This window comes from Amycolatopsis echigonensis, from assembly GCF_014174495.1.
Lineage (GTDB): Bacteria > Actinomycetota > Actinomycetes > Mycobacteriales > Pseudonocardiaceae > Amycolatopsis > Amycolatopsis echigonensis.
Window position 1 is genome coordinate 56231 of the sequence record NZ_JACJHR010000013.1, and the last position, 56091, is coordinate 112321.

Consider the following 56091-nt stretch of genomic DNA (forward strand, 5'->3'; position numbering starts at 1 on the left):
TCCAGTCCAAGGGCGGACTGCTGTCGGCGGTCATGGAGCGCGGGGCGTACGAGTTCTTCCGGCACCTGCGCGAGTCACAGGCGAATCCGCCCGAAGACCTGCCGCCCGCCGAGCTGCTCGGCTGGTTCCTGCAGCGCACCGGCGAGGTCTTCGTCGCGAAACCCGACTTCCTGCGGCTGCACCTGATCCTGCTGATGAGCGCCGAGGCGGTCGCGGACGTCGAGGTGAAGGAGATCATCGAACGCGTGCGCGTCGACGGACGGCGGCACATGCGCCGGATGATCTCCCAATCGTGGGCCAGCCTCGGGCCGGAGGCGGCGGAGAAGGTGGGCGAGGCGCTGGACTACTTCGGCATCGCCGGGTTCGACGGCGCGTTCGTCGCCTGGCAGGCGGAACCCGACCGTTCGATGCGCGACCAGATGGCGTTGCTGACCGAGGCCATGGTCGCGATCGCCGAGCGGGTGCTCGCCGGGTAAAGATCCACAATGGACACCGCAGAGATCGGCTCGAGGCAGCACGTCCGCCTCGAGCCGGTTCCGATTCCGGGCACTTACTTCTGCGCGGCTTCCTTGCTGACGCCGCTCGGCCCCTCGTACGTGCGGTCCGGCAGGCTCCGCAGCACGTCGAGCGTGCTGGAATCCGCGCCGTTCCGCTCGGCGGCGGAGACCAGGTCGTCTCGCTTGGCCGGGTAGCCGACGCCGGCGAGGTCTTTCTGCAACTGGATGGGATTGATGTCAGCCATGGCGTCCGCCTACCCCTCCCTACCCCGACCAAACGCCGCCCGGCCCACGTTTATCGCCGTCCTGGACGGCAAACCTGTCCGGCGACTGCCCCCACGACGAGGAGACCGGACATGACCGCACCCGGGCCCGAACCGGACGACGTGCCGGGTCTCGAACCGGGCGGCTCCGTGCCGCCCGGCGACACCCCGCCCGACGCCGGACAGACTTCGGGACTCTCGCATCCGCAGCCGATGCCGTCGCGCAAACTGCCCGCCCGGTGGCTTCTCGCCGTGGCGATCCTGGTGCTCGTGGTGGCCGCGTTCTTCGTGCTGCGCGCCGTCGACTGGTTCTAGCGGAGCCGTTTGCGAGTGATCTCCGCCGGGAATTCCCGCCGCGGGGTGATCGACGTGGTGCGAACCGATGTGCCGACGAGGATGGGCCGGCCGCCGTGGTCGTCGTGGCATGGGCTGATGCTCGTCGGACCGGGCACCGTGTGGATCCTCGACGGGCTCGAAGTCACCGTCGTCAGCTCGCTCTCGGACCGGCTGGCCGAACCCGGCAGCGGCCTGGTCCTTTCCGAGACCCAAGTCGGACTCGGGACCTCCGGGGGCTGTTCACCCACGGCGAGCGGCTCGAACCGGTCGACGGTCGGCACCGGGCTCGGCGGGATCATCGGCCCGGTGCTGTTCGGCGGTCTGGACGAGACCGGGGTCGTCGGCGGGATGGCCGAAGCGGTCCTGGGGATCCGGGCTGAACGGCGTTCGCTCGAAGCGGTCGCGGAACCGTTGTCGGCGAAGGTGGTGACGGGATGAACGTTCCGGACGGGCACGTTCCTCCTCATCGGATCGCGGGCGGTGGCCGCCATCGCCGCGGCGATGCCGCCGACGCGGTGCCGTGGTCGCTGCGGGTCGCGGCGGCGGCGAGCTGGCGGTTCCTGGTCGTCCTGACCATGCTCGGGGTCATCGCGTGGACGCTCGGCTACCTCGCGAAGGTCACCGTTCCGATCGGGATCGCCCTGCTCCTGTCGGCGTTGTTCGCGCCCCTGGTGGAGCGGCTGGTGCGCTGGCACGTGCCCCGTGCGCTGGCCACGCTCGTCGCGATCATCGTCGGGCTCGCCGTCCTGGGCGGGGTGCTCACCCTGGTCGTCACCACGGTCACCGCTAGCCTGCCGCAGCTGGGCAACCAGGTCGGGGCCAGTCTGACGAGCATCAACAACTGGCTGCAGCACGGGCCGCTGCACCTGCCGCAGGTGCAGCAGCTGCTCGACAAAGCGGTCAGCACGATCCAGGGCAACACCGCCGAACTCACCACGCGCGTGCTCTCCACGGCGGCGACCGTCGGCGGCGTGCTGACCGAGATGCTGCTGACGCTGTTCGTGCTCGTTTTCTTCCTCTACGGCGGCAACCAGGTGTGGCACTTCCTGTTGCGGATCGTGCCGGTCTCCCTCCGCGACGAGATCGATGTCGCAGGCCGCCGCGGGTTCGCCTCGCTGGTCAGCTACGTGCGCGCGACGGTGGCCGTGGCCTGCGTGGACGCGGTCTGCATCGGCCTCGGCATCTGGCTGGTCGGGGTCCCGCTCGCGGTGCCGCTGGCGGCGCTGATCTTCATCGGCGCGTTCGTGCCGATCCTCGGCGCGGTGGTGACCGGCGCGGTCGCCGTGCTGATCGCCCTGGTCGCCAACGGATTCGTCGCGGCGGGCATCGTGCTCGCGATCGTCGTCGCGGTGATGCAGCTGGAAAGCCATGTGCTGCAGCCGTTCCTGCTCGGGCGCGCGGTCCGGCTGCATCCGCTGGCCGTGGTGCTGGGCATCGCGCTCGGCCTGGAAGTCGCCGGGATCGTCGGGGCCCTGCTCGCGGTGCCGATCCTGGCCGTCGCCAAGGCCGCCTTCGGGTCCCTGCTGCGCGATCCGCATCTGGACCCGGTCGACATCGACCCGCTGCTGCCCGGCAACGCCCGCGCCGTCGCTTCCCGACGGTCCAGGGTTTCGCGCGTGCGGAGGCGGGTAACCGCACGTCGGAGGGACGACGATGACGAGTTTGATCACTGACGACGCAGACAGTCACGGCACGCCCGCTTCGGCGAATGTCGCGGTCGACGACACTGTGGACAGTGCGGCGCCCCGCAGGGGACCGCTCCAGCGCGGCTTCCCGCAACCCCGCCCCGCACCGCCGACTGTGTCGTCGACGCTGCACCGGCTGTCCTCGATGGCGTCCTTGCGCGCGTGGGAACAACGCTCGACTCCCGCGCTGATGCACCAAGCGATTCTGAACGGCGTGAACGCTCGCCATGCCGCCGAAGCGGCGCACCTGAGCGTCGACGAGGCACACGTGCGGTGGGCCAACTGGGCGGCCAAGCGGCTGGCCCCGCAGTACCCCGGGATGGCGGCGGAGTTGTCGGTGCAGCAGTTCCTCAGCGTGCACGCGGCCTTCGCGGCGGCACTCGCGGGCGAAGACCACCGCTAGCCCCGCAGGTCCGCCTCCAACGCGGCCGCCGTCGCGCGCAGCGACGCCACCAGCGTCGGCAACTGGTCTTTCCGGTACCGCACGCTCGGCATCGACACCGACAACCCGGCGACGACCGGGCCGTCCGGTCCGTGCACCGGCACGCCGACCGCCACCACTCCCCGCTCGGAACGGCCCTGGTTGAGCGCGAACCCGCTGCGCCGCACGCGCGCCAGGTCAGCCCGCAGCTCTGCCGGGTCCGGTCGTTCGCCGGGCTTGTCCACCGCGTAGAGCTCCTCGACCTGGTCCGGCGGCAGCTCGGCGAGCAGCAGCAGACCGGCCGTCGTCTGGTGGGCCGGGAAGACCATGCCTTCGCGTGAACCGACCCGCAACGCCTGCGAGCACTCCACGCTCGCGATGAACCGGGCCGTGTCCCCCGTCCGGACGGTCAGGTTCACCGACTCGTCCAGCAGGTCCACCAGCCGTCGCAGGTGCGGAAGCGCGGCCGCGCGCAGCTTCGACGCGGCTGACTGCGAGTGCGCGGCCAGCTCCAGCACCGGGCCCACGCGGTAGGCCCGGTTGGCGTCTTGCACGGCGAAATCGCGGTACACGAGCATCGCGAGCAGCCGGTGCGCGGTCGAGGGCGCGACGCCGATCCGCTCAGCCACCTCCGAGACCGTCAACGGGCCTTCGAGCTGCAGCATCGCCGCGATCCGCAGGGCGTTGTCTACGCTGGCCACTGCGTACGGCGGCGGAGCCTTGAACCGTTTCTCCATCCGGGCCGCCTTTCCGCACACCAGAATCCCGTTTTCCGCAGACCGGGACCAGCCCACCATAACCCCATGACCAGCACTCCAGCGCGGACTCCCGTTCAGCTCGCCGCGGTCGACGCACCGGACCAGCCCGCGGTCACGCCCGCCCTCGAAAAGCTCTACCGCGGTTTCGAGCAGGAGCTGCTCGTTCCGTTGTGGACGGAGATCGGCGACCTGATGCCCGCGCACCCGCGTTCGCGGGCGGTGCCGCACCGATGGCAGTGGGAGAACCTGCTGCGGCTCGCTGAGCAGGCGGGCGAGATCGTGCCGGTCGGCCGCGGCGGGGAGCGGCGCGCGATCGCGCTGGCCAACCCAGGGCTCGGCGGCCGTCCGTTCGCGACGCCGACGCTGTGGGCCGCGATCCAGTACCTGATGCCCGGCGAGGACGCGCCCGAGCACCGGCACACGCAGAACGCGTTCCGGTTCGTCGTCGAAGGCTCAGGGGTGTGGACGGTCGTCGGCGGCGACCCGGTCCCGATGCGCCGCGGCGACTTCCTGCCGCAGGCGGGCTGGAACTGGCACGCCCACCACAACGCCACCCGCGAGCCGATGGCCTGGCTCGACGGTCTCGACATCCCGTTCCAGTACGGCATCGACGCGCAGTTCTTCGAGTTCGGGCGCGAAACGATCAGCGAGACCGAGCGGATCACGCCCGACCGGTCTCGTTCCGAACGGCTGTGGGCGCATCCGGGCCTGCGACCGCTGTCTGTCGGCAGTGTCGCGCCCGGTTCGCCGTTGCTGGCGTACAAGTGGGAGCACACCGACGCCGCGTTGCGCGACCAGCTTGAGCTGGAAAAAGAGGGCTACGGCGGAACAGTCGAACCGGGCCACGCGGCAGTGCGGTTCGCCAATCCGCACAACGGTTCCGACGTACTGCCGACCATCCGCGCCGAGTTCCACCGCGTGGCCCGGGGCAGCGAGACCGCCCCCGTGCGCGAAACCGGCTCGTCGGTCTGCCAGGTCTTCGACGGCTCCGGCACGGTGACCGTCGGCGACACTTCGTGGACGGTTTCACGCGGGGATCTGTTCGTCGTCCCGTCGTGGCAGCCGTTCTCCGTCAAGTCGGAGGCCGGTGCCACCGATTCCGACTCCGGGGCCCTTGACCTGTTCCGTTTCTCGGACGCGCCCGTCTTCGAGGCGCTCCACCTCGACCGTCGGGAGACCCTCCGATGAAGCTCGCCACCCTCCGCATCGACGGCGGCACGCGCGCCGTCCGCCTCGACGGCGATGTGCTGGTCGACCTCGGCTCCCCCGATCTCGGCGCACTGTTCGCCCAGGACGGCTGGGAAGCGCACGCCGCCAAGGCAACCGGCCAGACCTGGCCCGCCGAGGGCGCGGACCTCGCCCCGGTCGTGCCGAATCCGTCCAAAGTGGTCTGCGTGGGGCACAACTACACCAACCACATCAAGGAAATGGGCCGCGAGCTGCCCGCGTATCCGACGCTGTTCCCCAAGTTCGCCGACACCCTGACCGGTCCGGCTGACCCGATCGCGAAACCGCCGGAGACCGACGCGCTCGACTGGGAGGTCGAACTTGTCGTCGTGGTCGGTGCGACCGTCCGGCGGGCCAGCGAGGACGAGGCCGCGGCGGCGATCGCCGGGTTCACCGTGATGAACGACGTGTCGGTCCGCGACTGGCAATTCCGCACTGTCGAGTGGACGCAGGGCAAGATCTGGCAGTCCTCGACGCCGGTCGGCCCGTACGTCGTCACCCCGGACGAGGTTGGCGGGATACGGCCGTCGCTTGAGGTGAAGACCACTGTGGACGGTCGGGTCATGCAGCACGACGACACCGGAACGCTGCTGTTCGACCCGGTGTACCTGGTGCAGTACATCTCCACGATCGTGCAGCTCAACCCGGGCGACCTGATCGCGACCGGCACTCCCGCCGGGGTCGGCCACGCGCGCGATCCGAAGATCTACCTGACCGGCGGCGAAACCGTCGTCACCGAGGTGGCCGGGATCGGCGCGTGCGTGAACCAGATCGTGAAGGAATCCTGATGGCCCCCGGAGACGCGCGGGAATGGGTCTCGTTCGGGACCGAGCTTTTCCTCTCACACGCGAACGAGCTGTCCGGACCGAGCGCGTTGCCCGGCTGGACCCGCAAGCACCTCGCCGCACACGTCGCGGCCAACGCGGACGCCCTCGGCAACCTCGTGCACTGGGCGCGGACCGGCGAGCGCACCCCGATGTACGCCTCGCCGGAGCAGCGCAACGCCGACATCGAAGCGGGCTCGCAGCTGTCCGAAGCCCAGCTCACGTCCTGGTTGCGGGATTCGGCGCGCTCGTTGGACTCCGCGATGGCCACGCTGACACCGGAGCAGTGGCGAGCCCAGGTGGTCACGGCGCAGGGCCGGACGGTTCCCGCCACCGAGATCCCGTGGATGCGGGCCCGCGAGGTGTGCGTGCACGCGGTCGACCTCGGTACCGGATTGACGTTCGCCGACCTGCCTGAGGCGTTCCTGTCCGCACTCGTCGCCGAAATCCAGGCCAAACGCGGTCTCGACACTCTGCCGGACGGGCCGCTGCCCGACGTCGCGGCGTACCTGGCCGGACGGCCGCATTCGCTGACCGGGGTTCCCGATCTCGGTCCCTGGTTGTGAGGAGAGCCCCATGGACACCCCTGACGTGCTCGTCGTCGGCGGCGGGATCGGCGGGCTGAGCACCGCGTATGCGCTGTCCCGGCTCGGCCTGCGGGTCCGGGTGCTGGAGCAGGCGAAGGAGTTCGGCGAGGTCGGGGCCGGCATCCAGCTCGCCCCGAACTGCACCCGGATCCTCGACGCCTACGGCCTGCTCGAAACCGCGAAGGCCCGCGGCGTCGTCCCGGACCGGATGGTCATGCGCGACGCGGTCGACGGCCGCGACCTGACCGCCCTTGACCTGCGCGACCTCGAACGCCGCTACGGCTTCCCGTACCTGGTCATCCACCGCAGCGACCTGCACCGGCTCTTCCTCGACGCCTGCCGCGATGCAGGAGTGGAACTCCTCACTGAGCAACGGATCGCCTCGTACGCAGCGGACCCCGCGACCGCGGTGACCGACGACGGAACCACGCACACCGCACCCGTCGTGATCGCCGCCGACGGCCTGCACTCCGTGGCCCGCAAGCACTTCACGGACGACCAGCCGGTCTCGTCGGCGTACGTCGCCTACCGCGGCACGGTGCCGATCGCCGAGGTCGGCCGCCCGGTCGATCTGTCCGAGGTCGTGGTCTATGTCGGCCCGCGCTGCCACTTTGTCCACTATGGACTTCGCGGCGGAGATTTGCTCAATCAGGTAGCGGTTTTCGAGTCTCCGAAGGCCGTGGCGGGCCTGGACGACTGGGGCACGCCGGACGAGCTGGACACCGCCTTCGCCGCCACCTGCGACGAGGTGCGGGCCGGGATCCCGCGGATGTGGCGGGACAAGTGGTGGCGGATGTACGACCGCAACCAGATCTCCACCTGGGTCGACGGCAGGCTGGCGCTGCTCGGCGACGCAGCGCACCCGCCCCTGCAGTACCTCGCCCAAGGCGCGATCATGGCCATCGAAGACGGCTGGGTCCTGGCCGAACACGCGAAACGACTGCTCGGTGAAGACGGCACGGTGGACTGGGACGGCGCACTGGCCGCATACGAGGCGGTCCGACCGGAACACTGTCGTCGCGTCGTCCTCACCGCCCGCGCGTGGGGAAACCTGTGGCATCTGGGCGGCGTCGAGCGCGAACAACGCAACACCCTGCTGCGCGCCCGCGCGACGGACGACTACTCGTTCACCGACTGGCTGTACGGCCCGACGGCCCTGTTCCCGGAAGACGAACCGGCGATGTTCGAACCGGTGCCACTGTCCACAGCGGATGAGTTGTCTGCCACTCGCTGACCCAGCCCCGGCGGTGAACGGGTCGTTCGCCGCCGGGTAAGAGAACCCAGCATTTCGCTTGTGGCGTCATGGGAGGCGGCTGCCGACGAGCACAGCGGCGACGGCGATGTCGTGATCCCTGCCCGACGCCGTCTGGCCGCTCATCGCAGCACTAGTCGTGACGTGAGCCGCGGGGACGTCCACCGCGCTTCTCGCTCACACCAGCTTCTCCGCCAACCGCCGACAGCCCTCCACCAGCGCGACCGCGTGTTCGTCCCGCTGGGCTTTCGTCATCCGCCCGGTCGGGGCCGCGACGCTCAGGCCGCCCAGGAGCGGGCCGTCTGGGCGGGCTACCGCGCAGCCGATCGAGCTGACGCCGTCCTCGCTTTCGCCCGCGTTGAGCGCGTAACCGCGGCGCCGGGTCCGTTCGATCTCGGCCAGCAGAGCGCTGCGGCTCGTCATGGTCTTCGTGGTGACCTGGCCGAGCACCTCGTCCGGATAGCGTTGCGCGATCTGGTCGTCGGGCAGGTGCGCGAGCATCGCCTTGCCCAGGCTCGTCGCGTGCGCCGGGAGGGTGCGGCCGACGCGGCCGGAGACCCGCAGCGCCCGGTCGCTCTCGATCACGTCCAGGAAGCGCACCTGATTGCCTTCCAGCGAACCGAGATGCACCGTCTCCCCGGTGGTTTCCGACAGCCACTGCAGCACCGGCCGTGCGACCGCGCGCAGGTCCATCTGGTTCACCACCGACAGCCCGATCTCGACCAGCGCCGGCCCGGCCCGGTAGACGCGGCTGGCCGGGTCCTGGTCGACGAACCCGTGGTGGACGAGCATCGCCATCAGCCGGTGCGCGGTCGACTGCCCTACGCCGAGGGCGTCTCGTGCGTCGGACAGCCGGAGTTCTCTCGTGGCGCTGAACATCCTGAGCAGCCGCAGCGCGCGGTCCACGGATTCGATCGGGTATTGGGGAGCGGGCCGCGCGGGACCGGCTTCGGCGGCGGATGTCTGCATAGCAGACATGGTATCTGGACCAGGACGCCTGCGGGGCCTCTCCAGTCAAAATACTGCTTGATATTTCTGGAGAACAGAATAGAAGTCCGCAGAATGGACTTTCGCCTGGCTCTCGGGGTTAGCATGAGCCGACGGCACGCGGGGCGCCAGGTCCCCGCGGGACTCAGGAAGCGCAGGAGCGACGATGCTCGAAGCCCATTCCGGCCCGGAGATTCCGCCCCGGGTCGCCGACCTTCTCGACCGCGAGTGGCGCCTGCTCATCGACGGCAAGCTCGTCCCGGCGCGGTCCGGCGCCACCTTCTCCCGGGTGTCCCCCTACACCGGCACGGTGATCGCCGAGGTTCCCGACGCGGCACCCGACGACGTCGACGAGGCGGTACGCGCCGCGGCCGACGCACGGGCGGCCTGGCGGGACACTCTCCCGGTCGAACGGGCGAAGCTGGTGTCGGAACTGGCCGACGCGATCGAACGCCACGGCGAGGAGCTGGCCCTGCTCGACACGGTCGACGCCGGTTCGCCGATCTCGAACTCGCGCGTCGACGTCGGCGTCACGGTGGCGCAGCTGCGCATGTTCGCCGGACAGGCTTTGGAACTGAAAGGCACGACTGTGCCCGCCAGCACCGCACTGCACGTGACGACACGCGAACCCGTCGGCGTAGTGGCCCGAATCGTGCCCTACAACCACCCGCTGATGTTCGCGGGCAAGGTCGCCGCGCCGCTGGTCGCGGGCAACCCGACGATCCTCAAGCCGCCGGAGGCCGCGCCGCTGTCCGCACTGCGGCTGGCCGAACTGGCGAAGGACATCTTCCCGCCCGGTGTGCTGTCGGTGGTGGTCGGCGACGGACCGGCGGTGCCGGACGCGCTGGTGCGGCACCGGCACGTGCGGCGGATCGGGTTCATCGGCTCCGAGCCCACCGGGCGCGCCATCCAGCGCGCGGCGGCCGAGAGCGGCGTCAAGGACGTCAGCCTCGAACTCGGCGGCAAGAACGCCATGGTGGTGTTCCCCGACGCGGACCTCGAAGCCGCCGCCGGAGCCGTGTTCGGCATGAACTTCACCTGGTCCGGACAGTCCTGCGGGTCGAACTCGCGGCTGCTCGTGCACCAGGACGTCCACGACGCGCTCGTCGCCCGCGTGGTCGAGCTGATCGAGGCGCGCCGGATCGGCGATCCGTTCGACGAACGCACCGAACAGGGCACGATGATCAACCAGGCGCAGTACGAGAAGTCGTTGTCCTACATCGACATCGCGGTGTCCGAGGGCGCGCGGGTCGCCACTGGCGGCGGCCGTCCGGCTGGCGTGGACCAGGGCTTGTTCGTGGCCCCGACCGTGTTCACCGGCGTGCGCCCGGACATGCGGATCGCCCGGGAAGAGGTGTTCGGCCCGCTGCTGTCGGTCATCCCGTTCGCCGACGAGACGGAGGCGGTCCGCATCGCCAACAGCGTCGACTACGGCCTTACCGCGAGCGTCTGGACCTCCGACGTCACCCGCGCACACCGCGTGGCCCGCGCGTTCGAGGCCGGGTTCGTCTGGATCAACGGCTCGTCCCGGCATTTCCCCAACGTGCCCTTCGGCGGCGTCAAAGGATCCGGCGTCGGCCGAGAGGAAAGCCTCGAAGAACTGCTCAGCTACACCGAAACCAAGTCCATCAACGTCATGTTCTGACGATCCGAAGGCAAAGGGGCCCTCATGGCGTACGTCATCGGCATCGACACCGGCGGAACGTTCACCGACGCGTTCGTCGCCGACCAGCACAACCGGCTCGCCGCGGCCAAAACCCCGTCCACTCCCCCGGATTTCGCGACCGGCTTCCTCACCGCGATCGACGAACTGGCCGCGGAGCTCGGCATCTCCGTCCGCGAGCTGCTCGCCGACACCGACTATCTCGTGCACGGCACCACCTCGACGCTCAACGCACTGGTGACCGGGGACGTCGCGCAGGTCGGCTTCCTCACCACCCGCGGGCACGCGGACTCGATCAGCATCATGAACCTCGAAGGCCGCTACGCCGGCCTGGGCAGCGATGACATCCAGCACATGGCCCGCACGGCGAAGCCCGCGTCCTTGGTGCCCCGGCACCGGATCCGCGAGATCGACGAGCGCGTGGACTACCAGGGCCGCGTCGTCGTCCCGCTCGACGAGGACGGCGTCCGGACCGCGGTCCGCGACCTGCTCGCCGACGGTGCGGAGGCGATCGCGGTGTCGTTCCTCTGGTCCTTCCGAAATCCCGCCCACGAACAGCGGGTGCGCGAGATCGTGCAGGAGGAAGCGCCGGAGGTATACGTGGCGCTGTCCAGCGAGGTCAGCCCGCGGATCCGGGAGTACCCGCGCAACGTCACGACGATCATGAACACGCAGGTCGGCCCTCGGCTCGGCAGTTACCTGCGACCGCTCGAAGCCGAACTGCGCGCCCGCGGGCTCACCGGCGCGCTGCTGGTGATGCAGGGTTCCGGCGGCTGTGTCACCGCCGCCGACGCACCGGCGCACGCGATCACCACCATCGGTTCGGTGCTCACCGGCGGCGTCGTCGGGTGCACGCGGATGGCCGCCTCGCTGGGCCACGACAAGGTCATTTCGACCGACATGGGCGGCACGACATTCCTGGTCGGACTGGTTGTCGACGGCAAACCAGTGACCACCACCAGCACGATCCTGAACCAGTACACGATCAGCACGCCCATGGTCGACGTGCACACCATCGGCGCCGGCGGCGGCGCGATCGCGTGGGTCGACCCGGGCGGGAACCTTCGCGTCGGGCCGCGCAGCGCGGGCGCCCGGCCCGGGCCGGCGTGTTACGGCGAAGGCGGCTGGGAGCCGACGGTCACCGACGCGGACCTCGTTCTCGGCATCATCAACCCGGACAATTTCCTGGGCGGGCGCAAGAAACTGGACGTCCAGCTGTCCCGCGACGCCATCGACAAGGTCGTCGCGACCCCGCTCGGCATGTCCGTCGAGGACGCGGCGGCGGCGATCTACGCGATCCAGAACGCCCAGACCGCGGATCTGGTCCGCAAGGTCGTGGTCAATTCGGGCCAGGACCCGCGGGACTTCACGCTCTACGCGTTCGGCGGCGCGGGTCCGATGCACTGCGCGAGCTACTCGGCCGACCTCGGCGTCAAGGAGGTCGTGGTCCCGCTCGGTTCCACTGCCGCGGTCTTCTCCGCCTACGGGTTGGCCGCGTCGGACATCGTGCTGACCGCCGAACAGTCGCAGCCGGTCGCGATGCCGGTCGCGGCGGACACCGCGAACGAGGTGTTCAGGGGTCTGGAACGGGAGCTGGAACGCCGTCTGGCGGAACAAGGGCTGACCTTCTCCGCGATCAGCTACGAACGCGAAGCCGACCTCCGCTACACCATGCAGCTCGCCGAAGTCGCGACTCCAGTACCCGGCGGCGAGCTGACCGGCGAGTCGGTGGACCAGCTCGGCCGGGACTTCGAGGCAAGCTACGAAGCGTTGTACGGCAAGGGATCCGGCTTCCCCGACGCCGGGTTGCAGCTCATCACCTACCGGGTCCGCGCGACCGGGATCCTGCAGATCCAGCCGGAACTGCCTGAGCACCACACCCTGCCCGGCGAGCCCGCCACGAGCGGCGAGCGGGAGGTCCTGCTCGACGTGCGCGCTGGACGGCAGCCCGCCGCGATTTACGACTACCGCGCACTCGGCGCGGGCCACGAGATCGAAGGCCCCGCGGTCGTCGAAGCGCCGACCACCACTGTCGCCCTGCCGCCGGGCACTCAGGCCACTGTGGACCGTCTGGGCAACCTCGTGATCCGTTTCCCCGAACGGAAGGAACACTCCTGATGGCTGTCATCCCCGTCGCCGGCTCCGAACGCTTTGTCCAGTCCGGCGCTCCCCTCGACCCGGAAGCCCGGTTCGGCGACCTCGACCTGCACCGAGTCGACTCGACGGACGTGGACGCGCTCACCTACGAGGTGGTCCGGCACCGTTTGGTCGCCATCACCGACGACATGGGCGACGCGATCAAGCGGATGTCCGGTTCGGTCGTCGTGACCGACTGCAACGACTTCGGCGCGGGCATCATGGACGAGACCGGCGAAACCGTCCAGGTCGGGCTGTACAACATGCAGCTCGGGTCCGCTTTGGACATGGCGGTGCGCTGGACGCTGGAGCATCGCGCCGAGAACCCGGGAATCGCGCCGGGCGACCAGTTCCTCCTCAACGACCCGTGGATCGGCGGCGGCCTGCACCAGAACGACGTCACCGTCCTCGCCCCGCTGTTCTACGACGGCCAGCTGTTCTGCTGGACCGGCGCGGTCGCGCACCAGGTCGACCTCGGCGGCGTGTCGCCGGGCAGCTGGTCCGTCGAAGGCCACGACGTGTTCTGGGAAGCGCTGCCGATCCCGCCGGTGAAGATCGTCGAAGGCGGCACGCTCCGCTCGGACATGGAGGACATGTACCTGCGCCGGTCCCGCGTGCCCCGGCTGGTCGGGCTGGACCTGCGCGCCAAGATCGGGGCGAACAACGTCGCGCAGGACCGGCTCACCGCGCTCATCGACAAGTACGGCCCGGACACCGTCAAGGCCGTGATGAAGAAGATGATGGGCGACGCGGAATCCCAGCTGCGCACCAAACTGCGCGCGCTGCCGGACGGAACGTGGTCGGCCGTCGCGCACCAGGACGGCGCGCGGGCGGGCGACCGCGACATCCACAAGATCGTGGTCGCGATGTCCAAACAGGACGACACCCTCACCTTCGACTTCACCGGCACCGACCCTCAGGTCGACGGGATCATCAACTGCACCCTCGCCGGATTGCGCGGCGGGATCCTGCCGATCCTGCTGACCATGCTGTGCCCGGACATCTCCTGGTCGCCGGGCGGGATCTACCGGTGCGTCGAGATCGTCAGCGAACCGGGGACGATCAACAACTGCACCTTCCCGGCGGGCATCGGGAAAGCGTCGGTCAACTCGGCGTGGGCCACGCAGAACGCGGTCTCCGAAACGGTCGCGCAGATGTTGAGCACGCACGCCGAACTGAGCCGGTCGGCGATGAGCGTGTGCTGCGGGACCTGGGATCTCACCCTGCTGGCCGGAGTCGACCAGCGCGGCGGGGGTTTCGCCACGATGCTGTGCGACGCGATGTCCGGCGGGCTCGGCGCGAAGGTGGACGGCGACGGCGTCGACACCGGCGGCGAGAACTGCATTCCGATGGGCCGCATCGCCGACATCGAGATCAACGAGTTCAGCTTCCCGATGCTGTACCTGTGGCGGCGCGAGGAAGTCGATTCGGGCGGGCCCGGCCGGTGGCGCGGCGGCGTCGGAGCGTCGAGTTGCTTCATCCCGTACGACTCGCCCACCCGCAGCGTGCACCTCGTAGTCTCCGCCAACGGCAAGGCGGTGCCGCAGGCTCCCGGCATTTCGGGCGGCTATCCCGCCGCCACGCAATGGGACGTCCTCGTCCGCGACACCACCGTGCGCGACCAGCTCGCGAACGGCCGCATCCCGCAGACCATCGAAGACCTGCGCGGCAGCGCGGACACCCTCCCGCCGCACCTGGAAACCGATCTCGCCGAAGCGGACGTCTACTTCACCCATTGGCAGGGCGGCGGCGGTATCGGCGACCCGCTCCACCGCGAACCCGAACGCGTCGCGGCGGATGTCCGCGACGGCAAGGTGTCCGCGATTGCTGCCACCGAGGTCTACGGCGTCGTGCTGGCCGACGGCGAGCCCGACCTCGCGGCCACTGCGGCGCACCGCGATCGGCTGCGCTACCAACGCGCCGGACTCACGCCGCTGGAAGGAGCGCACCAGTGAACCTCGACCTCAACCTCCGCGTTGACGACGCGACCGGCGCTGTCGTCTGCCGGCACTGCGCGACCCGGATCGGCGACACCACCGCCGAACCGATGGCGCACGCGCGGCGCCACGAACGTCCCTCGACCGAAGCCGGGCCCGGCGTCCACGCCGATCCCGCCGCGTTCGTCGACCGGAAAGTCCTGCTGCGCCAAGCATTCTGCCCCGGCTGCCTGACGCTGCTGTCCACCGAGATCGTCCCGGACGGCGAACCCTCCTACCGAAGCTGGAGCCTGACATGACCCTCAACGGACTCGCCGGGAAGGTCGTCGTCGTCACCGGCGCGGCCCAGGGCATCGGCGCGGCCTACGCCCGGCGCCTGGTCTCCGAAGGCGCGACCGTGGTCCTCGCCGATCTCAACCGCGACGGCGTCGAAGCCACCGCCGCCTCGCTGGACGGCCCGGGCAAGGCCAGCGCGTATGCACTCGACGTCTCCAGCCGTACCAGCTGCGCGGAGTTCGCCGCCCAGCTCACCGAGGCGCACGGCCGGGTCGACGGCCTGATCAACAACGCCGCGATCTTCTCCGCCATCAAGATGAAACCGTTCTGGGAGATCACCGACGAGGAATGGGATCGCCTGATGGCGGTCAACCTCCGCGGCCCGTGGCTGCTCGTGTCGGCGCTGCTCCCGCTGCTGCAGGCTTCCCCGTCGGCGAGCGTGGTCAACATCGGCTCCGACGCCGTGCAACTCGGCCGTCCCGGCTACCTGCATTACGTGGCCAGCAAAGGCGGCGTGCACGGCATGACGTTCTCCATGGCGCGCGAACTCGGCGAATTCGGCATCCGCGTCAACACCCTCTCCCCCGGCCCGGTCTACACCGAAGTCGCGCGGGAAACCGTGACCCCGGAACAACGCGAGGCGATGCTGCGCGCCCAATCGCTGCACCGCCCCGCCGGGGCCGACGACATGACCGGCCTGGCCGCGTTCCTGCTCAGCGACGACGCGGGTTACCTGACCGGCCAAACCCTCAGCGTCAACGGCGGGCTGGTGCACCGATGAGCACACAGCAGGAACTCGTCGCGCTGTCGTCCCGGATCCTGGCCGCCGCCGGACAAGGCGACCTCATCTGGGGCCACGTCTCGTGCCGCGACGCCGACGGCCGAGGCGTCTGGATCAAGTCCGCGGAATGGGGCATGGAGGAGGTGACGCCGGAGCGGGTGCACCTCGTCAACGCCGAAGGCGAGGTCGTTTCCGGCACCGGCCCGCGGCACAGCGAGTACCCGATCCACACCGAGGTCATGGCCGCGCGGCCGGACGTCAACGCGGTGGTGCACACGCACGCCCCGTACGCCGTCGCGCTCGCCGCGACCGGACAGGAACTGCGGCCGGTAAGCCACGCCGCGAACCTGTTCGTACCGCCCGAGGTGCCGCGCTACACCGAGACCGCGGATCTGATCCTGACCCCCGAGTTGGGCAAATCCCTGGCGGCAGAACTCGGGAATGCGCGGGCAGTGTTCCTGGTGAACCACGGAATCGTCGCGGTCGGCGATTCCGTCGAAAGCGCGACGGTTGCCGCGGTGGTGCTTGAGCGGGCCTGCGAACAGCAATTGCTGACGCAGTCGTTCGGCGGCTGGCCGAGCTGGTCGCGACCGGAGGAATCCCACGCGAAGCGGGAGCATATTTACCATCCACGCGCGATGCGGGCGGTGTGGGATTACCTGGTGCGGCAGTTGCCTTGAACCGGTGGTGCGCTGCCCAACCGGGCGGCGCACCACCAAGAGGGTCCGCACCCGGCGCCGACAACGGCGGTATCAAGGCGATCCGCTCTCAGCGGCCAGCCGCGGCCGGTTCCAGCGCGCTCAGCACCGACTGGTGCGTGATCCATCCGGTCAGCTCGTCGGTCCCGGTCAGCACGGGAAGACCGGTGCCCGGAGCCTGAGCCAGTGCGTCGAGCGCGTCGGCGAGCGTGGAGTCGGCGGTGACCAGCGGAGGCAATTCGGCGAGATCTCCCACCCGGCCCTCGTGGTCGTCGGCCACCGCCTCGGCGACCGCGCGGGCAGTGGCGCAGCCCTGGTACCGGCCCTCGTCGTCGACCACCGGCAGGATGCCGTGGCCGGACAGCGCGAGCGCGTGCGCGGCCGGTTCCAGCGGCAGGTCGTCGCGCAGGGGTTCCGGCAGCGGTTCGGTGACCGCGGAGACCTTCGTGTCCGCCAACCGCCGGGCCGACGGGTGCTTGTCCAGATCGATGCCGCGGCGACGCAATTTCAGCGTGTAGATCGTGTCCCGGGACAGCGCGCGGCTGGTCGCGGTGGCGATGACGATGGCGGTGAGCATCGGCAGGATCACCGTGTACTGGCCGGTCAGCTCGAACAGCACGATCACCGCCGTGATCGGGGCCCGTGCCGACCCCGCGAAGGCCGCGCCCATGCCGATCAGCCCGTACACCCCCGGCGACGCGGTCACCGACGGCAGCCACGCGTGCACGCCGATCCCGAACGCCGTGCCCGCCATCGCGCCGATGAACAGCGACGGCGCGAACACCCCGCCCGAGCCGCCGATCCCGATCGTCAGGCTGGTCGCCACGATCTTCCCGACCAGCAACAGCAACAGGAACCCGAAGACGTACTTGCCCTCGACCGCGTTCTGCAGCACCGGATACCCCACCCCGTACATCTGCGGCAGCGCCAGCAGCAGCCCGCCCAGGAACACCCCGCCCACCGCCGGGCGCAGCCACTCCGGCCCGCGCCACAACCGGTCGCACAGGTCCTCGATCCAGTACAGCACCCGGGTGAACAGCACCCCGCACGCGCCGACCACCAAGCCCAGCGCCACGAACAACAGGTACTCCACCGGGCTCCGCAGCGTGAACGGCGGCAGATTGAGGAACGGCGTGTTGCCGAACACCGCGCGTCCGACGACGCTCGCCGTCACGCTCGCGAGCACCACCGCCCCGAACGACTCGGCCGCGAAATCGCGCAGGATCAGCTCCATCGCGAAGAACGGACCCGCCAGCGGCGCGTTGAACGTCGCCGCGATCCCGCCCGCCGCACCGCACGCCACCAGCACCCGCAACCGCGACTCCGGCAACCGCGCCGCCCGGCCCAGCGCCGACCCCAACGCGGACCCGATCTGCACGATCGGCCCCTCCCGGCCCACTGAACCGCCGGACCCGATCGTCAACGCCGAGGCCAGCGCCTTCACCACGCTCACCTGCACCGGAATCCGCCCGCCGCGCTCGGCGACGGCGTACATCACCTCCGGCACCCCGTGCCCGCGAGCCTCCGGCGCGAACCGGTACACCAGCGGCCCGTACACCAGACCCGCGAGCACCGGGGCCAGCAGCAGGAACCACGGCCCCAGCGCCGGGAACCACGGATGCGCCGCCCGCCCCGCGTCCGAATAATCCGCGTGCCCGGAGAACACGTGCGTGAACGTGGTGATCAGCCACCGGAACACCACCGCGCCCAGCCCCGCGCCCGCCCCGATCAGCACCGCCAGCCCGACCAGCCCCGCACGGCTCTCCCGCACCCACCGGCCCACCGGCGGCCGCACCGGCACGACGAGCCCGCGTTTCCCCGCACTCTCACCCGACGACATTGATGCAGTATGCAACAATTGGTCACGGACATGGTTGCGGGATCGCTCACACCTGACCGGAAGCCCCTGCTTCTGCCGTCAGAGGACGAAGTAGCGCAGCCACAGGTACGGCGCGGCGACGAGCACGGTGATCAGCGTGACGACCGCGCCCTTCTTGGTGAATTCCCAGAACGAGATCGGCGCGCCGGCCCGGGCGGCGAGGCCCAGGACCACGACGTTCGCGCTGGCCCCGACCGCCGTCATGTTGCCGCCGAAGTCCGCGCCGAGCGCCAGCGACCACCACAGCGCCTCGGAATGCGCCGGGTCCGGGATGTCGTGGGTGAGCGCGAGCACGAGCGGGCTCATCGTCGCCACGTAAGGGATGTTGTCGATCACGCCGGACAGCAGCGCGGACACCCCGAGGATCAGGAAGACCGCCAGCAGCGCGTTCCCGCCGGTGGCGCCCGCGGCGACCTTCGCGAGCCAGTCGATCACGCCGGTCTTGACCAGCGCCCCGATCATGATGAACAGGCCGGCGAAGAACAGCAGGGTCTCCCATTCGACCCCGGCCAGATACTGCTTCGGCGGCGTGCCCGAGCCCAGCACCAGCAGGCCCGCCCCCAGCAGCGCGACCACCGACGGGTCCAGGTGCACCACCGAGTGCAGCACGAACCCGGCGAACACCAGCAACAGCACGACACCGGACTTGATCAGCAGCTTCGGCTGTCGGATCGCTTCGCGTTCGTTGAGCGCCATGACGTCGGCGACCCGCTGCGGATCGACGGCGAACGACCCGCGGAACAACCACGGCAGCACCAGCCCCAGCACGACCAGCTCGAGCGCGACGATCGGCGTCAGGTTGAGCAGGAAGTCGTTGAACGCCAGTCCCGCGCGGCTGCCGACGACGATGTTCGGCGGGTCGCCGATCAGGGTCGCGGTGCCGCCGACGTTGGAGGCCAGCACCTCGGCGATCAGGAACGGGACCGGGCTGATGTCGAGCCGGTCGCACACCAGCAACGTCACCGGCGCGATCAGCAGCACCGTGGTCACGTTGTCCAGGAACGCCGACGCGACCGCGGTGATCAGCACCAGCAGCAGCATGATCCGCAGTGGCGACCCCTTGGCGCGTTTGGCCGCCCAGATCGCGACGAACTCGAACACCCCGGTGCGGCGCAGGATCCCGACGATGATCATCATCCCGAGCAGCAGGAACAGCACGTTCCAATCGACGCCGGTGTCCTCGGAGAAGAACGCGTCCGCCGACCCGCTCACCCCGGTCGCCAGCACCACGCCCGCCCCGGCCAGCGCGGCGGTCATCTTCGGGACCTTCTCGGTCGCGATGAGCACGTAGGCCACCACGAACACGACCACCGCGATGATCGTGCTCACCGGCGGACCGCCCGGATCAGCGAGGCGTCAGCGCGTGCTCCAGCAGCCGCGACGCGGACACCACCCCGAGCAGCGTCCGGTCCCGCATGACCGCCACGAGCGGGCACCGCAGCCGGGCCATCGTCGCGGCGACCTCCACGATCGTGTCGTCGGCGTCCACCCTGGGCAATTCGCGCGGCTCGTCGGGCAGCAACTCGCGCACCGTCCGCCCGCCCAGCTTGTCCGCGACGCGGTCCGCCATCGACTCGCTGAGCACCCCGGCCAGCGACGGATCGTCGCGCACATACGGCGGCACGAGAAACTGCACGACGTCGGAGGCGGGCAGCACGGTGTGCGGGCACCCGGACGCTTCGGTCACCACCAGCCCGGGCAACCGGTGCTCGGCCAGCAGGCGCGCGGCCGCCAGCGCGTCCGCATCCAGGTCGACGACCGGGAACTCCTCGGCCAGGTCCGCTGCGCGCATGCCCCCAGGCTACGGCGAGCCGGACGGCACCGCCGGAACTCGCGATTTCTTTCCGCACCCCTGACGCCATCGGACTCCCCGGGCTCGATCGGACCGCCCGCCGCCCGGCTGGGCACGGGCAGGCCGACCAGACTTCCCGGCACACCACGCGTAAAGATGCCGCAAAGACCGGCCCGCAGCAAACCGGGGCCCGCCCGCCGGGGGTGCGTCAGAACCGGCGGCCGGGAGCGGCCCCGACCCAGCGGTGGTAGGCGTCTGCGTCGACGTTGCCGCCGCAGACGATGGTGACCACGTGCCGTCCGGCGAAGCGGGCACGGTCTTCGAGGATCGCCGCGACTCCGAGCGCGGCGGAGGGCTCGACGACGAGACCGGCCCGGTCGAGGAGCAGCCGCATCCCGGCGATGATCGACGCCTCCTCGACCAGGACGGCATCGTCCGCGAGCAGCAGCAGGTCGTCCAGCACGGCCGGGATGGGTCGCCGGCCGGCGACCCCGTCGGCGATGGTGTCCATCGAGTCGGTCGTGACCACGCGCCGTTGTCTCCAGGAGAGGGTCATCGCCGGTGCGCCCGCCGGCTGGACGCAGATCACCTCGACGTCCGGCGCGCAGGATTTGAGCACCTGCCCTACCCCGGTGGCCATCGCCCCTCCGCCCAGAGCGATCAGGACAGCGTCGAATGGGGGCTCGGTGCCGGCCAGGGCGTCCGCCAGCTCCAGGCCGATCGTTCCCGCGCCCTCGCAGGTCTCGAGGTCCAGGCTGTCTTCGACCAGCCGGATGCCGTCGCGCCGCGCGATGACAGCAGCTCGCTCGCGAGCCGTTTCGATGTCGCCGTCCACCAGCTCCAGCCTCGCGTCCAGCGCACGGATGCGCTCGAGCTTGGCCGCGGACGCGTAACGGGAGGCCACAACGGTGACGTCGATTCCCCGGCAGCGACCGGACCAGGCGAGAGCTTGGCCGAGGTTGCCCGCGCTCGCGCACACGACGGCCGAAGCGCGGTTGTCGGCGAGCAAACTGGTGATCACCTCGGTGCCTCGCGCCTTGAAGCTGCGGACCGGATTCGCTGTTTCGAGCTTGACGCTCACCGCGCACCCGAGGTCGGGCTCCATCGTCTCGCAGCGATACAGCGGAGTGTGGAGGAAGACCGGGTCGATCAGCTGGCGAGCCGCTTGGATCCGGGCGAGGTCGAGACGCGTCTCCTGCACGATCCGCCAGCCTAGCCGCCAACGCCGCTCATCCGGCCGTAAAACGCGGCTGCGGGGCTCGGTACCGCGGTGCCGATTTCAAGCGGGCTACGGACGTGCCGCCCGGTGCTCTGCTTGCCGCCGCGCGAAAACTGCCATCAGCGGCACCGTGAACAGGAGCGGGCCCAGAATCGCTCGCTCGCGTCGAGGTCATGCCAGTCGGGCTGGGACGGTCGCAAGTCGCTGGCCTTGCGGCACGCGAGGCTGCAGCTTCGTCAGCGCGCCCGCCTTGCTCACCGCGGTCCTGGCCCAAAGCTGGGACCGCGCGACGGTCCACCGCCGAGAACGACGAGCGGGCCTTCGCGCGATCCCCCACCCAAGCACTCCACCCGGGATCAGCTCTTCGTGACCGTTGCGGTCGCATTCGAGTAGGTTCCGCTGGTCGCGGTGAGAATGTCCGACGTCCAGCTTCCGTTCTGGGACTTGAACGTGAACGTCTGGGTCGACTCCGCGAGGCCCGTCGCGCTCGTCGTGAGGTTCACCGACGTGCCGGTCGAGGGCGAGGTGAATCCGCCGCCGTTCGTGGTGACCGTGATGGTGCGTCCGAGGTTGCTCACGGTGTTGCCGTAAGCATCGGTGATCGCGATCTTCGCGGTGAGCGTGCCGCTGTTGCCGATGCCGGTGTCCGTGCAGGTGAACATGCACGGCGAGCTCAGCGTTCCGGCCGAGACCGTCACGCCGGACCAGGCCAGTCGGGCCGGGTCGCCCGCGCTCACGGTGAGCTGGGCGCTGGTGCCCGTCAGCGAACCGTCCTTGAGCGTCAGCGTCGTCGATTCGGCCTTCACCAGGGTGAGCGTCGCGGTGGCGGTGCCGGCCGAGAAGACCGTTGCCACGCTGGAAGGGGCAGGAGTTCCGTCTGGGGCGGGGCTCGGTCCCGTCACGGCGAGGGTCTTGCTGCCGGTGTAGCCGGTCGCCGTGTTCTTGTAGGCGTCCAGCGCCGTGACCGTGACCGGGAATGCAGCACCGGCCTTCTGAGCCAGGCCGGTTGAGACCGCGAACTGCGCGGCAGCGCCAGGGCTGACGGTGAAACTGGGCGAGACACCGCTGATGTGGCTGTCTCCGACCGACAGCGTCGTCGTCTGGGCCAGGTACAGAGTGAGCGGCACCGTCGCGGTGCCTGAGGTGAACGTGACCGGGTTCGCCGGGTAGGCCGGGGCCTGGCCGGAGACCGCCGTGCCGGGGCCGGACCAGGTCAAGGTCTTGCCGCCGGTGTAGCCGGTCGCGGTGTTCCGGTACGCGTCGAGAGCGGCGAGGGTGATGTTTTGCGCGGCGCCGGCGACGGCTCCGGACGGCGCGGGCACCTGGAACTGTGCGGCCGCTCCCGGGGTAACAGTCACCGCCTGGTTGCCCGTGACGTTCCCCGACGTGGCCGTCAGCGTCGTGTTTTCCGCTTTGTACAAGGTGATCGGCACGGTCGCGACACCGTTGGCGAAAGTGACCGTCGAGTTGCCGTTGTTGTAGGACGGCGCGGTCGAGTCCGGCGCGTTTCCGGGACCGCTGAAGGAAACCGGGTGGTCGCCGGTGAAGCCGGTGTCGGTGTGGCCCGCGGCGACGGCCGTGAGGGTCACCGTCGCGGCGTTGCCCGCGGTCAGCGCGGGCACGGACAGGCTGAAGCTGTCGCCGGTGGTCATTCCCGCGCTGCGCGGGCTCTCGCCGCCTTGCCACGCGCCCAGAACCGGCGTGACGGTGTAGTACCACGTTCCGGCGGGAACGTTCGATTCCGTGCAGCTCAAGGCGTTCGCCGGAACAGCAGCGCACGTGCCCTGCGCCGCGGCGGTCGCGGTGCCGCCCGAAGCCGACGGATAGCGGGAGATCCGGTAGCCGCCGGCGGGATGGCCGCCGACCGTCGTCCCGGCGGACCAGGCCAGGTTCACCGACGTTCCGGTGACGGTGCCGGACGGCGTCGACCCCGCGGTCATGCTGTCCGCCCGCCCGTAGGCTGGGACATTGGACGCCTGGGCCGTCCAGAACGCCCACGCCACGCCGCCGGACAGGGCGAGCGCAACGGCCGTCGCCGACAGGACGAGGGCACTTCGACGACTGATCCTCGGAACTCTCACTTCTGCACCGTCACCGTGACTGGAAGGGAGAACGTCTGCCCCTGGCAGGCGTTCGACGAGGTGGTGTCCATGGCCAGCGCGCCGGTCAGGCGCAGCACAGTGGACTGGCCCGCGGCCAACGAAAACTGCGGATCCGCGTACCCCGAAGGCGAGGTGAACGTCACGCCGGTCGGGCCGCAGCCGTTGCCCGCCTGCGCGGGTCCGGTCGCCGTGATCGCCACGACCTGCACTGAGAAACCGTTGGGGTTGGCCAGTTTCACGAGCGCGTCGGCGGTGCCGCCCGGATACAGCGTGCTGGCCGGGGTCTCGCCGGACAATGCGGCGGCCGTGACGGTCATCGTGCCGGTGGCCGCGGTGCCGGACGCGGAGCCCGTGCTGGACCAGTCCGCAAACGCGACTCCGGTCCCGGCGAGCAGCACGACCGCCGCCGCGCCGGTCGCCCAGTGGCTCTTGCGCATGTCAGGCCCCCTGTCCCGCGCCGGAGTAGGCGAGCGCGACCGTTGCGTTCTTGCACGCGTCCTGGCTGGTGGGCAGGTCGAGCATCACGATCCGCGGCAGCGCCGAGGCCGGGACGCCGAGCTGGGACAGCGTCGCCGTTTGCCGGGCCGCGAGCCGGAGCGGGTACGGGCCGCTGTACTGCGTTACCGCGAAGTTGCCCGGCGCACAGCCCGCGGAGCTGGTCTTCGCGACGGTGACGGTCAGGTTCGAGATCGCCAGGTCCTGGTTGTTCGGGTTCTGCAGCAAGAGATCCACCGGCAGGGCCGGGGCACCCGGCGCCAGCGTTCCCGCGGGATCTCCCGAGACGGTGAACGGTTTTCCCGACGGGGCGGCGACATCGAGCTCCACTTGAGCGTAGGCGTTTCCCGCGCTGCTCGACCCGACGACGTAGACGGGGTAGCTGCCCGGCGGTGTCGTGGCGGAGGTGCTTACCTGCAGCGTCGACGAGTTTCCCGTGGTGCTGCTGGGGTTGAGGGTGGCCGCCGCGCCGCTCGGAAGTCCGCCGTACACGCTCAACGAGACCGCTCCGGTGAAATTCGTGCGGTTGATTCCGATGGTGTAGGCCGCCGTCGAGCCCGCCGGCACGGTGGCCGAAGCTGGCGTCGCCGACAGCGCGACCGACGGGGACAGTGCCCGGTTGACGGTCAGCGTGACGCTGATCGAGTGGCTGAGCCGGCCGCTCGCCGCGGTGATCGTGACGGGATAGGTCCCGGTCGGTGTCGTGGACGACGTGGTCAGCGTCAGGGAGGAGGTTCCGGACGTCGTGATCGACGGAGGCGCGAAGCTCGCGGTTCCGGGCTGTCCCGTGGCGGTCAGCGCGATGCTCCCGCTGAACCCGCCGGTGGCGGCGGCCGTCACGGTGTAGGCAGCGGACTGGCCCTGCTGCACGGACTGGCTCGCCGGGTTCACGCCCAGCGTGAAGTCGGCTTTGGCCGCGGCGGCCGCGCTGGCCAGCACGCTCATGCCCAGCAGGCAGAGCAGTATCGGCACGAGCTTCCTCATCGGTTCTCCATCGGCGGAGGAAAGGTCCGGGGACAACGCACGCGCCTAGCCCCCGGACCGGCGGTCAGTTGCTGGAGTAGGCGAGATTGACCGTCGCGCCCTTGCAGCCGTCCTGGTTCGTGGCCTTGTTGTTGAAGCCGAGCGTCGCGCCGGAGAAGCCGGTGCTCGCGCCAGTCGCCAGGTCCTGGTCCACCGTCATGGTCGCGCCGGACAAGGTGTAGTCGCTCGCGTCGCAGGTGCCGACCGCACCGGGCGCGGTGGCGACCGAGGCGATCGAAACGGTGACGGTGTGCACGAACGCGTTGTTGGCGGAGTTGTTCTTCACCGTGCCGGAGATGGCGCCGGCCGCGACGCCGGGTGCCAGGTTGGTCGGCGCGCTGTTCTGGGTGATCGACAGGTTGCTCGCACCGGCCGAGACGGCCGCCGTGCCGGAGCCGGTGCCGGTGGTCGACCAGTAGGCGTACGCGACGCCGCCGCCGACAGCTACCAGCACGAGCGAACCGACGACGACGGCCTTGGTCTTCTTGGTGATGTTGCGCATGGGGACTCCCTCTTGTTTGCCTGAGCCGGCAACGGTTTTCCGTTTTTCGCCGGGGCATTGCTCCGACAACGAGTCTGCGGCCGCGCCGCGGCACGGCGCTCGGGGCGATCGGCCCGAGCTGACCCGTGCCGAAAGACCCGGGTCCCCGAGGTACTTGGGCATTTTTGTCCGCCGGTCGGCGGACAGCGTGTCGTCCCTCCGCCGGGGCCTGTCCGCCGTTCACCCACTGTGGCCGAACCCGCCCGAATCGCACGCTGTGTCACTACGACGACCGCGACGCGAAGGAGGGCCGGTAAAAATGATCACTCTGTGCGAGCCTGACCCGGCAACTCCGCGTTCGCACAGTTCTTGCACCGCAAAGGTTTCTCGTGCACCGCAAAGGTTTCTCGTGCACCACAACGGTTTCTCAGGCGCGACAGTCAAGCACAACGACACCGAGAGCGTCGACGCGCTGCAGCTGGCATTCGGCTACACCGCGCCCGCCTACCGGGCGGAGTCCGGCTGCGTCACCGCGGGACCGTACACCGGGGTCGGCAGGTGGTCGTGCTCAGCTGGACGAGACCGGGGTGATCCTCAGCCGCGCCGGTTCCGCTGCTGGTTGCGCCGGGCCGCGTACACCGCGGCCTCGGTGCGGCGCTCGAAGCCGAGCTTGTGCAGCACGGCCGAGACGTAGTTCTTGACGGTCTTCTCGGAGAGGACGAGCCGTTCGGCGATCTGGCGGTTCGTGCGCCCGTCCGCGATGAGGTCGAGCACGCGTCGTTCCTGCGGGCTGAGGGAGGCGTACCCGGTGTCCTGCGGGCCGGTCTCGCCGCGCAGGCGGCTGAGCACCGAGGCGGTCAGCTTCGCGTCGAGCAGCGAACCGCCTGCCGCGACGGTGCGCACCGCGTCCACCACGCTGGTGCCGGAGATCTGCTTGAGCATGTACCCGGCGGCCCCGGCCATGATCGCGCCGAACAACGCCTCGTCGTCGGAGTAGGAGGTCAGCATGAGACAGGCGGGCGGCGGCTCCAGCATGCTGCGGATCTCGCGGCAGACGGTGATGCCGTCGCCGTCGGGCAGCCGCACGTCGAGGATGGCCACGTCGGGCTTCACCGCGGCGACCCGCGCGAGAGCCTCGGCGACACTGCCCGCCTCCCCGGCGACCCGCAGGTCGGGCTCCGCGTCCAACACGGTCTTCAGGCCGGTGCGGACCATCTCGTGGTCGTCGAGGAGGAACACCGAGATCGTCATGACGCCCCCTGCGACGGATTCGCGAGCTCAACGCTCCAGGTCAGCGTCGTACCACCCTCGTCCGGATGGCGCAAGGACGAGGAGCCGCCCCACCTCGCCGCGCGGTGGCTGAGGTTGGCGAGTCCGCTGTGCTTGCCGGGTCGGTCTCCCGGGCCCGCGCCGTCGTCGGTCACCCTGAGGTCGAGCCGCTGCCCGTCGCGGTCGACAACGATCTCCACCGAGGCTGAGCTCGCCGCGGCGTGCCGGGCCACGTTGGACAGTGCCTCGCGGACGACCGCAAGCAGGTCGGCGCGAATCGGGCCGGTGACGGCGGTGTCGACCGGGCCGTCGAACGCGACCCGCGGCTCGAACCCGAGGACGGCGGCGCTGTCGTGCGCGAGCCCAAGCAGTTCCGAACGGAGGCCGCCGTGCGCCTCCGCGGGCTCCTGCAACGAGAAGATGCTGTTGCGGATCTCCCGGATCGTCCGGTCCAGATCGCGCACGAACCCGCTGATCCCGTCCGCGAGCTCAGGCCGGTCGGCGGCCCTTTTCAGCCCCTCGAGCCCGAGCGCGACGGCGAACAGCCGCTGGATGACGAGGTCGTGCAGGTCCCGCGCGATGCGGTCGCGGTCCCGGAACACGGCGAGCTTCTGCCGGTCGGCCTCGGCGCGCGTGAACTCCAGCGTCAGCGCCGCGTGCACGGCGAACTCCCGGACCTCGGCGATCTCGTCCTCGGCGAACGGTGTCAGGTCGCCGAATTTCGCCACCATCAGCACACCGAGGGTGTCCGGGCCGACGGTGAGCGGCACCGCGACCGCGGAGTCGAGGTCCTTGATCGTGGCGGGCATCGTCACCGCGGACCCGCTCTGCTGGGAGACCACGTGGTCGCCGTATCGCCGCACCGCCACGGTCTCCCGGGTCGCGAACGCGACGCCGCTGGCAGTGCCCTCGACCGGCACCGTGACCCCGGCGAGGGCTCGGTGCTCGGCGATCGGCGAAGCGACCACCTCGAAGACCAGGGTGTCCGGGTCGGCGAGGCTGGGCCGCACCACGGCGCCGACCGAGGCCGCGGCGACGGTTCGCGCCCGTTCGGCGATGAGGTACAGGGTGGTGTCCAGATCCGCGCCCGTGAGCAGCGCCCGGGTCACCTCGTGCGCGGCGGTGAGCCAGCGGTCCCGGGCGTGCGTCCGGCGGTATTTGCCGACGTTCTCGACCGCCATGCCCGCCGCCGCGGCCAGCGTCGCCGCGATCTCCCGGTCGTCCGCGCCGAACTCGCCGGTCGCCTTCTCCGCGAGGTAGAGGACGCCGTGCACAGCGTCGCCGACCCGGATCGGCGCGGCGACCGCGGACGGTGCGGGTACGACCACCTCGTCCGGAACGTCGGCAAGGGGGCGAAGGACCGTCGCGGCGGGCAGCAGGTCCGCGGACCCGGCGGTGATCACGTCGCCCGTCTCGTAAACGGCGACCGCGCCGCCGCGCGCGCCGGTCAGAGTGCAGGCAGCCTCGGCGATGCGTCGCAGCGTGTCACGCGGATCGTCCTCCGTCGCCAGTGCGACCACGGCGCGGAGGAGAGGCGATGCACCGGATTCGGCCACTCGGTCTCCACGGCGTCACGTTGCGCGTCAACACGCGTACGGTAAGCCAACGGCCCGGAGCCTACACCCGGAACTTCGTTTCAGCCGACGAACCGGCGGCCGGACACGACCTCGATCGACACCCCGACCCGGAGCTCGCGCACCGCGGGCGACGGCTGCCACGACAGGTCGGGCCCGGCAAGGCTCAGGGTCGTCATGGCGCGGCCGAGCACCGTCACCCACCAGGCAGCCTCCTCCGACAGCGCGTCCGCTTCGAACGCCACGACTCCGCCATCGGCCGCGCTGGACAGGGCGCTGCGGACTGCCGTCTGGAACCAGACGGTGTCGTCGCGCACCGTGAACTTCACCGGCTGGACCGCGGGCAGTCCGTCCACTGTGTAGACGACTCGCCCGTAGCGAGCTGTGGAAAGCAACCGCAGGCACTCGGTGCGGTCGAGCACCTCCAAACCGGACTGGTCGAGAGCGCTCACGCGGACGCTCCGGCCGGCCGGTCGAGCAGGCCCTCCCGCAATCCCGCCATCAGCGCCTGCGCGCGGTTGGACACGGCCAGCTTCTCGTACAGGCGGGCAACGTAGGTTTTCGCGGTGGACGGGCAGAGATACATCGTTCGCGCGATGCCCGGAACCGACATGCCCTCGGCGAGCAACTGCAAGACCTCGCGCTCACGCGGGCTGAGCGCGACCCGGCTGCCGTCGCGGCGGCGGGCCAGGGCCGGGGCGAGCCCGGTCGCGGTGAACGACGACGCGGCGACGGCCGCGTGCCGGATCGCGGCGAGCACCTCGCCGGCGGGCGCGGTCTTGGGCACGAACGCCGAGACCCCGGCTTCCAGCGCACGGAACAGCACGTCGTCCTCGCCACGCGAGGTGAGGACGACGATCCCCAGCTCGGGGAAACGGTCGCGCAGCTCGCGAGCCAGCCCGAGACCGTCGCCGTCGGGCAGCGCGACGTCGACGGTCACGACGTCCGGCAGCGTCGTCTCCACCATCCGCACGGCCTCGGCCATCGAGCCGGTCTCCGCGACGATGGCGAGGTCCTCGTGCTGCGCGATCAGGCTGGCCAGGCCGTACCTGGTGAGGGTGTGGCCGTCGACGACGGCGACTCGGACGGCCATGGTCTCCTCCTGCGCGGTCACCGGTTTCGCTGCGTCAGTCGGGATCGCGCGGCGGGTGTTAACCGTCCGGCTCGGATCCGGGACAAGAGGAGGCCGACGGCAGGGTACGACCCGGGTCTTTCGGCACTGGGACGACGCCGCCCGCGCAAGGATCATGCGGGAAAGGACCTCGACGGAGCGGAGAGCCGCCATGCCCGTGCTACTGCCGACGGTCGCGCTCTTCGGGCTGGCCGTGGGTCGTTCCTCAACGTAGCCGCGTGCCGCGTGCCGCGCGGCGAATCGGTCGTCTCGCCGTCGTCGCATTGTCCGCAGTGCGCGACGGCGATGCGGGCGCAGCACAACAACCTGGGGCTGGGCTGGTCGGCGCCCGGCCTAGCCCGCGCCATCGGCAGAAGGTCTTTTAATGTCCCTCGCACCGATCAGATCCGGCCGATGGAGCGAGGTCAGCCTCGTACGGAGACCAGTCTCGTGCGGGCTTCCTTCACCGACATTCCGCCAGTGAAGCACCAGATGGCGATCACCGGGTCGCAGATCGCGCAGCCCAGCGACGAGGTGTGCGCGAACGGCAGGATCGGCATGCCCTTGATGTGGTGCAGCACGTCGAGGGCCGTGTGCAAGAGCCACGCCACGCCGATGTACGCCCAGGATTTCAGGCCGCGGTAAGCGCAGTAGGTCACCGCGGCGGTGAAGACCAGTTCGAGGGGGCCGAAAGCGCCGCTGCTCAGGTAAGCGGCTCCGGCCCCGGCGACCATGATCGCGTTGAAGCTGCGTCGGTGCGGCTCGGCGAGGAAGGAATTGAGCAGCGTGTAGGCGATGCCGATGAGAACGGCGGAAACGATGATCACGGGCCAACGCTAGGGACGCGGACCCGCACGGGTAACCGGCCGGAGGGACACTTTTCGCCGGATTCTTGCCAACGGTGCCGTGGTCACCGTCGTTCCGCAGCCCTGTTCCCGGCCCGCACGACCAGCGAGGCCCGAGTACTCCGCCCGAGCAGCCGGTCCTGCTCGACTTTCACGTCCGGGTGCCGAGAGGCGTAGCCATCCAGCCGCTGTGCCAGCAGCCGGTGCTCTGTTCCTTTTCCTCGGCCGGAAACTCGCGATCGCGGACTAGATGTATCAATCCAGCTTGATGTACTCTCGGGCGGTGCCCGAGGAACCTCCGCTGTTCGTGCGGCTGCTGGCCGATCCGCTGCGGTGGCGGCTGGCCCGAGAGCTGGCCGTCAGCGACCGGCGCGTCCGGGAACTGGTGGCGGCGGTCGGACAGCCGCAGAACCTGGTCTCCTACCACCTGCGGCAGCTGCGAGCCGCAAGGGTCGTGACCGCGCGGCGCAGCAGCGCCGACGGGCGGGACAGCTACTACCATCTCGACCTCGCCCGATGCGCCGAAGCATGGGCGGAGGCCGGGACCGCGCTGCACCCCGGTCTCGCGGGCACCTCCGGACCGGCCTCCCACCGTAAGGGGCAACGCCTCCGAGTCCTGTTCCTGTGCACCGGAAACAGCGGACGCTCCCCGCTGGCGGAAGCGTTGCTGCGCCACCGCGCGAGAGACAGGGTCGAGGTCGCCAGCGCGGGCAGCCATCCCAAGCCGCTGCGCCCCGAAGCAGTCCGCGCGGCAGCGGAGTACGGCATCGTCCTCGAGCACGAGCCGACCCACCTGGATTCGGTGCGGCGCAAGCGGTTCGACTGGGTGATCAGCCTGTGCGACAAAGTCCGGGAACTGCGCCCGGACTTTCCCGGCGAGCCCCGGACGATCCACTGGAGCCTTCCCGACCCGGCCCGCGAACTCGACGAGACCGGAGACGCCTGGCCCGCGTTCCGGCGCACCGCCCGGGAACTGGACACCCGGATCCGGTTCCTGCCCTTCGCCCTCACCGCCGATGCTGAGGAGGAACTGTCATGACCGCCGAACTGGACGACCTCGTGAGCGTGCGCTACCTCGTCGACGATGTCGACGCCGCGATCGCGTTCTACACCAAGCATTTCGGGTTCACCGTGCGCACGCATTTCCCGCCCGCGTTCGCCGACGTCACCCGCGGCAACTTGCGGCTGCCGCTGAGCGGACCGGCCAGCTCCGCCGGGCGCACCCTGCCCGACGGCAGCCAGCCTGCCCCCGGCGGCTGGAACCGCATCCACCTGATCGTCGAGGACATCGACGCCGAAGTCGCGCGGCTGCGCGCCGACGGCGTCGTATTCCGCAGCGACGTCATCAGCGGCCCCCGGCGGTCGCCAAATCGTGCTCGACGACCCGGCGGGCAACCCGGTCGAACTCTTCCAGCCCCGCGGCTGACCGCCCCGGCCTTCAAGGAGAACCCGCCGCTGTGAACTCGCCTGCGCTCGCCCGACGGCTGGGCACCGGAGACGCCGTCGTCATCGGCCTCGGATCGATGATCGGCGCCGGCGTGTACGCGGCGTTCGGCCCTGCCGCCAAAGCCGCCGGCACCGGCCTGCTCATCGGCCTCGTGCTCGCCGCCGTCGTCGCGTACTGCAACGCCACCGCCTCCGCGCAGCTGGCCGCGCAATACCCGACCTCCGGCGGCACCTACGCCTACGGACGCGAACGGCTCGGCGAATGGTGGGGCTTCGCCGCGGGCTGGGGATTCGTCATCGGCAAAACCGCCTCCTGCGCGGCCATGGCACTGACTTTCGCCACCTACGCGATCCCCGGGCCGTGGTGGTTGCAACGCCTCGTTGCAGTCGCCGGCGTGCTCGCCCTCGCCGTCCTCAACAGCCGCGGCGTCACCCGCACGGCTCAGCTGACCCGGATCCTGGTCACGATCACCCTGCTCGCGCTCGCCACGCTGGTTCTGGGCATCGCCTTCGGCGGCAACGCATCCCCGGCACACCTGGGCGGAAGCAGCGCATGGTCCTCCGGCGGGCTCTACGGCATTCTCCAAGCCGCCGGGCTGCTGTTCTTCGCCTTCGCCGGCTACGCCCGCATCGCCACCATGAGCGAAGAAGTGCGTGACCCGAAACGCGCCATCCCCCGCGCGATCCCCATCGCACTGGGGATCGCGGTCCTGGTCTATCTCGTGATCGGCGCCGCCGCGCTGCTCGCTGCCGGTCCCGCGCGTCTCGCCGAGTCCGCCGCACCGCTGACCACCGCCGTCACCGACGCCGGAGCCGGCGCGCTCACCCCCGTCGTCCGCATCGGCGGCGCGGTCGCCAGCCTCGGCGCGCTGCTCGCGCTGATCGCGGGCATCGGCCGCACCACCCTGGCCATGGCCCGCAACCGCGATCTGCCCACCTGGCTCGCTGCAGTGCACCCTCGCTTCCGCGTCCCGCACCACGCCGAATTCGCCCTCGCCGTCGTGGTATCCGTGCTGGTGCTGACCGCGGACCTGCGCGGCGTGATCGGGTTCTCCTCCTTCGGCGTGCTCGTCTACTACGCCCTCGCGAACCTCTCCGCGTTCACCCAGCAGCCGCCCGACCGCCGCTGGCCCCGGTGGCTGCAAATCCTCGGACTGGCCGGATGCCTCGTCCTCGCGACAACCCTGCCCTGGCCCTCGATCGTCGCCGGAGCCGCGGTATTCGCCGTCGGCCTCGTCGGACGGCTGCTCGTGCGCCGCTCGCGAGCCCGCCAGCGGTGACCGCCCGACGCAGCAGCGGGATCATGCTGTAGCGCTCCACGGCCCCGCTCAGCAACACCACCCCGTCTACATCGTCGAGGGGTCGACGGCGCGCGACTGCGAACGGCCTGCGATGCGACGACCGACTCCCCACTGACCGCAGAAACGACGATTGACGGATACCCCTGGGGGCATGTGCAATGCCCCCGGGGGTATCGTGAAAGTCGAGGAAAGGAGCTGCCGTGAAGCTGGGCTTGTCCCGCACCTACCGAAGCGCGGGTTTCGACCAAGTAATGGCCAAGACACGAACCGCGCTGGCCGACGCCGGTTTCGGGGTCCTGAGCGAGATCGACGTGCAAGCGACCATGCGCGAGAAGCTGGACGAGCGGATGGAGCGCTACACCGTCCTGGGCGCGTGCAATCCGCCCCTCGCCCACCGCGCGCTGACCGCGACCCGCGAGGTCGGATTGCTGTTGCCCTGCAACGTCGTGGTCCGCGAAAACGGCACCGAGGAGACGATCGTGGAGGCGATCAATCCCGCGGTGATGGCGGACGTCGCACCCAAGGCGGGCATGGCCGAGGTCGCCGCGGAAGCCGCCGGACGGCTCGAGTCCGCGCTCGACGCACTCGACCGGGAGCTGGCATGACCGGCGTGGTGCTCTACGGGGATCCGGTCTGCCCCTTCGCCTGGCTCGCCTACCGCTGGCTCGCCGACACCGGCACGGAGTTCTCGATGCGGCCGATGAGCCTCGCCGTCCTCAACGAGGGAAAGTCCGTGCCGGAATCGCACCGGCAGCGCGTCGAGGACTCGCTGCACGCCGGCCGGGTCCTCGCGGCGATCGAGGACCCGGCGGCCGCCGCCCGGTTCCACGTCGCGCTCGCCCGCCGCGTTCACGAGCGGCGGCAGCCGGTCAGCGACGCGGTGCTCCGCGCCGCCTTGCGCGACGCGAGAGTGCCGGAAGACCTTGCGGGCCAAGCCAATTCGGCCGACGCGGACCCGGCCGTGCACGACGCGCACCAAGCGAGCCAGGACGCGCTCGGGGAAACCGGCGGCAGCCCGATCACCCAGCTCGACGGCCGGGCCTTCTTCGGCCCGGTGCTCACCGAACTGCCTGGCCCCGCCGAAGGACGCGCCCTGTTCGACGCCCTGCGCGCAACCGCCGCCGTACCGGCGTTCGCCGAACTCCGCCGTCCCCGCGTGGGCGCGCCCACGATCCCGGAAGGATGACCATGTGCCGTCCCGTTTCCTGCCGCACCTGCGGCAAAACCACCTGGGCCGGCTGCGGCCAGCACGTCGCCCAGGTCAAGGCAGTCGTCCCGGCCGAACAGTGGTGCCCCGGCCATCCCGGCGAACCGCGGCCGCCGCGCTCGTGGCCGTGGAGCAAGCGCCGCAGCTGACCACATACCCGCAGGGGTATCGTGGACCACGCCCGACCAGCCAGGGAGAGGACATCATGATCGGCGACCAGGACACCGTCACGCAGGTGCGCAACCGGCTCCGCCGCGCGCAAGGCCAGCTCGCCGGGGTCATCGCGATGATCGACGAAGGCCGCGACTGCAAGGACGTGGTCACCCAGCTCGCCGCCGTCTCCCGCGCGCTCGACCGGGCCGGGTTCAAGATCATCGCAAGCGGTCTGCGCGAATGCGTCTCCGCTGACGGCGAAAGCAATGAAACCGCCATGACCGAAGAACAGCTGGAGAAGCTCTTCCTCACGCTCGCCTGACCCTACTGTCCACAACGGACATTTCCTCGCCGGCGTCAGTTCTCCGCCGGGGCGCGGCCGAGGCGGATGGCCGACACCAGGAAGAAGATCCCGCCCAGCACCGCGTACCCGGCCACGGCGGCCAGCGACGGGTTCGGCCCGCCGGCGCTGAGAACGAAGTTGGCCCCGGCCAGCACGGAGATGCCGCCGCTGAGGATCATCGGCCACTGGCCGCCCATCCGGCGCCTGCCGACCGCGACGATCAACTGGACAAGACCGGCCACGACGGCCCAAGCGCCCCAGACCCGCAGCACGGCCGGAACGCCGGACGCGCTGGCGATCGCGACGCCGATCCCGGCCAGCAGGCTGATCGCGATGTTCACGTACAACCCCGCGGCACGGGACGAGCGCGCGTCCACGACCGCGGCCGCGACGTCGAACAACGGATACCCGACGACCAGCACCACCCCGATCGGGCCGAGGTGCGATTTCGAGGTGAGGAACAGCAGCGCGGCCCAGACGACCGCGAAGGCGAACCGCACGAAGTAGAGGCGACGCAGCGGGGCAGCGCTCCGGGCGGCAGGCGAGTCAACGATGGTCACGATGATCCTTCCGGAAAGGAGTCGGCGTCCAGGAGAGACCGAACGTTCTATCTCCCTCAGAGCCTGTCCGCTCGGCCGGGTGCGGTCAAGACAGGTCGTTCTTTCCGAAGTCTTACGGCGCGCGGCGCGCTACTTCGCCGAGTCGAGGCGGTGCTGCAGGATGCCCTCGACGCCCTGGACGAACGTCTCGCCGACCTGGGCCGGGTCCGTCAGGCAGCCCGACGCCATCGCGCCGTCGCGGAGCATCACGAAATGCCGTGCCGCCGGTTCCGGCGGGGTCTCGCCGACCTGTGCGAGCAGGTCCGTGACCGTGCCCAGGAACCACTCGCGGTGCGTCAGGACGGCTTGGTGCACGGGATGCTCGGGGTCCGGGTATTCCGCCGCCGCGTTGAGGAACGCGCAGCCGCGGAAGTGCGCCGACTGGATGCTGTCGGCGATGAATCCGGCGACCGCGCGCAGCGCGTCGGCCGCAGGTGGGTTGCCGGCGAAGATCTTGCCGATTCCGTCGCGCTCCATCTCGGAGACGCTCTGCAGATACGCGACGACGAGGTCTTCCTTGCCGGGAAAATGCCGGTACAGGGTGGCCCGGGTGACCTTCGCCTCCGCGACGATCCGGTCGATCCCCACCGAGTGGAGGCCTTCGGCGTAGAAGATCCGGGTGGCTGTCGCGAGCAGCCTCGACCGCGCTTCGGACACCTGGACCTTCTGCACCACAACCGCAACGCTAGCAGAGACAACGGGCCCCTACCCCGGCTCGACGCGGCCCTTCGTCCTCCCGGGCGGTGACATTGCGCCCTGCCGCGCGACGCAAGCAAGAACAAGAATCGAAAGTGCGAGAGCCACGCGCGAGCGACTCCCGACGAATCGGCGGCGCGCTCTCGCCTCGAGCGGTGGTGGCGGTACGGGCTGTCCCCTCTCCCCTGGCCCGGCCGCTGCCGCCGCTTCCTGCCTTGGACGCCGTCGAGGGCCTTCCGTTTCGCTTGCGCAGCAATCACTCCATCCCCGCATACCGGGGGACGAAAGACTCGGGAGTATCGACTGCCCGGTCCTGTCCTTCGCCTCTGCCCGCGCCGCCCGGGCAGCGGCACCGTGGAAGCAGCAGCGGCAGCAACCAGATGCTTCCCTCCGGGAAGGAGGACGACATGGCTCGTCGCACCCGGGATCCAGGGCCTGCCCGACCGGGCGGGTTCCCCGCTGGCCTTCGCGTACGCGTGCACGGTGGCCGGTTCGAAGGCATGGCCGGGATCGTCGTCGACCGCTCGCCCGATCTGCGCCCTGGCTCGGTCTGGGTGGAGTTCGCGCCGGGCCATCCGCGGCTCGTGCCGGGATACCGGCTCGGGGTCGGCGAGACCCCTGACTGCCCGGGAATGGCCTCGGCCGCAGAGGCCGAAGGTCACTTCGGCCCGTGACGTGCGCCCGGTGAACGATCCGCATCGTTCACCGAAGCTGACCAGCACCGGGTGGTGCCGCAGCGGGACAGTCCCGCCGAGCCGACCGCGGCGCGGTCTTCGCGATGGTCGCCCTGCTAAACAAGGTCGGCTCGGTGACCGGAGTCGTCGGAGCCGCAGGCGGTCTGGGCGGCTTCATTCCTCCGCTGGTGATAGGAGCGCTCTACGGCGGTCTCGGTTCCGTACGCGCTCGGGTTGGCTGCCCTGGTGGCCGCGGCGGCACTCGCGTTCACCGCGACCGTGGCGAAACGCTCGCTGCGCCAGCACTCCGAACTCGGAGTGTGAACCTGCGGAACTGACCCGGGAGCGCGACGCGGCCAAGCCACGCCGAATTCCCGGGTCGTGCCCGGCGCTATCCCGCCAGATGATCGCCGATCTGTGCGAACACCGCCTCCAGCGGCGGCACCGGAACGGACGGCGACATCACGTGCGATCCGTAGTGGGCGATGACCAGTTCGAGCCCCGGACTGACCTGCAGACGCTGCCCGTGGATGCCCTTCGCGCCGAACGTGCCGTGGCCGTCGTCGGGGACCCACCAGAAATTGTGGTACCCGATCGGCCGGACGGCACCGGTCGGCAAGGCGCGCTGGGCAGGGCCGGGCGGCACGTCGGTCAGATCGGCGACGACGCGTTCCTGCACGATCTGCTGGTCGCCGACCGCGCCGCCGCGGCGCAGCATCTCCCCTGCCCGGGCAAGATCGCGCAGGGTCGCGCTGTAGCGGCCGCAGGCGATCTCGGTGCCGGTGGAATCCAGGCAGTAGGCACCGTCCTCGTCGGCACCCAGCCGGGCCCAGATCCGTTCGCTCCACAGCTCCGCGAGGCTGACGCCGGTGACGCGACGGAGGGCTTCGGCCACGGCCTCCGTGTTGCCGTTGTCGTAGCGGAATTCGGTTCCCGGCGGAGCGACGGCCTGCGCGGTGGCCAGATGTTCCTTCACACTCGTGGGCCCGGTGTAGCCGGCGGGGCGGGGCACGATGCCGACGGCGGCGAAATAGCGTTGTGCTTCAAGGGGTTTGCAGAACGTACGTCCGCCGTAGTTCATCACGGTGCCCATGTGCAGCAGGTGATGGATCGTGGCGTCGCCGAACGCGGTGCCGCCGAGTTCAGGTGCGTAGTGAGACAGCGGCTGATCCGCGTCGAGTGCACCCTCGTCGATCAGGAGCGCGGCCAGCAGCCCGGTCCACGACTTCGCGACCGATGCGGACAGGTGGATATCGTGCGGCCGCATGCCGTGGAAGTACCGCTCGTAAACGATCTTTCCGCGGTGTGCCACCAGGATCGCGTCGGTTTCCGCGCTGGCAAGGAACTCAGCCAGCTTGACCGCCGCGTCCCCGGCACGCGGAGTCACGAGAAGGTGGTCCAGGTCTTGCGGATCCTCGGGCAGCTCCCAGCGCGGGCCCGCACCGCGCCAGACGCGCCGGGTCGGGCCGGTTTCCCTGGCGCGCGTCATGCCGAGGCGGACGAAGGCCGGGTCGACGTAGCCTCGGCTCCAATACGCATTGTCCACAGTGTACGGAGTGGTCACGGTTTCTCCTTGACTACGGCGAGGGCAGCGATGCGCCGGGCGTCGCGTTCCGGACGGACGAAGAACAGCGCGCCCAGCCCGCCCGCCATCATCAGGACGCCGGGAATCGCGAACGCGGTGGCGAATCCGGCAGCCGGTCCGTCGGCGGCCTCGACGAGCCGACCGGTGACGTACGGCGCGAGCAGCCCGGCCACGGTGACCAGCGCGACGCTGACGGACAGCACCGCACCCCGTTGTGCGGGCGGGCTGATCTCGCTGTTCACCGTCTGGCCGTTGGCGAACGTGACGCCGTGGAAGCTGAACGCCACGGCGATCAGGACGATCCGCAGGGCGGGCTGCGTCACGGTCGGCAGCAGCACCATCGCCGAGCCCGCCAGGATCAGCACGCAGCCGCCGAGCACGCCGCGCGCGATCCGGCTGGGCACGCCGAGGTGCAGCAGCCACTGGGTGATCGCGCCGTGCGCGAAGGTCAGGATCAGCCCGGCCAGCCAGGGAATCGTCGCGATCGCGGCCGCCTCGCCGGTGCTGTAGCCCAGTGCCGCTTCAAGGTAGGACGGCAGCCAGGCGACCATCAGCGTAGACGTCCAGTAGGCGCCGAACGCTCCGGTGAACCCGCCGAGCCAGGTTCCGGAGAGCAGGATCCGCCGGTACGGGACCCTGCTGGCCGGGACCGGCGCCGCACCGGCCGGGGCCAGGTCCACCGGCCCGTCGCGGCCGATCGCCAGCCACAGCGCGCACCACGCACAGCCGACCAGGAACAGGGTCAGGAACGCGGCACGCCAGCCGAAGTGCACGATCACCACGGTGAGCAGCGGGGTCGCGATCGCCCCGCCCATCGCGCCGCCGCCGACGATCAACGCGCTCGGAATATTGCGCTTGGCGTTGGGAAACCAGCTGTGGGCGGCGTGCAATGCCATGGGCTGCGCGGGCCCTTCGGCGGCGCCGAGCACGATCCGGCTCGCCAGCAGCAGCCCGATCCCGCCGGCGGCCACCACGGACACCTGCGTCACCGCCCACACCAGGGCGAGCACCAGCAGGATCCACCGGGTCGAAATCCGGCTGGACGCGAGGCCGACCGCCAGCGCGCACACGCTGAACAGGAAGAAGAACGAACTGGACAGCAGGCCGTACTGCGACGGGCTCAGCCCGAACTCGTGCATGATCGGACGCGCGGCCAAGCCGAGAACGGTCTTGTCGCCGTAGTTGATCAGCATGAACAGCAGCAGCATGACCACCACGGACCAGCGACGCAGCCAACCGCTTCCCGCCACGCCGTCCGTCGGCGCGGCGGACCGCGGCCTGGTGCCCGCCGGCTTCACCGCTGCGCCCCGGTCTGGAGCAGGGCTTTGGCGATCCCGTTCTTCTGGATCTCCGACGACCCGGTCAGCACGCGGAACATCCGCAGGCGCCGGAACAGCCACTCCACCTCCGCCCCGCGCACGAGCCCGGCCTTGCCGTGGATCTGCACTGCCTCGTCGGCGATGCGGAAGGCGTTCTCCGCCACGAACAGCTTGCACATGAACGCCTCCGTGCTCGGTTTGCTTCCGGAGTCCAGTTCGGACAGCGCGTCGTAGGTCATGGCGCGGGCCGCGTAGTACGCGGTGGCCATGTCGGCGATCTTGTGCTGGATCGACTGCAACGCGGCCAGCGGTCCGCCGAACACCTGGCGGGTGCGGGCGAATTCGATGGTGAGTTCCAGCGCGCGACGGGCGTGGCCCAGGACCGTGGGGCAGTGCAGCAGCCGGTTGGTGGTGACCCGGCCGAGTCCGATGCGCAATCCGTCGCCGACCTGGCCGAGCAGCTGCTGCGGGCCGACGTAGCAGTCGTCGAGGATGATGTCGGACTCGATGTGCTGGCCGGACATCGGAACCTCGCCGTCGGCGACGGTGCAGCCCGGCGAGTCGAGGTCGACCAGGAACGCCGAGTAGCTCTCCTCCTCCCCCGCCATCCGGGCGACCAGCACGGAGAAGTCAGCGATCGGGCCGGCCGAGGAGAACACCTTGTGCCCGCTGATTCGCCAGCCGTCGCCGTCCGGGGTCGCCGTGGTGCGCATGGCCCGCACGTCCGACCCGGCATTGGTTTCGGTGAGCGAGAAGCAGCAGGCGCGTTCCCCTCGGACCACCGGCAGCAGGTACCGCTCGCGCTGGTGCTCGGTGGCCGTGGAGAAGATCGCGCCGGCGCGCAGCGGGCCGCCCAGGTCGCCGAGCACGCAGTGGTACAGGATCCGGCCGGACGCGCCGACCTCCTCCTTGAGCGCGGCCAGTTCGGTGTAGGTCAGGTCGAGGCCGCCGTACTCGCTGGGCAGGTGGACGCCGTAGAAACCCAGCTCCCGGCAGCGTTTCCAGACGGGCTCCACCATGGCGCGGGTCAGCGGTGTCTCCGGGGTCAGCCCGAGCGTGGCCTCGTAGTCAGCGAGTTCGCCGGACAGATATTCGCGCAGGCGCGCGACCAGCTCGGCCAGCCGCGGGTTGTCGGCGTAAGCCGGGGTAAGGGTGAAGGACATGCCGGGCCTCCTCAGTGGACTTTCCGGGCTTCGCCCGCCCAATACCGGTCCCGCACCGCGCGCCGGTCGATCTTGCCGTTGCGGTTCACCGGGAGTTCGTCGGCGAAATCCACCGAGCGGGGTTTCTTGATGCGCGCCAGCCGTTCCGCGCAGAACTCGATCAGTTCCTCGGCGGTGGCCTCGGATCGGCGGACGACGACCGCCTTCACCGCCTCGCCCCACTGCTCGTCGGGCACGCCCACCACGCACGCCTCGGAAACGGCGGGATGCTCGTAGAGCACGGATTCCACTTCGGTGCAGTAGATGTTGTAGCCGCCGGAGATGATCATGTCCTTCTTGCGGTCCACAATGAACAGATAGCCGTCGGCGCGCAGGTAGCCGATGTCGCCGGTGTACACCCAGCCGTCGCGGAACGTCTCCGCGGACAGCTCCGGCTCGTGCCAGTACTCGGTCACGCAGTCCGGACCGCGCACCACCACCTCGCCGAGGGCACCGGCAGGCACCGGCCGTCCTTCGTCGTCGACCACCCGGACCTCGGAGTCGAACAACGGCCGCCCGGCCGAGGACAGCAGCTCCGGATCCTCCTCGATGCCGCGCACCACGTCCTCGCAGGTCAACACCGTGACGCCGCTGGTGGTTTCGCCCTGGCCGTACCCCTGCATCACGACCGGGCCGAACGCCGCCACCGCGTCGCGCAACCGCTGCGGCGACACCGGCGCGCCGCCCACGCGCAGGCAGGTCAACGAGGACAGGTCGAAGTCTCCGAGACCGGGATGGGACAGCACCATGTTCAGCATCACCGGCACCAGGAACGTCGAGGTGATCCGCTCCGCCTCGACCGCCCGCAGGAACTCCTCGGCGCTGAACCGCGGCAGCACCACCACCGTCGCGCCCCGGGAAAAGGCCGCCAGCAACCCCATTCCGGTCGCGTGCGTGATCGGACCTGCCGCGAGGTACCGCTCCGAGGCGGACGGCGCGCCTTCCGGGCTCATCAACCGCTTGCGCATGTTCGCCAGCCGGTTCCCGTTCGTCTGCACCGCCGCCTTGAGCTTCCCGGTGGAGCCCGAAGTGAAGTGCAGAACGGACGGATCGCTCGCGCCCACCTCGATCGCGACCGGCTCAGGCGAACCCGCGGCCAGCACGTCGGCGTAGGACGACGCATCAGCCGTGCGGCCGTCGTAGTCGATCAACGAACACGATGTCCCTGCGGCCGCCTTTTGTGCCGCTTCGGCGTGCTCGGCGTCGACCAGCAGCACCCGCACGTCCGCGTCCGCCAGGATGTGCTCGACCTCGCCCGCGGACAGCCGGGCGCTGATCGGCACGCGCAGGAAACCGCCCTTGTAGCAACCGATCTCGGTCTCGACGAGGTCCGCGCTGTTGCCGGCGAAGGTGGCCACCGCCTGCCCGGGCTCGACGCCGGACGCGAGCAGCGCGGACGCCAGCCGGTTCGTCCGCTCCTCCAGGTCGCGGTAGGTCCACCGCCGCTCACCGCACACCAGCGCCGGCTGTTCGGGCCAGAACGTGCTGGCACGGGTGACATAGCTGCCCAGGTTCACGCCGACTCCCTGTTTTCCGTCAGATTGACCAATGCTGAACACTGTGTCTATTAACGGTCGCGGTGTCAACAGTTCGCTACACTCGGGCCGGCGACGACCGAAGGGGGCCCATGCCGACGACTGACCGCCGTACCCGCCGCACCCGCGGGCTGCTCCGCGACGCGCTGGTGTCGCTGGTGCTCGAGCGCGGATACGCCAACGTGACGGTGGAAGACATCACCGAACGGGCCGACCTGGGCCGCGCGACGTTCTACAGCCACTACCCGGACAAGGACGCGCTGCTGCGGCACGTCGTCACCGAGCTCCAGGAGGAACTGGACGAACGGCTGCGCCCGCTGGTCCCGGCGTCCTCGGTGGGTTTCACCGGCAAACCGGCGCTCGAGTTGTTCCGGCACGCCCGCGAAAACCGGGATCTCTACCTGCTCATCCTGCGCGGCGAGGGCGACGGCCGGGCGCTGCGCCAGTTCACCGACGCGCGCATCGACGCGGTATGCGCGGTGTTCAAGTCCCGGGCGGACCACCACGACGTCCGCCCGCGCATCGACCTCGGCGTGCTGGCGAGGGCGTGGGTCGGGGAACAGCTCGCCGTCCTGCGCTGGTGGCTCGAAGCGGACCCCGCGCCGATGTCCGCGGAAGAGGCGACGGGGATGCTGCAGAACCTCTCGCTGCGTGGGCGCTATTGGGCCAACGGCTTCGAAGGCGATCCGCCCGACCCCGCGCCGACTGGAGCGGATTCACCGCAGCCTTGAAGCTCTGCGTCGCTGGCGGGTGATCATCGGCGGACAGCGCGCGCCGCTCCCGCTGAGGTCAAGCGTTAACGCACTTCATTCTGCGCCTCGCGAAGGAGCCGCACCGCCTTCGGCCCTACGCCGTGCAAGGCCAGCAGTTCCGCGTCGGTGTGGTCGGCGGCTTGGGCAAGGTTCGTGATCCCGGCCCCGTGCAGCGCGCGAGTCGCCGGGCTTCCGATCGCCTTGGGCAGGTCGCCGACCTCTCCCGCCACCGCCGTCCCGGCAGCGGCGACCGGGGCGGCCAATCGCTTCGGCGCACGGGCCAGCCACGCCCGGCGCACCCAGTGGTTGAGCTGCTGCCCGTTGAGGTCCTCGATCGGAAACCGCACCCCGGCCCGGGCGACGCGGCGTACAGTCGGATGTTCCGCGCGCATTTCGTCCACATCGGACGCGGTCATCCGGAGCACGACCTGACGGTCCGGTCGCAGGGCAGCGAACTCCTTGCCCTGCACCGTGAACACGACCGTGCCGTCGACGGCCAGCTCGGCCGTTTCGGGGTAGGACAGGGCGGTTCTGCGGAGCTGCGCCGGTGTCGTCATGCGCTCCAGGCTGGCATGACTCCGCCGCGGAGGCCATTTCGGCGCCTCAGCGGGCCCCGAGGAACTCGAACACCGCCTCCCGGAACTCGACCCCCACCAGCGCACCGCGGTGATCGCCCGCGACCTGCCGCAACCGCGCCCCCGGCACGCGCGCCACCAGTTGCTCGATCCCGTGCGCCATGACGTCCTGCCGCCCGGCTAGGAACAACGTCGGCACCCGCGGAACCCCGGCCCCTGGATCGAACGGCTCGCTCGCCAGTCCCTCGACGAGATTCAGCAGCGAGTCCGCGTCCCCCGCCGCCGCCATGGCCGCAATCGCCCCGGTCAGCGGATCGTCCGGCGACGGTCCACCTTGGACAGCCGTCCGAGCGGCGCCGAGATCGACCGCCGCGAACGGTTCCCGCGGACTCAATCCGCCCAGCACCAACCGCCGCACCGACACCTTGGGATGCGAAGCGAGGTCCCACGCAAGCCGCGCCCCGAGCGAATACCCGACGACATCGACCTCTTCCGCCCCAGCACATTCCGCGAGCGCGTCCACCACCCGAGCCGCGGCAACCTCCGCTGCTTCGGCAACCTTGGGCCCACCAGGATGCCCCGGCAAATGCACCACGACAGTCTCCCGCCCGGCGGCCGCCAACGGATCGGCCCAGTACTCCGCGGGCCAATCCGACGTCGCCGACGACGCGAACCCATGAATCAGCACCACCGGAGGCCCGCTGACAGTACGACCGGCAAGCGTGCGAGTAACCGGAAACGCGGAAGTCATTCTCCAAGCGTAGACAAAACCCACGACCCGGTCCAGACCTCCGCGAGAGCCACCTTCACCGCCCTTGATCCCCCCAAGGAGCCCTTCACGACCCACAAAAACCGCAGCCGCCGCACCCACCCATCGAGGCACCCACACCTCCCCCGCACCCCGATACGAAGCCTCCCTGCGGTTCGGGGGTGCTTGTCAAGGCATCTTTCCCGCCTTGACAAGCATCCCCGAACCGTCAGCACACTTGGCTTCGGGGTGCCCCACGCAACCGACCGGGCGCAATGTCGCCCGCCAGGGCGACGAGCCGCCCGCGACCCCTGAAACCCGGCCTCAATCCCCGATCCGAGCCATCAACCCGTCCACATAAGCCCGATAACGCCCCGCAACCTTCCCCACCGGATGCATCAAACTCGTCACGTTCGCCCCAATGGACACCGCGATGATCTCGTCCGCCAACACCCCGATAGCCGGAGCATCGACCGACTCCCCCTTCCCCCGCGCAGCCGCGATCCGCGAGGTCAGCTCAGCCCGCCAACTGGTCAGCAAGTCCCGATACTGCAGAGCAAGATCCGGATTGGCCACGGAATGCTCCCACAGCACCAACAGCACCCGTGCCGACGCGATCTGATGCGCATCCATCGGAATCGCCGCCTCGACAAACCCTCGCAAGGATTCGAGAGGGCCCAGCGAAGGATCCAGTTCGGACATCCGCTGCGAGGTCTCCTGCAGCACGCTCTCGAACGTCGCCGCGATGATGCTGTCCTTGCTGGGGAAGTAGTGCTTGAGGGCACCGTTCGCGAACCCGGCCGCGGTGACGATGCTGCGCATCGTGGCGGCCTCGAACCCGCCTTCGATGATCAGCTTTTTGGCGACCTCGACGATCTCCCGCCGGCGCTGATCGTGATCGATGACCTTCGGCATGGTTACAGACTCTAACTCGTATTCTCCCGCGACGGATGCGGCCCTGCTCGACCCGCCCGCGGGAGCGGCGAGCCCGGAAAACGGGCACGGACATGGTGCGACCCAAGGCGGCCTGACGAAGGAGCGCTTACCCGAGCCCCAGCCGGGCCGCCCGTCTCTCCGCCTGCCGGGCCGGGTCCGCCACCGGGGCGGCCAGCAGCAGCCGCTGTGTGTACGGATGCTCCGGCGCGCGCGTGATCGCAGCCGTCGGCCCGGATTCCACGATCTCTCCCTGGTACAGCACCGAAACCCGGTGACAGATCCGGTGCACGACGCCGAGGTCGTGCGACACGAACAGGTACGACACGCCGGTTTCGCGCTGCAGTTCGAGGAACAGGTCGAGGATCGTCGCCTGCGTGGTCAGGTCCAGCGCGCTCACCGGTTCGTCGCACACGATCAGCCGCGGCCGCCGGACCAGTGCCCGCGCGATCGCGATGCGCTGCCGCTGGCCGCCGGAGAACTCCCCGGGATACCGGTGGACCGCGTCGGCGGGCAGGCGCACCCGGTCGAGCATGTCCGCGACCACCGTTCGGGCCTCCGCCCGCGAGGTGCCCGCCACGACCAGCGGTTCGGCGAGGACTTCGTCGACGGTCATGGTCGGGTCCAGCGAACCGTACGGGTCCTGGAACACCACCTGGATGTCGCTCGCCAGCCGACGGCGCGTCGCACCGCGGGCGTGGGTGATGTCCTCGCCGTCGAAGGTGATCCGGCCGGACTCCGGCACGGCCAGGCCCAGCACGGCTTTGCCCAAAGTGGACTTTCCCGAGCCGCTTTCGCCGACCAGCCCGACGCATTCGCCCGGCTTGACGTCGAGCGTAATCCCTTTCAGGGCGCGGAATCGGACCCGGCGGCTGAGCCGGTAGTCGACGACCAGGTCCTCGATCGCGAGCAGCGGCGCCACCCCCGTCATCGCCCGGCCTCCTCTCCGGCCGCGTGGGCGAGGCCGCGGCGTTCCCAGGCTTCGTCCAGCTCGTCCCGTCCTTCGGTGTCGTCCAGCGACGCGCTGATCAGTTCGGCGGTGTAGGGGCTCTCCGGCGCGCGGAAGATCCGTTCCACCGGACCGGTTTCCACGATGCAGCCGTCCTTCATCACCGCGACGCGGTCGCAGATGTCCGCGACGACCCCGAAGTTGTGCGTCACGATCACCAGCGCCATCCCGTACTCGGCCTGCAGTTCGCGCAGCAGTTCCAGCACCTCGGCCTGCACCGTGACGTCCAGCGCCGTCGTCGGCTCGTCCGCCACCAGCAGCGACGGCCGCCCGGCCACCGCGCCCGCGATCAGCACGCGCTGCGCCATGCCGCCGGAGATCTGGTGCGGATAGCTCGCCATCACCCGGTCCGGGTCCGTGAGTCCGACCCGCACCAGCACCTCCCGCGCCCGCTTTTTCGCCGCGGCCTTGTCCAGCCCGTGCACGCGCCGCAGCGGCTCGACGAGCTGGTGTCCGATCGGGTAGCACGGGTCGAGGTTCGTCATCGGTTCCTGCGGCACGTACCCGATCTCGCGGCCGAGCAGTTTCGCCCGCTCCGCCGCGTTGCCGACCTCGCGCCCGCCGACCCAGATGCCGTCGGCGACCGCGGTGCCGCCGGGCGGCAGCAGGTCGAGCACCGAGAACACCGTCTGCGTCTTGCCGGATCCGGATTCGCCGACGATCCCGAGCACCTCGCCGGGCGCCGCGTCCAGCGACACTCCGCGCACGACCTCCTTGACCCCCTTGTCGGTCGCGTAGCCGACTCGCAGGTTCTCGATCCGCAGCGCGCAGTCCGCCGCCGCGTGTTCGTGTCCGCCGGACGCCACGCCACTGGGCAAGGACGCGGGGGCCGCGAGCGCTTCCCGAACCCGTGCCCGCGCGCGGCGCGTCGGCTGTTCGGCGCGGACGCTGACCAGATCGGCGAGCGTCGAGCCGATGAACGCCAGCGCCGCGATCGTCACGCCCAGCGCGATCGACGGCCACAGCAGGATCAGCGGGTACGTCAGCATGTTCAGGAAGCCGTCGTTCATCGTCTGGCCCCAGCTGGGCGTCGACGCCGAGCCGATGCCGAGGAACTGCAGACCGGCCTGCATGCCGATGGCGAGCCCGGCGGTGAGCGCGGTCTGCACGATGACCGGCGCGTACACGGCACGCAGCAAGTGCGTGCGCAGGATCCGCAGTGTGCCGACGCCGGCCACGCGTGCAGCGTCGATGTACGGCTCGCGGCGCACCGTGAGCGCGCGGGCGCGGGTGATCCGGTAGTAGCCGGGCGAGAGGAACACGCCGAGCGCGATCATCAGCACGGTGAAGTCCTGGCCGGTGCCCGCCGCGACGACCAGCAGCACGATCATCCCGGGCACCGACTGCAGCGCGTCGCTGATCCACGAGCAGATCCGGTCGGTCGCGCCGCCGAAGTACCCGGCGGCCACCCCGGCCGGGACGCCGAGCACGACGCCGGTGACGCAGGTGATCACGCCGCCGTACAGGGTGGTCCGCGCGCCGTAGAGCAGCCGGCTGAGGATGTCGCGGCCAGCGGAGTCGCCGCCGAGCAGGTGCCCGTTGCCGGGTTCGGCGTGAGTCAGCGCGAAGTCGACGTGGTTCGGGTCGTACGGGGCCAGCCATGGCGCGAACACCGCGGCCAGCACGACGATCGCGAACACGATCAACGCGAGGATGCCGATCGGGCGGCGAAAGTACCGGCGCAGCAGGGAAATCCGCTTCACCGGGGCGAGCGTGGCGGGGAACGGGGCAGCGGTCATCGGTCGCGCACCTTCGGGTTGACCCACCCGAGCACGAGGTCGAGCAGGAAGTTGACGATCACGACGAACACGACGGTCACCGCGGTCAGGCCGAGCAGCACCGGGATGTCCCCGATCTGCGACGCCGACTGGGTCAGGCTGCCGATGCCCGGCAGGTTGAACACGATCTCCACGACCACCGCGCCGCCGAGCAGGCCGACGAACATCAGCGCCAGGACGGTCAGCGCGGACGGCGAAGCGTTGCGCAGCACGTGCGTAGTGACCCGGCGCGACGACAGGCCGCGCGCCCGCAGCGTGCGGACGAAGTCCTGGTTGGTGACCTGGAGGAAGCCGTTGCGCAGCTGTTCGGCGATCATCACGATCGCGCCGAGCGACAGCGAAATCGACGGCAGCGCGATGGACCGCAGCCAGCCGACCACCGACTGGTCCGGCGACACGTAGCCGACCGCGGGGAACCATTGCAGCTGGATCGCGAACCAGGTGACGAGCACGAGGCTGACCCAGAACCCGGGCAGCGCGAAGAGCACCACCGACGCGAGCTTCAGCACGCGGTCGACCACGCCGCCCGGGCGCAGGCCGCAGACGACCCCGACGAGCACGCCGAGGATCGCGGCGAGCAGCGTCGCAGCGACGACGACCGACAGCGTCACCGGCACGCGCAGCGCGATCTGCTCGCCGACCGGCTGGAAATTCCGCCAGGAAGTCCCGAAATCGCCGGTGGCCGCGTGCGACAGCCAGTCCCAGAACTGGGCGAGCAGCGGCCGGTCGTACCCGATCTGGGCGCGCAGCGCGGCCTGCTGCGCGGGGGTCGCGCTGTTGCCGAGCAGCCCGGCGGTCGGGTCTCCCACCGCCGCGTGCGCCAGGAAGAACGTGCCGCTCGTGACGAGCACGAGCAGCAGGATCCCGGACACCAGGCGTTTGACGATGAATGTGAGCATGTTCCGGCTCCTCCCCGGGTCCGTCCGGAAAGGACGGACCCGGGACGACGGGCGCGTCAGCCGCGCTGGATGAACCGCAGCGTCGGGAACATCATGCCGGTGATCGGCGTGACGGTGATGCCCTTGACGCTGAAGTAGAGGTTGTCGGCCTGGTACCAGACGTTCCACCAGGCGAGGTCCACGAGCTTGGCGTTGAGCTGCTTGAGCACCGCGGTCTGCGCCGGGCCGGGCAGGGCCTGCTGCGCCTGCCGCACGAGCGCCTTCACCTCCGGGAAGGCGTCCACCGACGGCTTCGGGTTGTACCACTGCGCCGAGGTGACCTGGTCGGTCAGCGTGGCCATGTCGTTGCCGTCCATCGCGATCACCGCGAGGAACATCGGGTACGTCGGCGCGTTCTTCTGGTAGTCGGGCATCGACATGTTCTGCCAGTCGACCTTGATGCCCAGCTGCCCGAACGTCTGCTCGGCGGCGGGCTGCCACGCCTGGAAGATCGTGGACATCGGCATCTTGAGGCTGAACCCGTTCGGATAGCCCGCTTCGGCGAGCAGCTGCTTGGCCTTGCCGAGGTCGGTCTGGTACTTGCCGTTGCCCGCCGGGTCGTACACCTGGCTGCCGCTCGGCCACAGCTGGTCGGTGACCGTGCCGGCATCGTTGCCCACCGCCTTGAGGATCCCGGCCGCGTCGAAGGCGTAGGAGATCGCCTGCCGCACGCGCTGGTCGCCGAGCGCCTTCACCTGGCTGCCGGTGCGGTCGGCGAACTGCACGCCGACCCACGACGCCGGTTTCTTCGCGACGTTCCAGCCGTTCTGCTGTGCCTTCGGCAGGTTGGCCGCGTTGGCGAACTGGACGTTCAGCTGGCCGGACAGCATCGCGTTGAAACTGGCCGCCTGGTCGGTGATCGGGAACAGCCGCACAGTCGGGAAGGGGTAGGTGGCGCTGTCCCAATGCTTCGCACGCTTCTTGAAGACGTACTGCGACTGCGGCTGCGAGGACGCCTTGTCGAAGGTGTACGGACCGGAGCCGTCCGGAGCGTTGGCGAGGGAATTGGCCTTGATCGCCTTGGGCGAGGCCATCCAGCTGCGCCCGAGCCCCATGAAGTAGAGGAGTGCGTCGTCGCGTTCGGACAGGGTGAGCACGACCGTCGACGGGTCTTTCGCCTCGACGCTCTTCACGTCGATGTAAGCCTGGCCGGACCGAGTGCCCGCCTTGAGGTGGTTGAGGTTCTCGACCGCCGCGGCGGCGTCGAACTTCTGGCCGTCGTCGAACGCGACGTCGTCGCGCAGGTGCAGGGTCAGGGTCAGCCGGTCGGCCGACCAGTCCCACGACTTCGCGAGCGCGGGCACCGGCTTGGCGTCCTTGTCCAGGGCCACCAGCGGGTCGTAGACCGCGGACAGGTACGGGCCGTCGAAGCCGATGTCGGCGTTGGCCGGATCCCACGACGTCACGTCGAGGAACACGCCCGCCTTCAGCTCGTCGGTGCCCGCGCCCGCCCCGGCGGCGCCCGAGCCGGTGCATCCGGCGATCGCGAGCAGCGCCGCGGCGGCCGCCGCGAACAACGCCGCTGTCCTTGTCCTCGTCATTGAGTCCCTCTCTCAGGGTGCTGGACCGCCGGCGGGGCCGCTCGGCGCCCCGCCCGGAACGGCGGGCCTTCGAGTGCGGCCCGGCTCGCCGCGGTGCCGGATAGTCTACGATTGTCGGCTAAAAAATCAACGGGCCGGATGCGTTCGTTATCTCCGGCCGGGAGGCCGTTTTCAGACGGCGTCGGCGACCAGCACGCGCGGGCTTCCGGGCAGTGCGAGGACATCGCATACACGCCATCCCGCCCCGTGGAGCCATTCGCGGACTTCCGCCTCCGGATAGACGACGGTTCCGTCGATCACGAAGTACTCCCCCGCGTGCAGCGCGTCGATCGGGCGCTGCCGTTCGTTGTCGTCGAGGAAGAAGTCCAGCAGCAGCAACGTCGCTCCGTCCGCGGCAGCGGCGCGCGCGTTGGCCAGGATCTTCCGGTTCTGCTCCGCGGTGAACCGGTGCACGACGTGGTTCACCATCACCAGATCGTGCTCTCCGCCCGGTGCCGCGGATTCGGTCGGCGCGGGGTCGATGCTCGTGCGATCCGCGAGCCCGGCCGCGTTCACCGCGTCAGTGATCCCTTGCGTGGACTCAGTGCCGAAAACGAAGCGGGCGGTCAGTGCGGGATTCGCCTGCAGCGCGCCGATCGCGAATTCCGGCGACAATCCGCCCAGATCGAGCATGCTGCGGTACGGCGAGAAATCGAACGCCCGCGCGAGCATCGACGCGTGCAGCGCGTTGTAGCGCATCACGCCCGCCATGAACGTCGCCCAGCGGCCCTCGTCCAGCCGGAGGTCGCCCGGTTTGCCACTGTCCACAGTGGCGTCGAACTGGAGCCAGTGACCGTAGCTGATTTCGTTGAGGAAGGTCAGGAACGGCGCCAGATCCGTGCCGCCCCCGCCGAGGTACTCCCGCGCGTCCTCGGCCAGCTCGTAGCGGCCGTCGGTGCGTTCCAGCAGGCCTCGCGCGTTCATCGCGTCGGCGAGGATGCGGGTCAGCTGCTCGCCCTTGCCGGTGGCCGCGGCGAGTTCCGGGACCGTGCGCGGACCGTCGGCGAGCGCGCGGAACAAACCGATCCGCGAGGCGGCGAACAACTGTTTCGCGCCCATGTACCCGATGGCGATGTCGACGATGCGGTCCGGCGCAGGTTTCGTCATGTGGCGGCTCCTCACGGCGTCGGGGATGCCTCTCCGGGCACCCCGGGGAGCTTTAGTCTACGCACGTCGACAAAAAACACCAGCCCCTTCACCAGGTTCCGTCGGCGGCGACTTCGCGATCGAGCCACAGGTCCCTCGTCAGCTCGCGGATCCGGTCCGCGCCGACGCGTTCCAGCAAGGCGAGCGCGCCCGCGTTGTCCTCCAGTTGCGCCAGCCGCGATACGCCCACGAGGACGTTCGCGGTCACGGGATTGGCCAGGCAGAAGGCAATTCCCAGCTGCGCGGGGGACGCGTCCAGTTCGCCGGCGATCCGCCGCACCGTCGGCCAAGCAGCGGCGATCTTCTCCCGGATGCCGCCGACGTCCGCGCCGATCTTGCGATTCGGCTTCAGATTCCCGACCAGCAAACCGCCTTCGAAAATATCCGACGCCTGCAGCGTCAACTCGCCGGAAGCGAACAGCGGCGCATAGAACTCGCCTTCGGCCATCGACCGGCGCACAAGCCCGTATTTGAGCTGCGCGAAGGTCGGCGGCGCGAGACCTTTCTTGCGCGCAATGGCAAAAGCTGTGCGCAGATCGTCAATGCGCCAATTGTTCACGCCCCACGCGCGGAACCGGCCAGCCTCCATCTGCTCGGTGACATCCGCGACGACCCGCTCGAGATCGATTTCGCCGAAGTAGTCGCCGACCACGACCAGATCGGCCGACTCGACACCGACGCGTTCCAGCGAGGTGTTCATCTGCTGCCCGAAGCCGACGTTCGGGTAGTCCCAGAGCCACAGTTTCCCGCAGTAGAGCCAATCCTCACGGGCGAGCCCGGCCTCGCGCACCGCGCGGCCGAAGATCTGATCGGTCGTGGAGCCCTCGGCGTGCGGGCCCATGTCGTAGTGCGCGACGTCGAAGAAGGCGTGGCCAAGTTCGGCCGCGCGGGCGATCAGCGCCACCGCGTCGCCGAATTCCATCCGGTCCCAGGTGTTCCACGAGCCGAGCGACAACGCCGGCACGCGCGGGAACGCCGGGCCCAGTCCGGGTCGATCCGTCTCCACGATTCCTCCTGCGAGTCAAGGGATTTATTTTCTACGCTTGTATACTATAAGCCCGCGAACCCCGCTCCCGGCGAAAGGAAACGACGATGCCCGCTGCCCGTACCGTGCTGATCACCGGAGGCGCCGGCGGCATCGGCCGCGCGATCGGAGCCGCGTTCGCCCAGGGCGGCGATTCCGTGGTGCTCGCCGACCTCGACGGTGCCGAGGAAGCCGCGAAACCGCTGGGCGGGCGCGGAATCCGGCTGGACATCACCGACGAAACCGCGATCTCCGCTGCCCTCGACGAGGTCGGTCCGGTCGACGTCCTGGTCAACAACGCCGGCCTGTTGAGCGTCCATGGCCGGCTGCTGGACCTGCCCGGCGCGGACCTGCTGCGCATTCTCTCGACCAACGTGCACGGCACGTTCCTGATGACGCAGCTGGTCGCCCGCCGGATGGTCGAGCGCGGCGAACCGGGCGTCGTGGTGAACCTGTCCTCGATCGGCGGACGGCAGCCGACGCCGGGCATGGGCGGGTACGAAAGCAGCAAGGCGGCGGTGGACGCGCTGACCCGGTGGGCCGCGATCGAACTGGCGGAGCACGGGATCCGGGTGAACGCGGTCGCGCCCGGCCCGGTCGCGACGCCGATGCTCGCCGCCGCGATGCCGCCCGGCTCGCCCGCGCACGACGCGTGGGTGGCGCGGATCCCGGACGGCCGGATGGCCGCGGTCGAGGACGTCGCCGCGGCGGTGGTGTTCCTGGCGAGCCCGGCCGCCGCGCACATCACCGGAACGAGCCTCCCGGTGGACGGCGGCCAGCTGCTGACCTGAGGCAGCCGTCCGTCGCGCCCGCCGACCCGCCACAAACCGCACCGGCCCCGGCCAGGTCCGTGAAGGACTCGTTGAGGGAATCTGATTCCCTCAACGAGTCCTTCACGGACGTTAGGCGATCGTCCCGGGCAAACGCTCGTACACGATCTGTCCATCCAGGACCGTCAGGTCCACCTCGACCTCGGGCAGCTCGGCGGGGGTCACCGCGAACGGATCCGCGGACAGTACGCAGAGATCGGCCGCCATCCCCGGCGCGAGCGTGCCTTTCCACGACGCGGCCCCGTCCTGCTGAGCCGGGTGCACGGTGTAGCAGCGCAGCAGGGTTTCCATCCGCTGCCGCACGTCTTCGGCCGGGCCCATCCACTGGTCCGCCGCGGCGATTTCCTTGCGCCAGTCCGGCGGCAGGACCGGCGCGTCGGACGTCAGGCACAGCGGAACCCCGGCGTCCAACGCCTCCTGAAGCGGCCAGGCGGCCTCCGAACTACCGGGTCCCAGCGCCGTGTCGACCACCCCGGCGGTCCGCACCGCGATCCCGGCCTGAGCGGACAGCCCGACCCCCAGCCGGGCCATCCGCTTGAGCTGCGCCGCGTTCACCAGGTCGCCGTGGATGACGTAGTGGCCGAGATCGACGTCGCGTTCTTCCTGTGCCCGTTCGACGGCGTCCAGCATCAGCTCGATCGCCCGGTCGCCGGTCGCGTGCACGCCGACCTGGAGCCCGGCCTCGTGCGCGGTGCGGACCATCCGGGTGAAGTTTTCCTCGCGCTCCGGGTCGTCCGCGCCGCCGACGAGCAGGTGGGCATGGCTGCCGTCGGCGTAGCAGTGGTGGGTGTAGGCCGAGCGCATCGGCGGGATGCCGTCGGCGAAGATCTTCACTCCGCGGAAGTTCAGCCGGCGCGGATCCGGGCTCGATCCGTCCACTGTGGTCAGTCCGGTGCGGAAGGTGTCGAAGGTGCTCGGGCCGTCGAGTTCGCCGTACAGCCAGAGCGCGGTCACCCGTGCCCGCAGGAGACCTTCGGCGGCCAGTTCCCGGTACTGCTCGACGACGGACATGCCGAACGCGCCGATGCGCCCGTCGTCCTCCCCCGGACCGAGACCGGGTTCGGTATAGCTCGTAATGCCCAGTGCGGCAAGGATTTCGCCCGCACGGAGGATCGCCGCCCGGCGTTCGGCGGCGGTGCGCAGCGGCTTTTCCGGGCCGGCTCCGGGCGTGCCGTCGTCGGCGAAGAGGGTGGCCGGCCACAGCGCGCCGAGCCAGGCGCCGTGCAGGTGCGCGTCGTTGATGCCCGGAAGCACCGCGCGGTCGCCGAGGTTGAGCACCTTCGTGCCGGGGCCGATCAGCTCCCGCACGTCGGCGTCGGTTCCGGCGCGCAGCACGCGTCCGTCCCGCACCGCCAGCGCGGTCGCGGGCGCGGCGCCGGCCATGGTGTGCACCGCCGCTGCCCGCACGACGAGGTCCGCAACTGAGGTCGGCACAGGCGCTCCTGGAGGGATTCGGGGACTCGACATTTTTGTCGACGTCCGTAGACTAACCCATCACACGGCCGCTCAGGGCCCGCCAGTCCCCGGAAAGGTTTCCCATGACCGTCCCGACTTCCACCCGCGCCGCGGTGCTGACCGAGCACGGCGCGCCGCTGGAGCTGACCGAACTCCCGCTGCCCGCCGCGCTCGAGGCCGGGGCGGCGCTGGTCCGCGTCTCGTGCGCGACGCTGTGCGGCACGGACGTGGAGATCTGGTCCGGGAAGATGAGTTTTCCAGGCATGCTGCCGATGGTGCTGGGCCACGAGATGGTCGGCGAAGTGGTCGCGGCCGGACCGGACACGCGCGACGCACTCGGCCGGGAGATCGCTGTCGGGGCGAGGATCGGCTGGTCCGAATCGACCTGCGGCGAATGTTACGGCTGCACTGTGCTGCGTGAGCCGGTCGCGTGCTCGCGGCGCGGTTACGGATTCCTGCAGCGGTCCGACGTCCCGCCGTTCGCGACCGCCGGGTTGTGCGAATACGCCTACGTCGTCCCGGGCGCGGCGAAGCTGTTGCTGCCCGCCGAGGTGCCCGACACGTGGGCCGCGATGGCCGGGTGCGCGGCGAAAACCGTGCTGCGCGCGTTCGACCGCGTCGGCGGCGTCCGGCCCGGATCTCGCGTAGTGGTGCAGGGATCCGGCGCACTCGGCCTGTTCGCCACCGCGGTCGCGCACCTGAGCGGGGCGGGCAGCGTCACCACCGTCGGCGCGCCCGCATCGCGACTTGAGCTGGCGAAGGAGTTCGGTGCCGACGAGGTGGTCGACGTCGCCGGGGGCTCGGACGCGATCGTCGAGCACGTCACCGAATTGACCGGCGGCCGCGGCGGTGACCTCGTACTGGACTTCGCCGGTGCGCCGTCGATCGGCCGCGAGGCAGTCGCGATGGCGGCACAGCGCGGACGGGTCGTGATCGTCGGGAGCACCGGGCCGGAGCCGACGCCGGTCCCGCTCGGCACGGTGATGGGCAAGGAACTGACCGTCGTCGGCTCGCTCAACGGCGACATCGCCGATTACCACCATGCGATCGAGTTCTTCGGCTCGTTCGCCTCCCGGATGCCGTGGGACCGGCTGTTCGGCAGCCCGGTCGGCCTGTCCGGCGCGAGCGAGCGGATCGAGGCCATG

General features: G+C 70.1%; 57 protein-coding genes and 2 pseudogenes (2 of these 59 only partly in view). 27 read left to right on the top strand and 32 right to left on the bottom strand.

Going from position 1 to position 56091, the window contains the following annotated elements:
* A protein-coding gene (locus tag H5411_RS11815; RefSeq protein WP_208637549.1) for a TetR/AcrR family transcriptional regulator crosses the window boundary here: on the top strand, positions 1-476 show its 3' portion. 160 nt of this gene lie to the left of the window's left edge; only the last 476 of its 636 coding nucleotides appear in the window; its start codon lies off the left edge, out of view; the stop codon is at positions 474-476.
* 74 nt (positions 477-550) lie between these two features.
* Here the strand turns inward: H5411_RS11815 and H5411_RS11820 are convergent, their stop codons facing one another.
* Entirely contained in the window at positions 551-742 is a 192-nt protein-coding gene (locus tag H5411_RS11820) for a DUF2795 domain-containing protein (protein WP_183123775.1), read from the bottom strand.
* Between the two features lie 111 nt (positions 743-853).
* Here H5411_RS11820 and H5411_RS11825 point away from each other — a divergent pair, with 111 nt between their 5' ends.
* The 4 genes from H5411_RS11825 to H5411_RS11840 are packed head-to-tail and all read left to right on the top strand — an operon-like array spanning position 854 to position 3184.
* The gene (locus H5411_RS11825; protein ID WP_101439962.1) at positions 854-1075 is read left to right on the top strand and encodes a DUF6480 family protein; all 222 of its coding nucleotides are present in this window, start codon (positions 854-856) and stop codon (positions 1073-1075) included.
* Positions 1076-1129: 54 nt separating this feature from the next.
* Complete coding sequence (locus H5411_RS11830; RefSeq protein WP_183123777.1) at positions 1130-1534, top strand: hypothetical protein; 405 nt, start codon at positions 1130-1132, stop codon at positions 1532-1534.
* Positions 1531-2769: an AI-2E family transporter gene (locus H5411_RS11835; protein WP_183123779.1), complete on the top strand. Its 1239-nt coding sequence runs from the start codon at positions 1531-1533 to the stop codon at positions 2767-2769. The genes H5411_RS11830 and H5411_RS11835 overlap by 4 nt, the downstream gene beginning before the upstream one ends.
* A complete protein-coding gene (locus tag H5411_RS11840) occupies positions 2750-3184 on the top strand; it encodes a hypothetical protein (protein ID WP_101439960.1) in 435 nt (144 codons plus the stop codon). Before H5411_RS11835 ends, H5411_RS11840 begins: the two co-directional genes overlap by 20 nt.
* Here H5411_RS11840 and H5411_RS11845 read toward each other — a convergent pair.
* Positions 3181-3939, bottom strand: a complete 759-nt coding sequence (locus H5411_RS11845; protein ID WP_101439959.1) for an IclR family transcriptional regulator — start codon at positions 3937-3939, stop codon at positions 3181-3183. The genes H5411_RS11840 and H5411_RS11845 overlap by 4 nt on opposite strands.
* Before the next feature lie 66 nt (positions 3940-4005).
* On the opposite strand from H5411_RS11845, the gene H5411_RS11850 reads away from it, so the two are divergent.
* The 4 genes from H5411_RS11850 to H5411_RS11865 are packed head-to-tail and all read left to right on the top strand — an operon-like array spanning position 4006 to position 7832.
* Positions 4006-5148, top strand: a complete 1143-nt coding sequence (locus H5411_RS11850) for a cupin domain-containing protein (protein ID WP_101439958.1) — start codon at positions 4006-4008, stop codon at positions 5146-5148.
* Entirely contained in the window at positions 5145-5975 is an 831-nt protein-coding gene (locus tag H5411_RS11855; protein ID WP_101439957.1) for a fumarylacetoacetate hydrolase family protein, read from the top strand. Before H5411_RS11850 ends, H5411_RS11855 begins: the two co-directional genes overlap by 4 nt.
* Positions 5975-6577 carry a maleylpyruvate isomerase family mycothiol-dependent enzyme gene (locus H5411_RS11860; protein WP_101439956.1) on the top strand — a complete coding sequence of 201 codons (603 nt, stop codon included), beginning with the start codon at positions 5975-5977 and terminating at the stop codon, positions 6575-6577. Before H5411_RS11855 ends, H5411_RS11860 begins: the two co-directional genes overlap by 1 nt.
* Before the next feature lie 10 nt (positions 6578-6587).
* Entirely contained in the window at positions 6588-7832 is a 1245-nt protein-coding gene (locus H5411_RS11865) for an FAD-dependent oxidoreductase (protein ID WP_183123780.1), read from the top strand.
* 195 nt (positions 7833-8027) lie between these two features.
* On the opposite strand, the gene H5411_RS11870 is transcribed toward H5411_RS11865, so the two are convergent.
* Positions 8028-8819 (bottom strand): IclR family transcriptional regulator, encoded by a 792-nt coding sequence (locus H5411_RS11870; protein WP_158242569.1) that lies wholly within the window; start codon positions 8817-8819, stop codon positions 8028-8030.
* A 184-nt stretch (positions 8820-9003) separates the two neighbouring features.
* Between H5411_RS11870 and H5411_RS11875 the strand changes: the two genes are divergently transcribed.
* Genes H5411_RS11875 through H5411_RS11900 form a run of 6 tightly spaced genes read left to right on the top strand, consistent with a single transcriptional unit; the run spans position 9004 to position 16310 of the window.
* Positions 9004-10482 (top strand): aldehyde dehydrogenase family protein, encoded by a 1479-nt coding sequence (locus tag H5411_RS11875; protein ID WP_101439954.1) that lies wholly within the window; start codon positions 9004-9006, stop codon positions 10480-10482.
* A 24-nt stretch (positions 10483-10506) separates the two neighbouring features.
* On the top strand, positions 10507-12618 hold the full coding sequence (locus H5411_RS11880; protein WP_101439953.1) for a hydantoinase/oxoprolinase family protein: 2112 nt from the start codon (positions 10507-10509) through the stop codon (positions 12616-12618).
* Positions 12618-14591, top strand: coding sequence for a hydantoinase B/oxoprolinase family protein (locus tag H5411_RS11885; RefSeq protein WP_101439952.1), 1974 nt, complete (start codon positions 12618-12620; stop codon positions 14589-14591). Before H5411_RS11880 ends, H5411_RS11885 begins: the two co-directional genes overlap by 1 nt.
* A complete protein-coding gene (locus tag H5411_RS47515; RefSeq protein ID WP_101439951.1) occupies positions 14588-14872 on the top strand; it encodes an acetone carboxylase subunit gamma in 285 nt (94 codons plus the stop codon). The genes H5411_RS11885 and H5411_RS47515 overlap by 4 nt, the downstream gene beginning before the upstream one ends.
* On the top strand, positions 14869-15630 hold the full coding sequence (locus H5411_RS11895) for an SDR family NAD(P)-dependent oxidoreductase (RefSeq protein WP_101439950.1): 762 nt from the start codon (positions 14869-14871) through the stop codon (positions 15628-15630). Before H5411_RS47515 ends, H5411_RS11895 begins: the two co-directional genes overlap by 4 nt.
* Positions 15627-16310 (top strand): class II aldolase/adducin family protein, encoded by a 684-nt coding sequence (locus H5411_RS11900; RefSeq protein WP_183123782.1) that lies wholly within the window; start codon positions 15627-15629, stop codon positions 16308-16310. The genes H5411_RS11895 and H5411_RS11900 overlap by 4 nt, the downstream gene beginning before the upstream one ends.
* An 88-nt stretch (positions 16311-16398) precedes the next feature.
* Here the strand turns inward: H5411_RS11900 and H5411_RS11905 are convergent, their stop codons facing one another.
* The 12 genes from H5411_RS11905 to H5411_RS11960 all read right to left on the bottom strand — a co-directional run bounded on the left by H5411_RS11905 (position 16399) and on the right by H5411_RS11960 (position 29255).
* The gene (locus H5411_RS11905) at positions 16399-18168 is read right to left on the bottom strand and encodes a chloride channel protein (RefSeq protein ID WP_183123783.1); all 1770 of its coding nucleotides are present in this window, start codon (positions 18166-18168) and stop codon (positions 16399-16401) included.
* Between the two features lie 78 nt (positions 18169-18246).
* The gene (locus H5411_RS11910) at positions 18247-19536 is read right to left on the bottom strand and encodes an ArsB/NhaD family transporter (protein ID WP_101439947.1); all 1290 of its coding nucleotides are present in this window, start codon (positions 19534-19536) and stop codon (positions 18247-18249) included.
* Between the two features lie 16 nt (positions 19537-19552).
* A complete protein-coding gene (locus H5411_RS11915) occupies positions 19553-19999 on the bottom strand; it encodes a CBS domain-containing protein (protein ID WP_009078280.1) in 447 nt (148 codons plus the stop codon).
* Between the two features lie 208 nt (positions 20000-20207).
* Positions 20208-21200: a threonine ammonia-lyase gene (locus H5411_RS11920; RefSeq protein ID WP_101439946.1), complete on the bottom strand. Its 993-nt coding sequence runs from the start codon at positions 21198-21200 to the stop codon at positions 20208-20210.
* A 374-nt stretch (positions 21201-21574) separates the two neighbouring features.
* A complete protein-coding gene (locus tag H5411_RS11925; RefSeq protein WP_143271481.1) occupies positions 21575-23299 on the bottom strand; it encodes a hypothetical protein in 1725 nt (574 codons plus the stop codon).
* The gene (locus H5411_RS11930) at positions 23296-23757 is read right to left on the bottom strand and encodes a hypothetical protein (protein ID WP_101439944.1); all 462 of its coding nucleotides are present in this window, start codon (positions 23755-23757) and stop codon (positions 23296-23298) included. The genes H5411_RS11925 and H5411_RS11930 overlap by 4 nt, the downstream gene beginning before the upstream one ends.
* Position 23758: 1 nt before the next feature.
* Entirely contained in the window at positions 23759-24799 is a 1041-nt protein-coding gene (locus tag H5411_RS11935; protein WP_101439943.1) for a COG1470 family protein, read from the bottom strand.
* Between the two features lie 64 nt (positions 24800-24863).
* The gene (locus tag H5411_RS11940; protein ID WP_183123784.1) at positions 24864-25340 is read right to left on the bottom strand and encodes a hypothetical protein; all 477 of its coding nucleotides are present in this window, start codon (positions 25338-25340) and stop codon (positions 24864-24866) included.
* A 573-nt stretch (positions 25341-25913) separates the two neighbouring features.
* Positions 25914-26570, bottom strand: coding sequence for a response regulator (locus H5411_RS11945; RefSeq protein ID WP_101439941.1), 657 nt, complete (start codon positions 26568-26570; stop codon positions 25914-25916).
* Positions 26567-28108 carry a sensor histidine kinase gene (locus tag H5411_RS48415; protein ID WP_279630040.1) on the bottom strand — a complete coding sequence of 514 codons (1542 nt, stop codon included), beginning with the start codon at positions 28106-28108 and terminating at the stop codon, positions 26567-26569. The genes H5411_RS11945 and H5411_RS48415 overlap by 4 nt, the downstream gene beginning before the upstream one ends.
* A 116-nt stretch (positions 28109-28224) precedes the next feature.
* On the bottom strand, positions 28225-28614 hold the full coding sequence (locus tag H5411_RS11955) for a pyridoxamine 5'-phosphate oxidase family protein (RefSeq protein ID WP_220816824.1): 390 nt from the start codon (positions 28612-28614) through the stop codon (positions 28225-28227).
* On the bottom strand, positions 28611-29255 hold the full coding sequence (locus H5411_RS11960) for a response regulator transcription factor (protein WP_183123786.1): 645 nt from the start codon (positions 29253-29255) through the stop codon (positions 28611-28613). Before H5411_RS11960 ends, H5411_RS11955 begins: the two co-directional genes overlap by 4 nt.
* On the opposite strand from H5411_RS11960, the pseudogene H5411_RS49280 reads away from it, so the two are divergent.
* Positions 29223-29585 (top strand): annotated as a pseudogene (locus H5411_RS49280) (prepilin peptidase); the annotation flags it as partial. The gene H5411_RS11960 and the pseudogene H5411_RS49280 sit on opposite strands and share 33 nt — an antisense overlap.
* A gap of 113 nt (positions 29586-29698) precedes the next feature.
* Here the strand turns inward: H5411_RS49280 and H5411_RS11970 are convergent.
* The gene (locus H5411_RS11970; protein ID WP_167442081.1) at positions 29699-30100 is read right to left on the bottom strand and encodes a DUF6010 family protein; all 402 of its coding nucleotides are present in this window, start codon (positions 30098-30100) and stop codon (positions 29699-29701) included.
* Positions 30101-30386: 286 nt separating this feature from the next.
* Here H5411_RS11970 and H5411_RS11975 point away from each other — a divergent pair, with 286 nt between their 5' ends.
* The 7 genes and pseudogenes from H5411_RS11975 to H5411_RS12005 all read left to right on the top strand — a co-directional run bounded on the left by H5411_RS11975 (position 30387) and on the right by H5411_RS12005 (position 34547).
* A complete protein-coding gene (locus H5411_RS11975) occupies positions 30387-31157 on the top strand; it encodes an arsenate reductase/protein-tyrosine-phosphatase family protein (RefSeq protein ID WP_101441322.1) in 771 nt (256 codons plus the stop codon).
* Positions 31154-31544 (top strand): annotated as a pseudogene (locus H5411_RS11980) (VOC family protein). Before H5411_RS11975 ends, H5411_RS11980 begins: the two are co-directional and overlap by 4 nt.
* 31 nt (positions 31545-31575) lie before the next feature.
* Entirely contained in the window at positions 31576-32844 is a 1269-nt protein-coding gene (locus H5411_RS11985) for an APC family permease (RefSeq protein ID WP_101439937.1), read from the top strand.
* A 221-nt stretch (positions 32845-33065) separates the two neighbouring features.
* The gene (locus tag H5411_RS11990; protein ID WP_244194872.1) at positions 33066-33470 is read left to right on the top strand and encodes a DUF302 domain-containing protein; all 405 of its coding nucleotides are present in this window, start codon (positions 33066-33068) and stop codon (positions 33468-33470) included.
* Positions 33467-34051, top strand: a complete 585-nt coding sequence (locus H5411_RS11995) for a mycothiol-dependent nitroreductase Rv2466c family protein (protein WP_101439936.1) — start codon at positions 33467-33469, stop codon at positions 34049-34051. Before H5411_RS11990 ends, H5411_RS11995 begins: the two co-directional genes overlap by 4 nt.
* Before the next feature lie 2 nt (positions 34052-34053).
* Positions 34054-34221, top strand: a complete 168-nt coding sequence (locus H5411_RS12000; protein ID WP_167442079.1) for a hypothetical protein — start codon at positions 34054-34056, stop codon at positions 34219-34221.
* A 56-nt stretch (positions 34222-34277) separates the two neighbouring features.
* The gene (locus tag H5411_RS12005) at positions 34278-34547 is read left to right on the top strand and encodes a metal-sensitive transcriptional regulator (RefSeq protein WP_101439935.1); all 270 of its coding nucleotides are present in this window, start codon (positions 34278-34280) and stop codon (positions 34545-34547) included.
* Between the two features lie 35 nt (positions 34548-34582).
* Here the strand turns inward: H5411_RS12005 and H5411_RS12010 are convergent, their stop codons facing one another.
* Together H5411_RS12010 and H5411_RS12015 are read right to left on the bottom strand one after the other, a co-directional pair.
* Positions 34583-35131 (bottom strand): hypothetical protein, encoded by a 549-nt coding sequence (locus H5411_RS12010; protein WP_460431575.1) that lies wholly within the window; start codon positions 35129-35131, stop codon positions 34583-34585.
* Positions 35132-35257: 126 nt separating this feature from the next.
* Positions 35258-35824 (bottom strand): TetR/AcrR family transcriptional regulator, encoded by a 567-nt coding sequence (locus tag H5411_RS12015; protein WP_183123832.1) that lies wholly within the window; start codon positions 35822-35824, stop codon positions 35258-35260.
* Between the two features lie 446 nt (positions 35825-36270).
* On the opposite strand from H5411_RS12015, the gene H5411_RS12020 reads away from it, so the two are divergent.
* The gene (locus H5411_RS12020) at positions 36271-36537 is read left to right on the top strand and encodes a hypothetical protein (protein WP_183123788.1); all 267 of its coding nucleotides are present in this window, start codon (positions 36271-36273) and stop codon (positions 36535-36537) included.
* A gap of 391 nt (positions 36538-36928) precedes the next feature.
* Here H5411_RS12020 and H5411_RS12025 read toward each other — a convergent pair whose 3' ends face one another.
* The 4 genes from H5411_RS12025 to H5411_RS12040 are packed head-to-tail and all read right to left on the bottom strand — an operon-like array spanning position 36929 to position 42160.
* A complete protein-coding gene (locus H5411_RS12025; protein ID WP_183123792.1) occupies positions 36929-38101 on the bottom strand; it encodes a serine hydrolase domain-containing protein in 1173 nt (390 codons plus the stop codon).
* Positions 38098-39372 carry an MFS transporter gene (locus tag H5411_RS12030; RefSeq protein WP_312878147.1) on the bottom strand — a complete coding sequence of 425 codons (1275 nt, stop codon included), beginning with the start codon at positions 39370-39372 and terminating at the stop codon, positions 38098-38100. Before H5411_RS12030 ends, H5411_RS12025 begins: the two co-directional genes overlap by 4 nt.
* 44 nt (positions 39373-39416) lie before the next feature.
* Positions 39417-40604, bottom strand: coding sequence for an acyl-CoA dehydrogenase family protein (locus H5411_RS12035; protein ID WP_183123795.1), 1188 nt, complete (start codon positions 40602-40604; stop codon positions 39417-39419).
* A gap of 11 nt (positions 40605-40615) precedes the next feature.
* Positions 40616-42160: an acyl-CoA synthetase gene (locus tag H5411_RS12040; RefSeq protein ID WP_183123797.1), complete on the bottom strand. Its 1545-nt coding sequence runs from the start codon at positions 42158-42160 to the stop codon at positions 40616-40618.
* A gap of 110 nt (positions 42161-42270) precedes the next feature.
* Here H5411_RS12040 and H5411_RS12045 point away from each other — a divergent pair, with 110 nt between their 5' ends.
* On the top strand, positions 42271-42909 hold the full coding sequence (locus H5411_RS12045; protein ID WP_183123799.1) for a TetR/AcrR family transcriptional regulator: 639 nt from the start codon (positions 42271-42273) through the stop codon (positions 42907-42909).
* A gap of 65 nt (positions 42910-42974) precedes the next feature.
* Here the strand turns inward: H5411_RS12045 and H5411_RS12050 are convergent, their stop codons facing one another.
* The 9 genes from H5411_RS12050 to H5411_RS12090 form a co-directional block, all read right to left on the bottom strand.
* Positions 42975-43487 (bottom strand): helix-hairpin-helix domain-containing protein, encoded by a 513-nt coding sequence (locus tag H5411_RS12050; protein ID WP_183123803.1) that lies wholly within the window; start codon positions 43485-43487, stop codon positions 42975-42977.
* A gap of 46 nt (positions 43488-43533) precedes the next feature.
* Positions 43534-44256, bottom strand: coding sequence for an alpha/beta fold hydrolase (locus tag H5411_RS12055; protein ID WP_183123804.1), 723 nt, complete (start codon positions 44254-44256; stop codon positions 43534-43536).
* 321 nt (positions 44257-44577) lie between these two features.
* Positions 44578-45168 carry a TetR/AcrR family transcriptional regulator gene (locus H5411_RS12060; RefSeq protein WP_183123805.1) on the bottom strand — a complete coding sequence of 197 codons (591 nt, stop codon included), beginning with the start codon at positions 45166-45168 and terminating at the stop codon, positions 44578-44580.
* Positions 45169-45295: 127 nt separating this feature from the next.
* Positions 45296-46117 (bottom strand): ABC transporter ATP-binding protein, encoded by an 822-nt coding sequence (locus H5411_RS12065; RefSeq protein ID WP_183123806.1) that lies wholly within the window; start codon positions 46115-46117, stop codon positions 45296-45298.
* Positions 46114-47934 (bottom strand): dipeptide/oligopeptide/nickel ABC transporter permease/ATP-binding protein, encoded by a 1821-nt coding sequence (locus H5411_RS12070; protein ID WP_183123807.1) that lies wholly within the window; start codon positions 47932-47934, stop codon positions 46114-46116. Before H5411_RS12070 ends, H5411_RS12065 begins: the two co-directional genes overlap by 4 nt.
* Positions 47931-48872 carry an ABC transporter permease gene (locus tag H5411_RS12075; RefSeq protein ID WP_183123808.1) on the bottom strand — a complete coding sequence of 314 codons (942 nt, stop codon included), beginning with the start codon at positions 48870-48872 and terminating at the stop codon, positions 47931-47933. Before H5411_RS12075 ends, H5411_RS12070 begins: the two co-directional genes overlap by 4 nt.
* 56 nt (positions 48873-48928) lie before the next feature.
* Positions 48929-50452: an ABC transporter substrate-binding protein gene (locus tag H5411_RS12080; protein ID WP_183123809.1), complete on the bottom strand. Its 1524-nt coding sequence runs from the start codon at positions 50450-50452 to the stop codon at positions 48929-48931.
* Between the two features lie 171 nt (positions 50453-50623).
* On the bottom strand, positions 50624-51598 hold the full coding sequence (locus tag H5411_RS12085) for a methyltransferase family protein (RefSeq protein WP_183123810.1): 975 nt from the start codon (positions 51596-51598) through the stop codon (positions 50624-50626).
* An 88-nt stretch (positions 51599-51686) separates the two neighbouring features.
* A complete protein-coding gene (locus H5411_RS12090) occupies positions 51687-52643 on the bottom strand; it encodes an aldo/keto reductase (RefSeq protein WP_183123811.1) in 957 nt (318 codons plus the stop codon).
* 86 nt (positions 52644-52729) lie between these two features.
* On the opposite strand from H5411_RS12090, the gene H5411_RS12095 reads away from it, so the two are divergent.
* Positions 52730-53452 carry an SDR family NAD(P)-dependent oxidoreductase gene (locus H5411_RS12095; RefSeq protein ID WP_183123812.1) on the top strand — a complete coding sequence of 241 codons (723 nt, stop codon included), beginning with the start codon at positions 52730-52732 and terminating at the stop codon, positions 53450-53452.
* Positions 53453-53563: 111 nt separating this feature from the next.
* Here H5411_RS12095 and H5411_RS12100 read toward each other — a convergent pair whose 3' ends face one another.
* Entirely contained in the window at positions 53564-54925 is a 1362-nt protein-coding gene (locus H5411_RS12100) for an amidohydrolase (RefSeq protein ID WP_312878150.1), read from the bottom strand.
* A 104-nt stretch (positions 54926-55029) separates the two neighbouring features.
* Between H5411_RS12100 and H5411_RS12105 the strand changes: the two genes are divergently transcribed.
* Positions 55030-56091 carry the 5' portion of a zinc-binding dehydrogenase gene (locus H5411_RS12105; RefSeq protein WP_183123814.1) on the top strand. 48 nt of this gene lie beyond the right edge of the window, so 1062 of the gene's 1110 nt are visible here — the first part of the coding sequence; its start codon is at positions 55030-55032; its stop codon lies beyond the right edge, outside the window.

Coding starts and splice junctions, on each gene's coding strand:
- H5411_RS12060 (WP_183123805.1), bottom strand. CDS start 45,168: ATGCCGAAGGTCATCGATCACGATCAGCGCCGGCGGGAGATCGTCGAG.
- H5411_RS12020 (WP_183123788.1), top strand. CDS start 36,271: ATGGCTCGTCGCACCCGGGATCCAGGGCCTGCCCGACCGGGCGGGTTC.
- H5411_RS11895 (WP_101439950.1), top strand. CDS start 14,869: ATGACCCTCAACGGACTCGCCGGGAAGGTCGTCGTCGTCACCGGCGCG.
- H5411_RS11825 (WP_101439962.1), top strand. CDS start 854: ATGACCGCACCCGGGCCCGAACCGGACGACGTGCCGGGTCTCGAACCG.
- H5411_RS11940 (WP_183123784.1), bottom strand. CDS start 25,340: ATGCGCAACATCACCAAGAAGACCAAGGCCGTCGTCGTCGGTTCGCTC.
- H5411_RS12065 (WP_183123806.1), bottom strand. CDS start 46,117: ATGACGGGGGTGGCGCCGCTGCTCGCGATCGAGGACCTGGTCGTCGAC.
- H5411_RS11915 (WP_009078280.1), bottom strand. CDS start 19,999: ATGCGCGCAGCGGACCTGGCCGAGGAGTTCCCGGTCGTCGACCTGGAT.
- H5411_RS11885 (WP_101439952.1), top strand. CDS start 12,618: ATGGCTGTCATCCCCGTCGCCGGCTCCGAACGCTTTGTCCAGTCCGGC.
- H5411_RS11960 (WP_183123786.1), bottom strand. CDS start 29,255: ATGGCCGTCCGAGTCGCCGTCGTCGACGGCCACACCCTCACCAGGTAC.
- H5411_RS11875 (WP_101439954.1), top strand. CDS start 9,004: ATGCTCGAAGCCCATTCCGGCCCGGAGATTCCGCCCCGGGTCGCCGAC.
- H5411_RS12080 (WP_183123809.1), bottom strand. CDS start 50,452: ATGACGAGGACAAGGACAGCGGCGTTGTTCGCGGCGGCCGCCGCGGCG.
- H5411_RS11860 (WP_101439956.1), top strand. CDS start 5,975: ATGGCCCCCGGAGACGCGCGGGAATGGGTCTCGTTCGGGACCGAGCTT.
- H5411_RS11845 (WP_101439959.1), bottom strand. CDS start 3,939: ATGGAGAAACGGTTCAAGGCTCCGCCGCCGTACGCAGTGGCCAGCGTA.
- H5411_RS11850 (WP_101439958.1), top strand. CDS start 4,006: ATGACCAGCACTCCAGCGCGGACTCCCGTTCAGCTCGCCGCGGTCGAC.
- H5411_RS11865 (WP_183123780.1), top strand. CDS start 6,588: ATGGACACCCCTGACGTGCTCGTCGTCGGCGGCGGGATCGGCGGGCTG.
- H5411_RS11905 (WP_183123783.1), bottom strand. CDS start 18,168: ATGTCGTCGGGTGAGAGTGCGGGGAAACGCGGGCTCGTCGTGCCGGTG.
- H5411_RS12035 (WP_183123795.1), bottom strand. CDS start 40,604: ATGTCCTTCACCCTTACCCCGGCTTACGCCGACAACCCGCGGCTGGCC.
- H5411_RS11935 (WP_101439943.1), bottom strand. CDS start 24,799: ATGAGGAAGCTCGTGCCGATACTGCTCTGCCTGCTGGGCATGAGCGTG.
- H5411_RS12095 (WP_183123812.1), top strand. CDS start 52,730: ATGCCCGCTGCCCGTACCGTGCTGATCACCGGAGGCGCCGGCGGCATC.
- H5411_RS11900 (WP_183123782.1), top strand. CDS start 15,627: ATGAGCACACAGCAGGAACTCGTCGCGCTGTCGTCCCGGATCCTGGCC.
- H5411_RS12055 (WP_183123804.1), bottom strand. CDS start 44,256: ATGACTTCCGCGTTTCCGGTTACTCGCACGCTTGCCGGTCGTACTGTC.
- H5411_RS11835 (WP_183123779.1), top strand. CDS start 1,531: ATGAACGTTCCGGACGGGCACGTTCCTCCTCATCGGATCGCGGGCGGT.
- H5411_RS12050 (WP_183123803.1), bottom strand. CDS start 43,487: ATGACGACACCGGCGCAGCTCCGCAGAACCGCCCTGTCCTACCCCGAA.
- H5411_RS11945 (WP_101439941.1), bottom strand. CDS start 26,570: ATGACGATCTCGGTGTTCCTCCTCGACGACCACGAGATGGTCCGCACC.
- H5411_RS11820 (WP_183123775.1), bottom strand. CDS start 742: ATGGCTGACATCAATCCCATCCAGTTGCAGAAAGACCTCGCCGGCGTC.
- H5411_RS12045 (WP_183123799.1), top strand. CDS start 42,271: ATGCCGACGACTGACCGCCGTACCCGCCGCACCCGCGGGCTGCTCCGC.
- H5411_RS11880 (WP_101439953.1), top strand. CDS start 10,507: ATGGCGTACGTCATCGGCATCGACACCGGCGGAACGTTCACCGACGCG.
- H5411_RS12070 (WP_183123807.1), bottom strand. CDS start 47,934: ATGACCGCTGCCCCGTTCCCCGCCACGCTCGCCCCGGTGAAGCGGATT.
- H5411_RS11930 (WP_101439944.1), bottom strand. CDS start 23,757: ATGCGCAAGAGCCACTGGGCGACCGGCGCGGCGGCGGTCGTGCTGCTC.
- H5411_RS11870 (WP_158242569.1), bottom strand. CDS start 8,819: ATGCAGACATCCGCCGCCGAAGCCGGTCCCGCGCGGCCCGCTCCCCAA.
- H5411_RS11840 (WP_101439960.1), top strand. CDS start 2,750: ATGACGAGTTTGATCACTGACGACGCAGACAGTCACGGCACGCCCGCT.
- H5411_RS11975 (WP_101441322.1), top strand. CDS start 30,387: ATGTACTCTCGGGCGGTGCCCGAGGAACCTCCGCTGTTCGTGCGGCTG.
- H5411_RS12075 (WP_183123808.1), bottom strand. CDS start 48,872: ATGCTCACATTCATCGTCAAACGCCTGGTGTCCGGGATCCTGCTGCTC.
- H5411_RS12000 (WP_167442079.1), top strand. CDS start 34,054: ATGTGCCGTCCCGTTTCCTGCCGCACCTGCGGCAAAACCACCTGGGCC.
- H5411_RS11995 (WP_101439936.1), top strand. CDS start 33,467: ATGACCGGCGTGGTGCTCTACGGGGATCCGGTCTGCCCCTTCGCCTGG.
- H5411_RS11855 (WP_101439957.1), top strand. CDS start 5,145: ATGAAGCTCGCCACCCTCCGCATCGACGGCGGCACGCGCGCCGTCCGC.
- H5411_RS12005 (WP_101439935.1), top strand. CDS start 34,278: ATGATCGGCGACCAGGACACCGTCACGCAGGTGCGCAACCGGCTCCGC.
- H5411_RS12085 (WP_183123810.1), bottom strand. CDS start 51,598: ATGACGAAACCTGCGCCGGACCGCATCGTCGACATCGCCATCGGGTAC.